Annotated in this window: 69 protein-coding genes and 2 pseudogenes (1 of these 71 running past the window's edge); 4 read left to right on the forward strand and 67 right to left on the reverse strand. The window is 36.8% G+C overall.

The window, feature by feature from the left end; all coding sequences use genetic code 11:
* Positions 1-194: 194 nt before the first annotated feature.
* Both FC89_RS02850 and FC89_RS02855 read right to left on the reverse strand, forming a co-directional pair.
* Positions 195-584 (reverse strand): CvfD/Ygs/GSP13 family RNA-binding post-transcriptional regulator, encoded by a 390-nt coding sequence (locus FC89_RS02850; protein WP_057871045.1) that lies wholly within the window; start codon positions 582-584, stop codon positions 195-197.
* A 34-nt stretch (positions 585-618) separates the two neighbouring features.
* A complete protein-coding gene (locus FC89_RS02855) occupies positions 619-1,194 on the reverse strand; it encodes a peptidylprolyl isomerase (RefSeq protein ID WP_057871046.1) in 576 nt (191 codons plus the stop codon).
* Positions 1,195-1,331: 137 nt separating this feature from the next.
* On the opposite strand from FC89_RS02855, the gene FC89_RS02860 reads away from it, so the two are divergent.
* Together FC89_RS02860 and FC89_RS02865 are read left to right on the forward strand one after the other, a co-directional pair.
* On the forward strand, positions 1,332-2,342 hold the full coding sequence (locus FC89_RS02860) for an NAD(P)/FAD-dependent oxidoreductase (protein WP_057871047.1): 1,011 nt from the start codon (positions 1,332-1,334) through the stop codon (positions 2,340-2,342).
* Positions 2,343-2,359: 17 nt separating this feature from the next.
* Positions 2,360-2,998 carry a VTT domain-containing protein gene (locus FC89_RS02865; protein WP_057871048.1) on the forward strand — a complete coding sequence of 213 codons (639 nt, stop codon included), beginning with the start codon at positions 2,360-2,362 and terminating at the stop codon, positions 2,996-2,998.
* 39 nt (positions 2,999-3,037) lie between these two features.
* Here the strand turns inward: FC89_RS02865 and FC89_RS02870 are convergent, their stop codons facing one another.
* The 13 genes from FC89_RS02870 to FC89_RS02930 all read right to left on the reverse strand — a co-directional run bounded on the left by FC89_RS02870 (position 3,038) and on the right by FC89_RS02930 (position 12,632).
* Positions 3,038-3,679, reverse strand: coding sequence for a TIGR01906 family membrane protein (locus FC89_RS02870; RefSeq protein ID WP_057871049.1), 642 nt, complete (start codon positions 3,677-3,679; stop codon positions 3,038-3,040).
* Entirely contained in the window at positions 3,676-4,449 is a 774-nt protein-coding gene (locus FC89_RS02875) for a TIGR01457 family HAD-type hydrolase (RefSeq protein WP_057871050.1), read from the reverse strand. The genes FC89_RS02870 and FC89_RS02875 overlap by 4 nt, the downstream gene beginning before the upstream one ends.
* A gap of 21 nt (positions 4,450-4,470) precedes the next feature.
* Positions 4,471-5,097, reverse strand: coding sequence for a YutD family protein (locus tag FC89_RS02880; RefSeq protein WP_057871051.1), 627 nt, complete (start codon positions 5,095-5,097; stop codon positions 4,471-4,473).
* Positions 5,090-6,493 carry a bifunctional metallophosphatase/5'-nucleotidase gene (locus FC89_RS02885; RefSeq protein ID WP_057871052.1) on the reverse strand — a complete coding sequence of 468 codons (1,404 nt, stop codon included), beginning with the start codon at positions 6,491-6,493 and terminating at the stop codon, positions 5,090-5,092. The genes FC89_RS02880 and FC89_RS02885 overlap by 8 nt, the downstream gene beginning before the upstream one ends.
* A 33-nt stretch (positions 6,494-6,526) precedes the next feature.
* Positions 6,527-7,135 (reverse strand): metallophosphoesterase, encoded by a 609-nt coding sequence (locus FC89_RS02890; RefSeq protein WP_057871053.1) that lies wholly within the window; start codon positions 7,133-7,135, stop codon positions 6,527-6,529.
* A 100-nt stretch (positions 7,136-7,235) separates the two neighbouring features.
* Positions 7,236-8,591 carry an amino acid permease gene (locus FC89_RS02895; RefSeq protein WP_157060641.1) on the reverse strand — a complete coding sequence of 452 codons (1,356 nt, stop codon included), beginning with the start codon at positions 8,589-8,591 and terminating at the stop codon, positions 7,236-7,238.
* 115 nt (positions 8,592-8,706) lie between these two features.
* Positions 8,707-9,900, reverse strand: coding sequence for an acetate/propionate family kinase (locus tag FC89_RS02900; protein ID WP_057871055.1), 1,194 nt, complete (start codon positions 9,898-9,900; stop codon positions 8,707-8,709).
* Between the two features lie 23 nt (positions 9,901-9,923).
* Positions 9,924-10,934, reverse strand: coding sequence for a class I SAM-dependent methyltransferase (locus FC89_RS02905; RefSeq protein ID WP_057871056.1), 1,011 nt, complete (start codon positions 10,932-10,934; stop codon positions 9,924-9,926).
* An 86-nt stretch (positions 10,935-11,020) separates the two neighbouring features.
* A complete protein-coding gene (locus FC89_RS02910; RefSeq protein WP_057871057.1) occupies positions 11,021-11,311 on the reverse strand; it encodes a hypothetical protein in 291 nt (96 codons plus the stop codon).
* Between the two features lie 2 nt (positions 11,312-11,313).
* Positions 11,314-11,745 carry a competence type IV pilus minor pilin ComGF gene (locus FC89_RS02915; RefSeq protein ID WP_057871058.1) on the reverse strand — a complete coding sequence of 144 codons (432 nt, stop codon included), beginning with the start codon at positions 11,743-11,745 and terminating at the stop codon, positions 11,314-11,316.
* The gene (locus FC89_RS02920) at positions 11,746-11,994 is read right to left on the reverse strand and encodes a hypothetical protein (RefSeq protein WP_057871059.1); all 249 of its coding nucleotides are present in this window, start codon (positions 11,992-11,994) and stop codon (positions 11,746-11,748) included.
* On the reverse strand, positions 11,975-12,436 hold the full coding sequence (comGD, locus tag FC89_RS02925; protein ID WP_057871060.1) for a competence type IV pilus minor pilin ComGD: 462 nt from the start codon (positions 12,434-12,436) through the stop codon (positions 11,975-11,977). The genes FC89_RS02920 and comGD overlap by 20 nt, the downstream gene beginning before the upstream one ends.
* On the reverse strand, positions 12,384-12,632 hold the full coding sequence (locus FC89_RS02930) for a hypothetical protein (protein WP_057871061.1): 249 nt from the start codon (positions 12,630-12,632) through the stop codon (positions 12,384-12,386). Before FC89_RS02930 ends, comGD begins: the two co-directional genes overlap by 53 nt.
* Positions 12,633-12,718: 86 nt before the next feature.
* On the opposite strand from FC89_RS02930, the gene FC89_RS02935 reads away from it, so the two are divergent.
* Positions 12,719-12,928, forward strand: a complete 210-nt coding sequence (locus tag FC89_RS02935; protein WP_057871062.1) for a hypothetical protein — start codon at positions 12,719-12,721, stop codon at positions 12,926-12,928.
* A gap of 653 nt (positions 12,929-13,581) precedes the next feature.
* On the opposite strand, the gene FC89_RS02940 is transcribed toward FC89_RS02935, so the two are convergent.
* The 52 genes and pseudogenes from FC89_RS02940 to FC89_RS03185 all read right to left on the reverse strand — a co-directional run bounded on the left by FC89_RS02940 (position 13,582) and on the right by FC89_RS03185 (position 57,211).
* On the reverse strand, positions 13,582-13,890 hold the full coding sequence (locus FC89_RS02940; RefSeq protein WP_057871063.1) for a hypothetical protein: 309 nt from the start codon (positions 13,888-13,890) through the stop codon (positions 13,582-13,584).
* A gap of 111 nt (positions 13,891-14,001) precedes the next feature.
* Entirely contained in the window at positions 14,002-14,496 is a 495-nt protein-coding gene (locus tag FC89_RS02945) for a hypothetical protein (protein WP_057871064.1), read from the reverse strand.
* 305 nt (positions 14,497-14,801) lie between these two features.
* Positions 14,802-16,064, reverse strand: coding sequence for a LysM peptidoglycan-binding domain-containing protein (locus tag FC89_RS02950; RefSeq protein WP_057871065.1), 1,263 nt, complete (start codon positions 16,062-16,064; stop codon positions 14,802-14,804).
* An 11-nt stretch (positions 16,065-16,075) separates the two neighbouring features.
* Positions 16,076-16,561, reverse strand: a complete 486-nt coding sequence (locus tag FC89_RS02955; RefSeq protein WP_057871066.1) for a phage holin — start codon at positions 16,559-16,561, stop codon at positions 16,076-16,078.
* Between the two features lie 12 nt (positions 16,562-16,573).
* Entirely contained in the window at positions 16,574-16,840 is a 267-nt protein-coding gene (locus FC89_RS02960) for a hemolysin XhlA family protein (RefSeq protein WP_057871067.1), read from the reverse strand.
* A 15-nt stretch (positions 16,841-16,855) separates the two neighbouring features.
* Positions 16,856-17,086, reverse strand: coding sequence for a hypothetical protein (locus FC89_RS02965; RefSeq protein ID WP_057871068.1), 231 nt, complete (start codon positions 17,084-17,086; stop codon positions 16,856-16,858).
* Between the two features lie 2 nt (positions 17,087-17,088).
* Entirely contained in the window at positions 17,089-17,526 is a 438-nt protein-coding gene (locus FC89_RS02970; protein ID WP_057871069.1) for a DUF1617 family protein, read from the reverse strand.
* A 1-nt stretch (position 17,527) separates the two neighbouring features.
* Positions 17,528-22,636, reverse strand: coding sequence for a hypothetical protein (locus FC89_RS02975; protein WP_057871070.1), 5,109 nt, complete (start codon positions 22,634-22,636; stop codon positions 17,528-17,530).
* Positions 22,637-22,650: 14 nt separating this feature from the next.
* Positions 22,651-23,013 carry a DUF6711 family protein gene (locus FC89_RS02980; RefSeq protein WP_057871071.1) on the reverse strand — a complete coding sequence of 121 codons (363 nt, stop codon included), beginning with the start codon at positions 23,011-23,013 and terminating at the stop codon, positions 22,651-22,653.
* A gap of 14 nt (positions 23,014-23,027) precedes the next feature.
* On the reverse strand, positions 23,028-29,234 hold the full coding sequence (locus FC89_RS02985) for a hypothetical protein (protein WP_057871072.1): 6,207 nt from the start codon (positions 29,232-29,234) through the stop codon (positions 23,028-23,030).
* Position 29,235: 1 nt separating this feature from the next.
* Positions 29,236-29,514: a hypothetical protein gene (locus FC89_RS02990; RefSeq protein ID WP_057871073.1), complete on the reverse strand. Its 279-nt coding sequence runs from the start codon at positions 29,512-29,514 to the stop codon at positions 29,236-29,238.
* Between the two features lie 83 nt (positions 29,515-29,597).
* Positions 29,598-29,981: a DUF6096 family protein gene (locus FC89_RS02995; RefSeq protein WP_057871074.1), complete on the reverse strand. Its 384-nt coding sequence runs from the start codon at positions 29,979-29,981 to the stop codon at positions 29,598-29,600.
* Positions 29,982-30,051: 70 nt separating this feature from the next.
* Positions 30,052-30,264 carry a hypothetical protein gene (locus FC89_RS03000; RefSeq protein ID WP_057871075.1) on the reverse strand — a complete coding sequence of 71 codons (213 nt, stop codon included), beginning with the start codon at positions 30,262-30,264 and terminating at the stop codon, positions 30,052-30,054.
* 92 nt (positions 30,265-30,356) lie between these two features.
* Positions 30,357-30,821, reverse strand: a complete 465-nt coding sequence (locus tag FC89_RS03005; protein ID WP_057871076.1) for a phage tail tube protein — start codon at positions 30,819-30,821, stop codon at positions 30,357-30,359.
* Positions 30,822-30,834: 13 nt separating this feature from the next.
* Positions 30,835-31,200, reverse strand: a complete 366-nt coding sequence (locus FC89_RS03010) for a hypothetical protein (protein ID WP_057871077.1) — start codon at positions 31,198-31,200, stop codon at positions 30,835-30,837.
* 3 nt (positions 31,201-31,203) lie between these two features.
* Positions 31,204-31,752, reverse strand: coding sequence for a hypothetical protein (locus tag FC89_RS03015; RefSeq protein WP_057871078.1), 549 nt, complete (start codon positions 31,750-31,752; stop codon positions 31,204-31,206).
* Positions 31,745-32,092: a hypothetical protein gene (locus FC89_RS03020; protein WP_057871079.1), complete on the reverse strand. Its 348-nt coding sequence runs from the start codon at positions 32,090-32,092 to the stop codon at positions 31,745-31,747. The genes FC89_RS03015 and FC89_RS03020 overlap by 8 nt, the downstream gene beginning before the upstream one ends.
* Positions 32,089-32,427 (reverse strand): phage head-tail connector protein, encoded by a 339-nt coding sequence (locus FC89_RS03025; protein ID WP_057871080.1) that lies wholly within the window; start codon positions 32,425-32,427, stop codon positions 32,089-32,091. Before FC89_RS03025 ends, FC89_RS03020 begins: the two co-directional genes overlap by 4 nt.
* A gap of 12 nt (positions 32,428-32,439) precedes the next feature.
* Entirely contained in the window at positions 32,440-32,592 is a 153-nt protein-coding gene (locus FC89_RS12525; protein WP_157060642.1) for a conjugal transfer protein, read from the reverse strand.
* Positions 32,593-32,604: 12 nt separating this feature from the next.
* Positions 32,605-33,615: a major capsid protein gene (locus tag FC89_RS03030; RefSeq protein ID WP_057871081.1), complete on the reverse strand. Its 1,011-nt coding sequence runs from the start codon at positions 33,613-33,615 to the stop codon at positions 32,605-32,607.
* An 18-nt stretch (positions 33,616-33,633) separates the two neighbouring features.
* Positions 33,634-34,005, reverse strand: a complete 372-nt coding sequence (locus FC89_RS03035) for a hypothetical protein (protein ID WP_057871082.1) — start codon at positions 34,003-34,005, stop codon at positions 33,634-33,636.
* Between the two features lie 15 nt (positions 34,006-34,020).
* Positions 34,021-34,686, reverse strand: coding sequence for a capsid assembly scaffolding protein Gp46 family protein (locus FC89_RS03040; protein WP_057871083.1), 666 nt, complete (start codon positions 34,684-34,686; stop codon positions 34,021-34,023).
* A gap of 170 nt (positions 34,687-34,856) precedes the next feature.
* Entirely contained in the window at positions 34,857-35,378 is a 522-nt protein-coding gene (locus FC89_RS03045) for a hypothetical protein (RefSeq protein WP_057871084.1), read from the reverse strand.
* 53 nt (positions 35,379-35,431) lie between these two features.
* Positions 35,432-35,681 (reverse strand): annotated as a pseudogene (locus FC89_RS03050) (DUF6275 family protein).
* 124 nt (positions 35,682-35,805) lie between these two features.
* Positions 35,806-36,072: pseudogene (locus tag FC89_RS03055) on the reverse strand (hypothetical protein); the annotation flags it as partial.
* A gap of 56 nt (positions 36,073-36,128) precedes the next feature.
* On the reverse strand, positions 36,129-36,434 hold the full coding sequence (locus FC89_RS03060) for a helix-turn-helix domain-containing protein (RefSeq protein ID WP_057871085.1): 306 nt from the start codon (positions 36,432-36,434) through the stop codon (positions 36,129-36,131).
* Between the two features lie 242 nt (positions 36,435-36,676).
* The gene (locus tag FC89_RS03065; protein ID WP_057871086.1) at positions 36,677-37,852 is read right to left on the reverse strand and encodes a minor capsid protein; all 1,176 of its coding nucleotides are present in this window, start codon (positions 37,850-37,852) and stop codon (positions 36,677-36,679) included.
* Positions 37,853-37,960: 108 nt separating this feature from the next.
* The gene (locus FC89_RS12290; RefSeq protein ID WP_083485388.1) at positions 37,961-38,368 is read right to left on the reverse strand and encodes a helix-turn-helix domain-containing protein; all 408 of its coding nucleotides are present in this window, start codon (positions 38,366-38,368) and stop codon (positions 37,961-37,963) included.
* On the reverse strand, positions 38,358-38,654 hold the full coding sequence (locus FC89_RS03075; protein ID WP_057871087.1) for a ribosomal-processing cysteine protease Prp: 297 nt from the start codon (positions 38,652-38,654) through the stop codon (positions 38,358-38,360). Before FC89_RS03075 ends, FC89_RS12290 begins: the two co-directional genes overlap by 11 nt.
* Complete coding sequence (locus FC89_RS03080) at positions 38,651-40,147, reverse strand: phage portal protein (RefSeq protein WP_235804370.1); 1,497 nt, start codon at positions 40,145-40,147, stop codon at positions 38,651-38,653. The genes FC89_RS03075 and FC89_RS03080 overlap by 4 nt, the downstream gene beginning before the upstream one ends.
* The gene (locus FC89_RS03085; protein ID WP_057871088.1) at positions 40,144-41,385 is read right to left on the reverse strand and encodes a PBSX family phage terminase large subunit; all 1,242 of its coding nucleotides are present in this window, start codon (positions 41,383-41,385) and stop codon (positions 40,144-40,146) included. The genes FC89_RS03080 and FC89_RS03085 overlap by 4 nt, the downstream gene beginning before the upstream one ends.
* On the reverse strand, positions 41,372-42,166 hold the full coding sequence (terS, locus tag FC89_RS03090) for a phage terminase small subunit (RefSeq protein WP_057871089.1): 795 nt from the start codon (positions 42,164-42,166) through the stop codon (positions 41,372-41,374). Before terS ends, FC89_RS03085 begins: the two co-directional genes overlap by 14 nt.
* 70 nt (positions 42,167-42,236) lie before the next feature.
* Positions 42,237-43,061, reverse strand: a complete 825-nt coding sequence (locus tag FC89_RS03095) for a DUF5677 domain-containing protein (protein ID WP_057871090.1) — start codon at positions 43,059-43,061, stop codon at positions 42,237-42,239.
* Between the two features lie 413 nt (positions 43,062-43,474).
* Positions 43,475-43,912, reverse strand: a complete 438-nt coding sequence (locus tag FC89_RS03100) for a DUF722 domain-containing protein (protein ID WP_057871091.1) — start codon at positions 43,910-43,912, stop codon at positions 43,475-43,477.
* A 231-nt stretch (positions 43,913-44,143) separates the two neighbouring features.
* Positions 44,144-44,290, reverse strand: coding sequence for a hypothetical protein (locus FC89_RS12530; RefSeq protein ID WP_157060643.1), 147 nt, complete (start codon positions 44,288-44,290; stop codon positions 44,144-44,146).
* Between the two features lie 4 nt (positions 44,291-44,294).
* Complete coding sequence (locus FC89_RS03105) at positions 44,295-44,585, reverse strand: hypothetical protein (RefSeq protein WP_057871092.1); 291 nt, start codon at positions 44,583-44,585, stop codon at positions 44,295-44,297.
* Positions 44,575-45,153 (reverse strand): hypothetical protein, encoded by a 579-nt coding sequence (locus tag FC89_RS12675; RefSeq protein ID WP_057871093.1) that lies wholly within the window; start codon positions 45,151-45,153, stop codon positions 44,575-44,577. Before FC89_RS12675 ends, FC89_RS03105 begins: the two co-directional genes overlap by 11 nt.
* Positions 45,154-45,166: 13 nt before the next feature.
* The gene (locus FC89_RS03115; protein ID WP_057871094.1) at positions 45,167-45,481 is read right to left on the reverse strand and encodes a hypothetical protein; all 315 of its coding nucleotides are present in this window, start codon (positions 45,479-45,481) and stop codon (positions 45,167-45,169) included.
* Positions 45,478-45,705 (reverse strand): hypothetical protein, encoded by a 228-nt coding sequence (locus FC89_RS03120; protein WP_057871095.1) that lies wholly within the window; start codon positions 45,703-45,705, stop codon positions 45,478-45,480. Before FC89_RS03120 ends, FC89_RS03115 begins: the two co-directional genes overlap by 4 nt.
* Positions 45,706-46,116: a RusA family crossover junction endodeoxyribonuclease gene (locus FC89_RS03125; RefSeq protein ID WP_057871096.1), complete on the reverse strand. Its 411-nt coding sequence runs from the start codon at positions 46,114-46,116 to the stop codon at positions 45,706-45,708.
* Positions 46,117-46,351: 235 nt separating this feature from the next.
* Positions 46,352-48,595 (reverse strand): AAA family ATPase, encoded by a 2,244-nt coding sequence (locus FC89_RS03130; RefSeq protein ID WP_057871097.1) that lies wholly within the window; start codon positions 48,593-48,595, stop codon positions 46,352-46,354.
* Positions 48,595-48,888 (reverse strand): hypothetical protein, encoded by a 294-nt coding sequence (locus FC89_RS03135; RefSeq protein WP_057871098.1) that lies wholly within the window; start codon positions 48,886-48,888, stop codon positions 48,595-48,597. Before FC89_RS03135 ends, FC89_RS03130 begins: the two co-directional genes overlap by 1 nt.
* Before the next feature lie 90 nt (positions 48,889-48,978).
* A complete protein-coding gene (locus FC89_RS12980) occupies positions 48,979-51,624 on the reverse strand; it encodes a DEAD/DEAH box helicase family protein (protein ID WP_057871259.1) in 2,646 nt (881 codons plus the stop codon).
* A gap of 5 nt (positions 51,625-51,629) precedes the next feature.
* Positions 51,630-52,241 (reverse strand): hypothetical protein, encoded by a 612-nt coding sequence (locus FC89_RS03145; protein ID WP_057871099.1) that lies wholly within the window; start codon positions 52,239-52,241, stop codon positions 51,630-51,632.
* Positions 52,242-52,253: 12 nt separating this feature from the next.
* Positions 52,254-52,817, reverse strand: a complete 564-nt coding sequence (locus FC89_RS03150) for a hypothetical protein (protein ID WP_057871100.1) — start codon at positions 52,815-52,817, stop codon at positions 52,254-52,256.
* A 3-nt stretch (positions 52,818-52,820) separates the two neighbouring features.
* Positions 52,821-53,036: a hypothetical protein gene (locus tag FC89_RS03155; RefSeq protein WP_057871101.1), complete on the reverse strand. Its 216-nt coding sequence runs from the start codon at positions 53,034-53,036 to the stop codon at positions 52,821-52,823.
* A 4-nt stretch (positions 53,037-53,040) separates the two neighbouring features.
* Positions 53,041-54,102, reverse strand: coding sequence for an ATP-binding protein (locus FC89_RS03160; RefSeq protein ID WP_057871102.1), 1,062 nt, complete (start codon positions 54,100-54,102; stop codon positions 53,041-53,043).
* Positions 54,099-54,626, reverse strand: coding sequence for a hypothetical protein (locus FC89_RS03165; protein ID WP_057871103.1), 528 nt, complete (start codon positions 54,624-54,626; stop codon positions 54,099-54,101). Before FC89_RS03165 ends, FC89_RS03160 begins: the two co-directional genes overlap by 4 nt.
* A 4-nt stretch (positions 54,627-54,630) precedes the next feature.
* The gene (locus FC89_RS03170) at positions 54,631-55,932 is read right to left on the reverse strand and encodes an AAA family ATPase (RefSeq protein WP_057871104.1); all 1,302 of its coding nucleotides are present in this window, start codon (positions 55,930-55,932) and stop codon (positions 54,631-54,633) included.
* Complete coding sequence (locus FC89_RS03175) at positions 55,916-56,182, reverse strand: hypothetical protein (RefSeq protein ID WP_157060644.1); 267 nt, start codon at positions 56,180-56,182, stop codon at positions 55,916-55,918. The genes FC89_RS03170 and FC89_RS03175 overlap by 17 nt, the downstream gene beginning before the upstream one ends.
* 149 nt (positions 56,183-56,331) lie before the next feature.
* The gene (locus FC89_RS03180; RefSeq protein ID WP_057871106.1) at positions 56,332-56,958 is read right to left on the reverse strand and encodes a BRO-N domain-containing protein; all 627 of its coding nucleotides are present in this window, start codon (positions 56,956-56,958) and stop codon (positions 56,332-56,334) included.
* A 46-nt stretch (positions 56,959-57,004) separates the two neighbouring features.
* Positions 57,005-57,211: a helix-turn-helix transcriptional regulator gene (locus FC89_RS03185; RefSeq protein ID WP_057871107.1), complete on the reverse strand. Its 207-nt coding sequence runs from the start codon at positions 57,209-57,211 to the stop codon at positions 57,005-57,007.
* Between the two features lie 142 nt (positions 57,212-57,353).
* Between FC89_RS03185 and FC89_RS03190 the strand changes: the two genes are divergently transcribed.
* Positions 57,354-57,671, forward strand: partial view of a LexA family protein gene (locus tag FC89_RS03190; protein WP_057871108.1) — the 5' portion only. 312 nt of this gene lie beyond the right edge of the window; 318 of the gene's 630 nt are visible here — the first part of the coding sequence; its start codon is at positions 57,354-57,356; its stop codon lies off the right edge, out of view.

Here is a 57,671-nt window from a genome sequence, read left to right on the forward strand (position 1 = left end):
TCGAAACTTTGTTCAGTTTTCAAAGGTCTACTGCTTTAATAACACAACTTTTAAATCATACACCGTAATTTAAAAATAGTCAACAACTAATTTAAATCGTTTATTATTTAAAAGCTCGTTTGCATAGCAGCAACATATTAAATAATACCTTTGAGCATTCAATAAGTCAAGCAAAAATTTCAAGAAAAGTAACTTCATTTATTATTTTTTTCAATACATCCTATGCCTTCTCTGATCCAAGTCGACATTCTAACTGCAATCGGTTCAAATCCTGTATTAACTTGCCGACTAGTCCAGTAATGTTTATGAAGACACTTAACTTTAGTTTTTACCGCCCTTTGAGGTGGTTTAGTAATACACCTTAAAGACAAACTTATCTTTTTTGTATATTCATCAATATCAATAATCATTACCTTGACTTGTTGACCAACTTTTAACAGCTTATGAATATCCGCTACATATCCTTGCTGACACTCAGAAATGTGAATTAGTCCCTGAACTCGATCATCTAAACCGACAAAAACACCATAGGATTGAATTCCAGTTACTTTGCCGATAATTGTCATTCCAATTTTATAAACCAATCTATCACACTCCTACTAAAAATTGCTTACAAATTTATTTAATAACAATGTTTTTAATTGTTACATCCTCAACTGGTCGATCATTGTTAGTTTTTAATGTCGCAATTTTATCCACGATCGCCATTCCAGTTCTAACTTGTCCAAAAACAGTGTGACGATGATCCAACCATGGCGTTCCACCTTCAAGATAGGCTTGAATAATTTCTTGTGGATAATTTGCTGCTTTCAACTGACCTACCATTTGAGCAGGCAAATTTTGATTCTGTACAATAAAAAATTGGCTTCCATTAGTATTTGGCCCAGCATTAGCCATTGACAAAGCCCCACGCAGATTAAACAATTCATTTGAAAATTCATCTTCAAATGGTTTTCCCCACAGACTCTGGCCACCCATCCCCGTTCCCATAGGATCGCCACCTTGAATCATAAAATCCTTAATAACACGGTGAAAAATAGTACCATTGTAATAACCCTTTTTACTCAGTCCTAAAAAATTTTCAACACTTTTAGGTGCTTGTTTTGGGAAAAGCTCAATTATAATTTTCCCAAGATCACTTGTAATTTCTACTACCGGATTAGCTGGATCAATCTCATTAATTTGTGGATACATTTGGCTTAACTCCTTCGATTAATATCAATATTACTTTAATTGTACTAAAAAAATAAATTTTTTCCAATTCAATTTTATTTTGTATACTATCTATGCTAAGGTAACATAGTGTAATTAGTATGAAGGGAGTAACTCTAATGTCAGATAAATATTACGACATTACAATTATCGGAGGCGGACCTGTTGGTGTTTTCGCAGCAGCTTACGCCAAGATGCGCCAAGCGAAAGTTCAAGTCATTGAAAGTCTTGATCAGCTCGGCGGACAAGTCGCTGCACTTTTCCCAGCCAAAAAGATCTATGATATTCCAGGATATCCTGTTATTACCGGTACAGACCTAGTCAAAAATTTAGTTGATCAGGCTGAACAATTTAATCCTGAGTTTTATTTAGCCGAAACTGTTCAACAAATCCACCAGGAAAACAAATTTTTCAAATTGATTACCTCAAAACGTACAACCTTTACCAAAGCAATCATTATTGCTACTGGCGTTGGTGCTTTTCAGCCGCGCAGACTAAATTTACCCGAAGCAAGTCAGTTTGAAAATAACCAGCTGCGTTACTTTATTAAAGATCCTAATGAATTTTCTGGCAAAGATTTGATTATCGCTGGTGGTGGTGATTCGGCCGTTGACTGGGCTTTAGATTTGATGCCTAAAGCTAAATCTTTGCATATCGTTCATCGACGTAATAAATTTCGTGCGCTCGAAAGCAATGTCGCAAAACTAAAAGAAACGGACGCAGTAATCGAAACACCATTTTTAATTGACAAGATCACTCCGAGTGATCAGCAAAGAATTAAGGTTACGTTAAAAGAAGTCCGCGGTACACAACAAAAAGAGATCGAAGCAGATTATCTTTTAGTCAATTATGGTATTGTTTCAAATAACAAATATTTAAAAAATTGGAATTTAGCTGTTCAGCATGGCTTGATTAGTGTCAACTCAGAAATGGAAACTGCAATTCCGGGAATATATGCAATTGGCGATGTAACAAACTATAATGGCAAATTAAACTTGATCGCCGCTGGTTTTGGGGAAGCTCCAATTGCTGTTAATAATGCTCTACTGGAGCTATACCCTGATAGAAGACAACCAATGCATAGCACACAGTTAGTCAAGGCTTTGCCAAAAAGTGAACATTTTAACTAATATTTAAGGAGAGCAGTATGAATTTTTTGATCGACTTCATTTTGCATATTGATAATCATTTAGTCACGATTATTAATACATTTGGTGACTGGACCTATCTAATCTTATTTTTAATCATCTTCATTGAAACAGGTGCTGTCATTTTACCATTCTTACCTGGGGACTCATTACTATTTGCAGCCAGTGCTTTAGCTGCGAATCCTAGCTACCACCTAAATATCTGGCTTTTAGTTTTATTATTTTGGTTAGCGCCATTGCTAGGCGATTCGTTAAACTTCAAAATTGGTCAAAAAACTGGAAGTCACGTCCAACCGGGGTCTTTTCTTGGAAGATTCATTAAAGAAGAAGATTTAATTAAAACGCGAAATTTTTTTGAAAAGCACGGTGCAATTGCCATTTCTTTAGCTAGATTCATGCCGATTATTCGTACAATGGCACCCTTCATTGCAGGTGGGAGTGGTATGCCATTTAAAGATTTTTTCAAATTTAATTTTTTAGGAGCAACCTCATGGATGGCCCTTTGCTGCGTTAGTGGTTTTTATTTTGGAAACTTTCCAATCGTCAAAGAACATTTTTCCTTGGTAATAATTGGAATCATCGTCGTTTCCTTATTGCCAGCAATTATTAGTTTCTTGAAAAAAAAATTATCTAACTAAAGTAAAAAGAACTGAATGATAGTGGAATTAATGTTCCAACTATTGTTCAGTTCTTTTTTTTAAACTCTTCTTTCCTAGAAAGAAACCTAGACTTAAGCTAAAAAGTAGAATTAGAAAGAACAATCCAAAGGCAGCCGCAAAAAAATTCTCAGGCAATACTTTGATGATTGGGTCTTTCGAGGGATCAAATAACCAATCTTGATTACGAAATAAAGCTCGGTGAAAAAAAATAAAAAAATCATTAAAGTCTACCCCAGCAAACAATAAAATTACTATCAAAATGCTGACAACCATTCTACAAAGTGGCATTAATCGCCACCAACTGCTAGTTTTTTTCAATTCAGACAGATATTTGCTTGCCGGGAAAACTGTCATAACTAAACAAAGATAGTTAATTAAAAATAAATGTTTAACATCTTCAAAATGCTGTTTAGCAGCCAAAGTACTTGGAAAAATCAACTTTAAGTGCGTAATCCACGGAAAATTCAAATAAGCCAACAATCGATGATATTCACTTATCACTTCTCCACTACTTAAATTTACTAATGAGGCTAACTGGTAATGATAGACAAAATAATAATAAAGTGGCGTAAAATTTATCGTAATTGTAATTGCCAAACTGATTATAAAAATACCCAAAACTATCCATCTAAATAATTCTTTCCAACTGATTAATATCATTTAACTTTCCATTCATCAAGTGAATTTATTTCATAAGTTGGTTTAACTTTTTGTTGTGCTATTTGTTGACGAGTCGAAACTCCGGTGTAAACAAGCAATGTATCAATTCCAAAATTGATACCGGCTTTAATATCAGTTTGATAATTGTCACCGACCATCAGCACCTGCTCCTTATTCAAACCTATTTTTTTCAAAGCCTTTGCCATAATGATTTTTTCTGGTTTCCCAATATAAGTTGCCTTTTGTTGAGTCGAGCACTCAACTAACGCAATCACCGAGCCGGCACCAGGAACCAAACCACGCTCGTTTGGCAAATTTGTATCGGCGTTTGTTCCGATAAATTTTGCTCCACGCTTAATTGCTAAAGTTGCTAGTTCAAATTTATGATACGTAACGTCATAATCTAATCCGACAACAGCATAATCTGGTGTCTTTTCTTCAAAGCGAAAGCCCTTATCCAAAAGCGCCTGTTTCAATCCTAACTCACCAATCGCATAAACTGTTCTTTTCTTCGAATCAAGATCAGCAAGGTAATCAGCGGTTGCCAAAGCAGTAGTATAAACATTCTCTGGTAAAACATGAATGTCAAAATTTTCAGTCAAATTTGCTGCTACCATTTCCGGTGTCTGCGTACTATTATTAGTTACAAATAAAAACGGAATTTCTGCTTGCTGCAAGCGTTCAATAAACCGCTTAGCTGCAGGAATCTTAATTCTACCACGATACATCGTTCCATCTAAATCAATCAAATATCCTTGATATTGCTGCATTCTCTTATTCTCTCTTTTCAACTATTTCTGTTTGTTTTTTTGCCGAATCGTAAAATGACGTTGGTGTGTCCGTTTATTTTTTTTAACGGCATTATTTTTTAAATTATTAGTTTGTTTTTTCTTATCTTTTCGTTGATGAATTTCGAACTTCTGTTTAGCATTTGTAGATTTTGAATTCTTCTTTGCAGTTGACTTGCCTGTTTCTTTTGTTCTGTTTTCTTGTCGTGACGAATTATCTTTCCGACGCGATTTCCGACTACGTTTAGCCGGTGTTGTCACTGCCAGATTTTTCAAAATAAAATATGCACAGCCAAAATTACAATACTCATACAAATAATCTTCTAAATGCGATATATTCTGCGTTGGTAACCCTTTTTGACTATTTTCTTCATAAAATCCATGTAAACGCAATTGGTCAAAACCCCAATCTCCGACAATATAATCATATTTTGTCAAGATTTGGCTGAATCTTTCTTCCAATTTTTCAACTTGAAAACCTTCACGGCAATCTTTAATCAATAAATACGGTCGACCATCGATAGTTAACTCATTTTTCCCAGTTACCTTAACAACACTCGCATATTCTTTCAGTGTCGCCGCTTTTTTTGCTAATTGCGCTTCACGACGTTCTTTTTTCTCGTTATTCAACCCCCTGCTCCTTTCTGATTGGGTACAAATCTGCTAAGTAATCGCCAAGAATATCCCGTAAAAAACGATCACCCCAATATTTAGCATGCCCTGCTATTTCAAGCGTTGGAAAATATGGACAATATATAAAATTATCTACTGTAGCAATTTCATAATCAGCACTTAAATTAATTGGGTGATTATTAATCATTACCATTTTATCTGCTGAATCGAATTTTATCCCAGCATAGACTAATTCTCCAAAAATTTTACCGCGAAAACCATTTCCCTTAACAATTGCATTCCGCAAATGATTGCGATTCTTTTCCATTTCTCGAATTAAGCGCCATAAGTTGTATCCATTTAAACGGACTTTAACCACTCGCATTGGATGCGGTAAAATACGATGTAAATCATTTCGGGTAACAATTCCTTGATGAAGATCACCTAAAAACAATCCGCCATTTAAAATTGCTAAATCGGTTCCGGTCAATTGTTCAATAGCAGCTAGTGTTGCCTGCATTAATGGTGAAGTACTCTGCCAAGCAGCATTAAGTTCAGTTGGCAAATTAGCCACTTTAAAACGTTGTAATAATTTTTCCCCCATTTGTTGATAATTAGCTATTTCAACTTGATCACCAACTTGTTCTGGTAAATCCTCAGTTTTAATCACTTTAGCTTGAGCAGATTTAAGTTGATGCTTATCAAAAGTCAGTGTTGCTTGACCAACATATTGTCCCCACTTACCAGCTGCACAAAGCAAAGCCTGACCAACCTGTTCACCTGTTTCCAATAAATGATGCGTGTGACTTCCAAGAATTAAATCGATTTGTGGATATTCATGGGCTATTTTTCGATCCCAGTTAATTCCTAAATGAGATAACAAAATAATATAATCTGTTTTAGCAGCCAATGCTTGCACTTGTTGCGGTAAAACTTGATCAACAGCTAAAGCCTGCCAATCATTCATATCATAAGTCGCAGCAAACGGAGCTGTACACCCCAATAAGCCAATTTTGGTTCCAGCTTGAGTAACAATAATTTTACTTTGACAAGTCCATTTTGGCGGTTTCCCAGTCGTTCTGTCAAGCAAATTATCAACAACTACCGGAAAATTAGCTTGTGTATACAAATCTGTCAACTGCTGATGCGAATTACCAATTCCTTCATTATTACCAATTGTAACTGCATCATATCCAATTTGATTCATTAATTTAATGTTAATCTTCCCGTCAGTTGCCTCAGTATATGGATGAACCCGATCCATTGCATCACCCAAATCAACCGTAATTACAGTAACTTGTTCTTGTTCCAGTTTTTTTCTAGTATGTTGCAAATATCTGCGTATTTTAGGAATGTTTTCAAAATGCGAATGCAGATCATTTGTGTGTAAAACTACTACTCGTTCTACTGTCAATTTTTTCTCCTCCTAAACCATATACAATGCAAATCAAAATTGCATTTTTTGAAAATCTTGCCGTTTTTTATCAACCATTTCTAAAACTTGTTTTTGACTAAAAGGTGCCCCGAAAAGAGGTGGAGCTGCTAAATATTCTTTTTCTGGACTGTCGACACCAACATTAATGTTATTGACCGTATTACAGCTTGCATGATGTATATGCCCGTGCAAGTTGATTCGATTTCCACCTTTACCCAGCATCATCGGATAATGTGTTAAAAAAAATTGCTGATGTGCAAATTTTAGTAAACAACCAACATCATGAAAAGTAAATTTAAAATCTCCATTAATAAACTGATAATTATGTTTTGCCAAGTAGCGAAACAAAGCCCGTGAATCATGATTTCCTTTGATTAAAACTATCCTACCAGGTAACTGCTGTAAAATCATAAACAATTGCTGATAAGCTGCTTTTTTGCTCGGAATTAAAGCCAAATCACCTAGATGATAAACGACATCATCATCAGTAACTGTTTGTTTCCAATTATTAATCATTGTTTGATTCATTTGTGCAACATTTAAAAACATTCGTTTAGCAAAAAACGGGCTATATACCATTTTTTGGTCAAAAAAATGCATGTCTGCAGTGAAATAAAGCATTTCGACCACCGCCTTTTCTCTACTAATTATCTTACAACTTACTTCAAGATAACAAAAGAACCTGTGATTTTTAAATTATCACAAGTTCCCCTTCGCAATCTCAATTATTATTAGTTCGTTTAAAGGACTGTAATGACCACAGAATTCCTAACCAAGCGACTGAAGCTACCAAAGCCCAAAATGTTGTTTTAGTTAAACACATAATTACGGCAACAAAAATCAAAAATATTAAGACAACATAGTCGCTGACCGGATACCAAGGCATTGAAAATTTAGTAGGTTTGTTACTGGTTAAATGCCGAAATTTGAGGTGTGCCAACATAATCATTGCCCAAATAAATAAAAAACAGGTAGTTGCGACACTTGAGATAAACGCAAATAAAGCAGTATTAGAAAAAATAAAGTTAGCGGCTACTGCTATGCCAATCATCAAAGTAGAAAAAGCAATCGCATTTGCCGGTACTTGCCGCCGCGACAAATGACTTAACCACCTAGCAAATTTATTCTTTTTTCCATAGTTCAAAGTAAAAATCATCCGGCTTGTACTAAAAATCGAACTATTACAGGCTGAAGCTGCCGCTGTTAAAACTACAAAATTAATTATTCCAGCTGCCATCGGGACACCAATTCCTTTAAAGACTTGAACAAAGGGACTCTGATTTGGTGCAATTTGATTCCAAGGGTAAATACACATCAAGGCTGTCAATGAACCAATATAAAATAGAATTACCCGAGTCGGAATCTCATTGATTGCCTTAGGAATTGTAATCTGCGGATTTTGTGTTTCTGAAGCCGTTACTCCAATTAGTTCAATTCCGATAAAACCAAACGTTACCATTTGAAATGAACTGATAAATCCGTTCAATCCATGCGGAAAAAAACCATGATATTTAATCAAATTACCGATCGAAGCTGTCCCCAACGGAGTTTTATAATTAATAGCCACCAAAACAATTCCAGTAATAATTAAAACTACTATCGCAACAATTTTAATTAATGCAAACCAAAATTCTGTTTCACCGAAAAGTCCAACTGCAGTCATATTAATAATCAATAGCACTGCTAAAATAATTAATCCTGGCAGCCATCGCGGCAAAGTCGGAAACCAATATTGAACATAAAGACCGCTCGCTGTGACATCAGCCATTGCAATTGTAATCCAACAAAACCAATACGTCCAACCAGTTACAAAACCAATTTTCTTTCCTAAATATTCACTAATGAAATCAATGAAAGAATGCTTACTCAAATCAGATAACAGTAGTTCTCCCATTGCCCGCATCAACCAAAAGCAAACAATTCCAGTCAACAGATAGGCAATGATAATCGCTGGCCCAGCTAATTTAATTGATTTTCCCGCTCCCAGAAACAACCCTGTTCCAATTGTTCCTCCAAGCGCTATCAGCTGCACATGACGATTTTTTAAACCACGTGCCAGATTTTGATCATTTTTCATTAACTTAACTCCATTCATTTTAAAAAGCACAATCTTATATAATTGTAAACTAATTAAAGCATGAAGTAAAATTCAATTTATTCAATAAAGATTGACTAACATTCACCACTAAAATTTATGCTTTTAAATCAGCTAAACGATACGCATCTTGCGCTATCATTAACTCTTCATTAGTTGGTATCACCCAAATCCCCGCCGTTGATTGAGGTAAACTAATCAATCTGTTCTTAATTGCCTGCTGATTTTTTGCTGAGTCAATTTTTATTCCAATATAACCTAATTGCTGACAAATCAATTGCCGAATCAATGGAATATTTTCACCAATACCGCCAGTAAAGACAAGTGCGTCAACTCGCTGCAATTCCGCAACATATGCTCCAAGATATTTAACGATTTGATTGACAAAAATCTCAATTGCTAATTGCGCTCGCCGAGAATCAGTAACGTTAGCTAATACATCACGCATATCCGATGAAATTCCGGAAATCCCTAAAATACCTGATTGCTGATTTAAAACTTTTAGCATTTGCTGTGGATCAATACCTAGTTTTTCTTGCAGGTAAACCAATAAAGAAGCATCAACATCCCCTGCCCGAGTCTGCATCGTTATTCCCGAAACTGGTGAAAATCCCATACTCGTATCGAAAGACTTTCCTTGTTTAATTGCACAAATTGATGCACCAGAACCTAAATGCATAATTATCGCGTTAGTCTCTTCAGCATTTAAATCAGAGTACTCCAACAATTTACTGAAAACATACCGATAGCTAATACCATGGGCACCATATTTTCTAACATGAAATTTTTGATAATATTCATACGGTAAACTATATAAGAAATTCTTGATTGGTAATGACTGATGAAACCCTGTATCAAACACAACAACACTAATCGCTGTTGGTAATACTCGCGCAAAAGCCTTAATTGCCATAATATTGCTGGGATTATGCAACGGTGCCAATTCTTTTACCGTTTCTAACTGCTGCAAAACTTGTTCGTTAACAACAACTGACTTTGAAAACAAATTCCCACCATTTACAAAACGATGTCCGATTGCTTTTATTTCATCTAAATTCACTACAATTTTGTATTCCCGCAGTAATTTCAAAAGAATTTCTACGGCCATTCGGTGGTTTTCAATTATCCAGTTAAATTGATAATGTTTCTTCCCAAGAATAAAACTGACTTGACTATCAGACAATCCAATCTTTTCAATTAATCCTTGAGCTAAAACTTGTTGTTGTGGCATTTGAAACAATTTCCATTTTAATGAAGAACTGCCTGCATTGATTGCTAAAACTTTAACCATTCTCTTTGCCTCTATTTACCTATCTAATAATCTAAATTTTCTTTTTGCCATTGTTTAATTTGCTGAATAAAATCAGCAACTTCTTGATGTTCTTTTACTGAAGGAAATTCTCCAATCAAAACCGGTTCAGCCTGATGGGCTTGTTTCCCTTTTTTTTGCAAAAGTAAAATAGCTTTTTGTGCTTTTTCATCAGTAAACAAATCACTCGGTAAATTCAATAGACCTTGAAAGTATCCATTTTCTTGGATCATACTTAACAACTGATTACTTTGAGTAGTTTTGAATACATCCTTAGGAATTAGAAAAACACCTAGTCCACCCGGCTTTAATTGCAGCATAGCCTGTTCAATTAATAGAAAATGAGTAAATGAATGTCCTTTAGCTGCATGGACAACAAAATTAGCAGCTCGTTTATCAAGCGGGTAATATCCAACTGGTAAATCAGAAATAACAACATCTGCTTTGCGGGTAACTAAAGGTTCAACTGCATCTTGATGAAACAGTTCTACTGCAGTTTTTTGCCAATGAGCGCTCATACTGGCCACTGCAAGTAAAGTATCATCATTATCTATTCCAGATAATTCTAGTTTCTTAAAACCAGCTTTTTCTAAATTATTTGCCACAGTAAATAATAAATTTCCTGTTCCAACAGCTAAATCTAAAATTAGCGATGGCTGTGATTTATTTAAAAAGTTTTGCAGTAACGAGCTAATTAAAATGCCACTAACATCAGGAGTTAATTGATGATTAGTCTGAATCTTATCAACTTGCTCTGCTTTTAATAAAGCAAACTGAAGCAGCTGTCTTTTTTGCTCACGTTTCAAATTTAATTGTGAAATTTCATCATAGATTGCTGTGAGTTCAATTTGTTTTGATTGACTTGGTTGACCATTTTCAACCAAAATTTTCCCATCATTTAAATTGTCACCTGATTCAATCACTGCATCTATAAATGAAGAATCGAGCGCTTGTTGCAAAATATCGATTGATTTTAAAAATAATTTCAATCCTTGTTCTATTTTACCTATATTCATTATCTCACTCCTGCAATAGTTATAGTTACTTTAAACAGTTTAATGAGTTATTAGGTATAATTCAAGGGTGACGAACTCTCCGTTAACTATTCAATCGGACTATTTAGTTCAATCGATCTTCCATTAACAAGCGTTACCTGATACAAATTATCACGGCGTTGTACCTTTCCTTGCTTAAATTGCATGATCTGCTGATCCTTAATTTGCTTAGCGATTGAAACATTTCTCAGAATAACTGCCTGATTATACTCTAATTGACTATTTAGTGTCAGCATATGCTGCTGATACATAAACAATTGTGCCCCAGCTAAAAAAGCTATTAAAATTAAAAAGGTTATTGCTCCTGCTATTACAAATCCAGTATTCTTACATTTCATAATTATCCCTCGATCGTTGGTAAGTAGCAGTCCAAGTCATATTTATGCTTATGAATTTCAGCTTTAATTGATAAATAACCGTCTTTTACTGAAATCTTACACGCTTCTACTTGATATAATAATGGAAGATAACCACTACTTTCTCCAGTCAATTTTAATAACTGTTCTCCAGAATCATAGATTAATTGGTACTTTTTCTTGGTAACTGGACTATATAGTATCAGCTGTTTATCTTGAGAAACAAATTGCAAAGCCAAATTGTCTCCAGTTAAAGTCGCAGTAAATCTTTCCCAATTTAATTGATCTTGACGATAAGTTGAAAAAGTCTGTTGCTGCATTGTTGTAATTCCTAATTGAACAATCAAAATAAAACCACTAGTTATAACTAAAGCGATTAAACATTCACATAAAGTAAATCCTTTCAAAGACTTCATTTATTTCACCATTTGATTAAGTAATTTTTGTTCTTTTGCGGACAACTGATGATTATCTTCAACTATTAATTGATAACTCAAATTAACTATTTTTTGACTTTCTTCAATTTTCAAAGTTGTTTGTCTTGTTTGATTATCCAAAAAACGATTTTGCTCTAGGAAAAATACTAATCCCAAACAAAACAAACACGTTCCGATAATGGCCTCTGACATAACAAAAGCTGGCGCCTTACTTTGTCTGCTTAACATAATATTTTCCCCATCCTAATTGAATTACAAGATAATACTGGCGTTGATGATCTTTTGAATTAAAAACAATTGTTCCGCCATTCATTTGCCCAGTTTGATTGATATGCAGCCGATAACCACGATATAATTCTAAAGTGCTGGGAATATCAATTATTGTTTTTTCCTGATTATTCTCATAAAAAATTATTTTTTGATCATTGAATAAAACCTTACCGTTTTCTTTTCTTTGAGCTAAAGTTGATAATTCCTTATTCCAAGCATGCTGCAGATTTTGCCAAAAAATTTTTTCTTGATATCGTTGAACCATATTAGCTGCCGGTTTAATAGTAATTAATAAGATCATCCCCAACAATGCTAAAACAATTAACATTTCTACTAAAGTAAAGGCATCAATTTTTGACTTTAATTTCTTCTTTAACAGCTTTCTGATACTGAGCTTCACTTAAAAAACCTTCTTTTTTTAAATCGTCCAATGAAACACTCTTGGTATCAAATTGATCGCGATATAGATTAGCTTGGGTTTGGACCACTTCAACCAATGCTTGATCACTGACCGATTGAGCTCGTTGTCGCTGTGAACCAACATTTGGCAAGATTATTAAGATTAACAATGCGATGATAAACAAAACAATTGACATTTCAATTAAGGTTAGTAAAAGTATTTATTTTAAGCTGAGACAATCAGCTTATTTTTTTGCGTATTTATTATTTAGAGGTAGTAAATATGACAAAACAAGAATTGATTAATCTGTTAAACGGATCAGAACTCTACATTAAAGAACAACACTATTCAAAGCTGCTGAACAAACACATTGAAATTGAATACCCTATTATAGTAGAAAACTCTGAAAAAATCGTTGACCATATAGACTGGCAAGATAAGACTATTGAGGAAATATTGGAATTAGCTACTGATTATTGGAACTCACTTTAACTTTTCTGAAATAAATAGTAAATATCTCTTTACTAAATAAGTAAATGACAGTATATTTTATAAAATCTTGTAAAGCTCAATTTAGTAGAATTTAAAAAGCTTGTATAGAATTAAAAAAAGAAGGACTAATTGAAGTCCCTCTTTTTTGGTGTAATAGAGTAATGCATAAAGAGTGAAAAGTAAATATTTCACGTCACTAACGTATCATATAACGAGCTATTTTTCAATATAAAAACATAAATATTCACACATTATTGATTTAGTGTACAATTAATAATACATTATGGACATTTTTAATTTAAAATAAAATAAGCCAGCTTACCGACCGACTTACCCAAAAAACTACGCTATATATTACAACTAATATTTTATATTGTTATGCAAGCGGTGTCAATAAAAAATAACTTGTTTTATAAACGAAAACTTCTGAAATATTTTCTTTTGTACTTCATCTTTTTTACACATATAAATATCTGGTTACTAAATTTAATAATACAAAAAAAGAAGACTTCAATTAGTCCTCTTTTTTGTTACTGTTAAATCACTAAAAAGGCTTTAGGGTAATATGTGGTACCCTTGATACAACAAAAATGTATCACATTTTACACTACATTTCAATATAAAATTTAATAATTTACAATAATAAATATTTTTCATCTTATTAATCTCCCGTTTGAATGCCACCTTTGATCTTCAAAATCTGTGTATCTGAAAGTCAGATTGGTTAATTTTCGCAGTTCTCTTACAACCTTTTCTAAGTATTCAATATCATATTTTTCTAAAATCGCTATGGGAACTGAATGTGTCATTTTATATTTAATTTGGCTATAAAAGAAGAAATTATATCGTTTGCCATATTTGTTATTCACTATATTTATGTAGTAAAGTGCTGGCACATGAGGAATTACCTTTTTATTTGCTCGTTCTGCAATTAATTTAGCTTGCCTTTCTGCTGAAATCATATGATCACCTCAAGCAAATTATACGAACACACGTTTTATTTGTAAATAAAAAATACTGCTCACTTCTGGATCATTATCCATTTTAATGGAAAACACCCGCAAGAGAAAAAGTTAACTTTTTCTCTTCTTTGGTCTTCTTTTTGCTTTTAATTCTTCTTGTTTTCTAAGCATCTGCTTTGTTTTGTATCGTTCAATATTATTATGTGTATATTTGTTTTTTACCATTAAAAGCTCAATACTAAAATTCGTCAAGTCATATTCATAACATATTTCTGTATATTGCTGTTTTATAGTTATATATGGGAATCTTCTAACAGCTATTTTGATACTAAAAGTTATTTTTTTCGGAACAGATTCATTTTCTGGCAAAGGTATGTATGCATAAAAGGGCGTTAATGAATTTGCTTTAAAGATTCCATTAACATTATCTGGAAATATTAAATCACTAGAGCTATCCCCTTTATTCCAAATGAAGTGTGGATTTGAACTATTCCACGCCACTGTACGATTAGTATACAATTCTTTTAATTCATTATTTACATAAAAGCAACTATGAAAGAACGCAATATCCCTTGAAGTCGAATTCAAGAAATTAAATCTAACCATAAACCCCCTTCCTAGATAAGACCTTTTCTCATCATCATCATAATAATAAATAGCTTTTTCAGGTATAACAAATCTTGTTTTTAGAGTATCTACAGGTAATATTTGGACTATTTTAGGACTATACCTTTTAAAACTAAAAAAAGAAATTGAAAAAGACAATATTGAAATAATAAGAGATATAACAGAAAAAATTTTTATCACATCCTAAAGGAAAAATTCAAAGATAATTTTATATTATTCTATTAGTTTGTCAATATTTTTTATTTTTTGAAATTCTTCTATGTATACCCGCCGAGCGGGCTTTTTTATTTAACTCTCAATGATTGGCCAACATAAATCAAATTGACATTCCTCAACCCAGATAAACTTTTAATCTGGTTAACAGAAACACCGTATCGGTTTGCGATACCCGAAACTGTGTCACTCTTTTTAACCGTGTAGTACACTTTTGAACTTGTTACTGTGGATCCAGAAATCTTCAAAACTTGACCTGGATAAATCGTACTATAAATGCTCTTGCCATTCAGATTGGCCAGCGTGTACATTGAAATACCGTAGTGGTTTGCGATTGCCCACCATGAATCACCAGAACGGACAGTGTAGGTATTTGCGTTTGAATGGCTAGATACATTCGAACTGGTCAGATGTACGTCTTGCGCTAAAACCCAACCCATCGGCACATTACCTTTGTACAAAAGAACAGCCTGGTTAGACTTACTCAAAACTAAATCTTGCGTGTCATGAATCGTGTAAGTCTGACCTTTCGCATAACTGGCAATATTTACTCTAGGCTGATACCACTTAGTCGCTGATTGTTTTAAAGTAACTGTTTGGCCAATATCGAAACCTTGCTTGCGACTATCGTTATTGAGCTTTTTATTTTGTGTTTTAGCTTCGGACCCAAACCACCAGGATACGGATTTCCGATTAGTGTCAACTAACGAGCTATCCAAAGAAGTAGCAAAAGCTACGGACGAATGGTCATTCTGATTTTGCCATAAATCGTAATTCCGTGGGTTTGGCCAAGCTCCCTGGTATGCTGCTAGCCAATAGCCATCAAACTTGTTAATTAGTGTTTGGCCAACATATTGATTAGCGAATCCTCTATACGAATAGAAAATTACGTGTTTATTGGTCAGTGACTTCATTTCATCAAGCCAAGCTTGCACAGCGGCTTGCGTAGTGCCATATTTGACCGTATTTTCTTCAAAGTCTAGTACATAAAATTTTGCATTTTTATCTGACCGATTATAGAAGTCCTTTGCTTCCTGACGTGCATCGTCGGCTGAAACAAAGCGAGCATAAGCGTATTGTCCGTATGGAATACCGACTTTGTCAGCCATTGAAGTATTGTATGAAGCATACTTATCAATATAGTTGGATCCATATTGTTGGCGGATAATCAATCCAGAAACTTCTGACTTAACATTTTTGAATTGCTGTTCAGTTTTTTGGCCTTGCCACTCGCTCATGTCGTACACTGGCAAAGTGTCTGCTGCAGCTAATTGACTCCACAAAAAAGGAGCAACCATAATAGCTGCTCCCAAAAGTATTTTCTCAAATTTCAATTTTAAGCCTCCTATTTAGATAACTCCTCAACGGCTTTCTGTGCGTCGGCTGCTGCTTTCTGCTTAGTTTCCAAGTCAGCTTTGGCCAACTCTAACTTTTTAGCCTTGGCATCTGCAACGGCTTTTGCATTATCAGCCTGTTGTTCTGCTTCAGTTTTCTGTGGGTATACAGATTCTAAGGTAGCCTTAGCTTCGGCATAAGCTTTTTCAACTGCATTTTCGATTACAGTTAGATCTGCTTTATCAAAGCCTAATGCGTTCAGTCCATTCATCACGTACTCAACTGCTTTGGATTTTTTAACAGCACCATCAACATATTTATCAACACCAAGCTTTTCAGCAGCAACTACCGCATCTTTAGCCAGTGGAGCTACTGCATCTAAAATCGACATTGCCTGCTTGTTGTCCTTAAAAAACTTAGTGATATACGCAAACACCAATGGTACCGCTGCGGCCGCAATTGCAACTACTAAATCTGAAATGTTATTAATGTTCATTTTTTCACTCTCCTATTTAATGTGTGGTAACAGTTGCTCAATCAAAAACAAAGCTAATGGCAAAATAATAGCCACCCACATCGTGCGTGACCACCATTGACTATTCTGTTTCAATTCCTTAATGTCCTCTTCATTTTGCTTACTTAGCTGATAAGCCTTTTCTGCTTTTCGTGAAGTATCATTAATTCCTGATGTGTTAGCTTCAACTTTGGCTAATCGCTGTTGAATATCCATCAACAACTGAATTACGTTTACATCATCTTTCTCTTTATCGTCCATGCGACCAACCCCTTATTAAGCACTCTTCACTGCCGTCAAACCAGCCAATTTAGTTTTTGCAAGTGTTCCAAAATCAGCTTTAGTCAAATCATCTAAAGTTTTTCCACTTGGTAAATCGTTAGGAGTAATTTGTAAAGTAGCACTAACTGCGTTGCTATCTTCTGAACCATTTAAGCCAACCGAAACGCTTGAAGTGTTGCCATTATTATCGAATTGAAATGCCAATCTATTTAATGTAATTTCCATAATTATTTACCTTCCTTTTCAAAATCGTTTTCCAGTTCATCCATCAATAAGTCGTATACCAGGGCATCTGTATTGCTTAGCTCGTAGTCGTAATTAGCAAGTGCTTCATACAGTGCCTGAAGTTTCTCCGAATATTCCGTAAATTCAATAACAGCTTTTTCCTTTGCTAAGTCCGCTAACTCTTTGTTTAAATCACTTCCTTTCGTTTCGTCTTTTAGAACATAGTTGTTATCTTTAGTTACTCGATTGCCCTTATCGTCATGTAAAAAATAAGGATCACGAATTTCTTCGCGGTCCTCGTTGTATTCTTTGTTTTTTGCTTCAAGCAGTTTGATTAGCTTGGTACGTCCTCGACTTGCCTTTCCTTTAAGTTTTAAACCTGCTAAGAAATTGCCTGTCGGTACTAAATCTGCATTTTGTAATTCAATTGTTTTTGTCATTTTAAGCTGCTTCCTTTCTAAAATCTTTATCAATTTCAAGACGTACGTTTTCGTAGCCTTTGCGTTTTGCTTTAATCTCATAACTAAACTTAGCATTGGGGGTGTCTGATTTAACTACAAAATTATCTAAGTTACGTTCATCAACCCAAATTTTTGCATTCGAATAAGGTGTAATAAATACTTGATAACCAACACTTGTGTTCACTGTTTCTAAAAACAAACTATCCATCATTATTTTCGCTTCACAACCTGAACCAGTCTGAGTTTCACCAATATCTCCAAAGTAGTACTCCGCTGTTTCATAAGCATTGATTCTAGCCCAGCCGGCAGAGGTTTCGACAATAGCGTTTTTTGAACCAGTAACAGAAAGATCGCCGGTGACTCCGGTGCTACCATAGAATGTCGTAATAGCAGCATTCACTATCAGACTTCCGTCCATTAGTCCGAGACTAGCTTTCGTAGATCCATTTTCAGTGCACAGAAAGTTTATTGCATATTCAGAAGTAATGCTCATTCCATAATTTTTGTCAAAATCTATTCCGCCGTATCGTGTCCCTTTACCGCCCAAAGTTGTCAGATCATAATCCGACCAGAGAGCTATTCCATAATTCGAATCAATTACCAAATTACCTTGTTTCGTATTATTATCTGCTAGAATCATCGAAGCATTATATCCCCCAAGGTATATATTATTGCCGATTCCTCCAGCAACTGAGATTAACCCATTTTTTATCCATACGCTTTCGTTTGAATTATCATAATTATGAATACCATTATTATCAATCCATGTCTGATTGTTATTACTACTTTGGTGGAAGCTTACCCCGGTTAAGGTACCACCTGAAATCCTATCAGCTGTCAGCGTTCCAGTGCTAATATTATTAGCATTCATATTAACGATATTTACGTTTGCCGCATTTAGGGTCCCAGCCGTAATTTTATCGGCGGAAAGACTGTCAATCATTGCTGATTTAATTACCGCATTGTCTATCGTCGTTTGACCCGTGATGTGAACCTTGTTGCCAGCAATTAAAATAGACTCAGAGCTAACGTTAATTTGGTTAATAACATCGTTTTTTTGAACTCGCAAATTAATGTTGTCGGAAAGCTGCTGGATTTGAGAATAATTAGCTATCTCAGATGCCGCTGGACACCATGGCGTAGCTATTTCACCTTTTTCAATTTTTACTTCATTAAAATACAAATCAGCAGATGAGCCATTAGCAGTTGTGCCGTTATTATCGAAACGCAAATATGCATTTTCAATTCCTAACTTAACGGTAAAAGTAGTTTTATAATACTGAATCCCACTAGTCGAAAATTTTACAGAGGTCACTAATTGCTGTGCAACTGTGTAATCATCGGTAGTGTTTGAATTTGGCCTGCCAAGTAACCACACATCGGTACTTGACAAAAGGCCATTATTAAAAGCCTTGAAGCTTAGCGTGTAAGTTTGCCCAGCTGTAATAAAGAATCTTTGCCCTCCAGATGTTTTTTCTGCGGTTGACGATGTGTTATGAATAATACTTAAATACGATTTTCCGCCGTTGTAAAAGCTATGTTTTCCTATTACAGAGTTATAGCCATAAGGGAGACCACTGGTATCAGCGTTTGAATTAGGTACTAGATTTTCCCCAACCGCACTATTAGTCCAATCACTTTGGCTAACCTTACTATTGATCATATTGCTTAACTGGGTAACTTTTGTATTGTAGTCCGCACTGCTTACTTTTGATTGAATAGCTGAATCAGTTTGCGTCTTGTAAGAATTGAACGTACTTGATGAAACTTTATCAGCTATTGCCGTTGCTGTTTGAGTTTGATAACTGGTAAAAGTAGTAGTATCAACTTTCTTAGAAACAGTTGCAGAAAGACCATCAATAGTATTCGATAACGTTGAAATTTGTGTAACTGTAGCTTGTTCATTAGGATTTAGGCACCACGGAGTGGCGTGTGAACCAAGTTCTAGTTTCATATGAGATATAGTAACAATAGTTTTCACACTATCTAATCTAAATCCTAGATAATCAACCTTATTCCAATTATGAGCCATGGTATATTGGAATGAATAATGTTGAACTTTAGTAGTTACATTAACAGTACCTAAAACATCCCAAATACCATCACCACTATGGTCCGAACGCTTGTATATCTGAATAGGAGCGTTAGCCGTTGCAACTGCATCAAAGCTAACTGTTATCTTATCATTAACTTTCAGGTCAGAAGCCAAGACATACATAGGATTATTGACATTTGTCGCGCCACCGGAGTTATTCGCTGTATACGATGTGCCAGTACCCAACAGCAAGTTAGTACCAACTGCACTGTCATTTACTTGCCCTTGAATATCAGCAATTGTAACTTTCAAGCTATTTGAGGTAGCGTTAATTTGATTAGTAGTCCAACTCTGGTCAGCTTTGGTTTGTTGCAAACTAGTAATATTAGCTTGGAATCCGCTAGCTTGCTGCTTAAGTGTAGTAACATCGGTTTTCGTCTGATTAGCCGTACTCTGAACACTTGAAACAGTCGTATCTAATCCATTAATCGTATTCTGAAGATTAGAAACTTTTGTTTCAGTGCTTTGCAAATCAGAATTATTCGCTTTACTTGCAACTGTTGAGCTCAACCCATTAACAGTGTTAGATAAGTTACTGAGCTGAGTACTTGTTAAATTTAAATCAGATTGATTAGCTTTCTTAGAAACAGTGGAGGATAATCCATCAACTGTATTAGACAGCGTTGAAATTTGTGTAACTGTAGCTTGTTCATTAGGATTTAGGCACCACGGAGTGGCGTGTGAACCAAGTTCTAGTTTCATATGAGATATAGTAACAATAGTTTTCACACTATCTAATCTAAATCCTAGATAATCAACCTTATTCCAATTATGAGCCATGGTATATTGGAATGAATAATGTTGAACTTTAGTAGTTACATTAACAGTACCTAAAACATCCCAAATACCATCACCACTATGGTCCGAACGCTTGTATATCTGAATAGGAGCGTTAGCCGTTGCAACTGCATCAAAGCTAACTGTTATCTTATCATTAACTTTCAGGTCAGAAGCCAAGACATACATAGGATTATTGACATTTGTCGCGCCACCGGAGTTATTCGCTGTATACGATGTGCCAGTACCCAACAGCAAGTTAGTACCAACTGCACTGTCATTAACTTGTTGTTGAACTTGTGCTACTGTACTGTTAAATCCATTAACCGTATTTTGCAGAATGCTAATGTTTTGTTTATTAGTACCATTATCAGCTTGCAAACTCCCGATTTCACTCTTAAAGCTAGTCGAATCCTGTTGCAGAATACTAATATCACCCTGAACATCTGTTATACTATTTTGAAATTTACTTGCACTTGTCTGCAATAAACTGATATTGCCATTAGCATCTTTTATAGCATTAGCATTAGTAGTTATATCTTTTTTAGCAGTAGCCAAATCTGTTTGAGCTTGTGAAATATTAGATTGTGCAGTATTGATATCTTTTTGTGCTTTACTGATTGCACTACTATTGTCACTGACAGTATTTTGCAATGTAGTCAAACTATTGGCTATTTGTTGCGCCTGATCAATCACCGTGCTGGCATCATTTGCTGCTTGTTGTGCTTGAGCAATTGCGGACGCAGAATCGTTAATCGCTTTGTTTGCATCCACACTGGCATCGCTAGCTTTATCTGCAGCTGCGTTTGCAGTATCAATACCAGTTTGTGCCTTAGCCAGTGCTTGATTGCCTGTTTCAACAGCATTATTTGCATTTTGCTTAGCAACATTGGCATCGGACATGGCTGTATTAACTTTTTCTGATATTTCTGTACCAGTCAAGTCATCAACTTTTTTAATCCATTTACCAGTTCCATTTGGCTGTTTCTCATATAGCCACATTTCGACTTTATTGCCATTTTGCTTGTACCATAAATCACCGATTTTTGCATTTGCGGGAGCTACTGTTATATCTGTTCCATAGATATAATTACCTGTTGCCCCTTGACGTCCAGCTAATTGCTTTACAACTTGTGACAATGTACCTGAATACGAATAGCTGCTACTAGAGGTTGAGGTCTGATCTGCTTTAGAAGTTGCCGATAAACTACCATCAAAAGTCATAGTGTATGAATTGTTAGGTACATTAAACTTATTGCCCTTAGTGTCCTGGAGAGTCAACCAGTCGCCAGCTTCAACGGCTGGATTACCAAACCACGTTAATGAGTATGGATAAAATGTAATGTCCTTAATGCTATTCCAAACGGCATCCAGTCTATCCTGAGTCATTAGATTATTAGTTATTTGAATCTGAGAACCAGCAGTTGAACCGGCTTGCAAGGTTGTTGTATTTTCACTACTTTCACCAGTTGAATCTTTAGTTGTCGTTGTGACCTGGCACTGAATTCCACCTATCTGGTAAGTAGCTTCGTTTTTAGTTAAACCAGCTTGTAAATATTGGCTAGGGTCTAAAGTATAGCTTGCATCAGTAACTTGCCTAATAGTCAGTTTTCCATCACGGTCAAAAGTAGCAAAGCCACCGTAAAATTGTGCTATCCAGCCAATAGCTGTACAGTAACTTTGACCAGTAATTGAACTAGGCAAATCTTGTAAAACAGGTAATCTTGCAATATCATCAGTGTTTAATGCAACACCTGCCATGTTCGCTATTTCAGCAATCACATCTACAACTTTAGCTGGATAAGTTAACTTAGATGTATAAGTTCCCTGCATAACGCACATCTGATCATATGCTTTAACCGTTGTTGCATCATTGTTCCGATCCATCGTAATCTCATCGCTAATAATAAAAATACCTAACGGAGCATATTCATATGTTCCATCAGGCAACTTAATTCCTATCTTAGCTGTTACTTTGAATCCTTGTTTCAATCCTTCAACTAAATGAGCAAAAGCAACTGTAATATTGTTTTCATAGGTTGAACCAATGCTAAAAGTATCACCAGTCCAAGCACCAGAATCGTAACCGATTGAGGTAATATCTGCTGTCCCATATTCTGTGCTTTTTCCATTGCTATCAGTAATGACGACTTTTGCATCAAGCGTTCGCTCGGTAGCTCGCCATGCTGCTAATGCGGCATCACTTTGTGTTATCAATTTAATTCACCTCCTTACTGTTCAATAAAATCTGCAGATAAATTTTGCCAAACATATTCAGATGTCACTGGATTAAATGTGTAGACAGGCGTCGTTCGGTCACCTGTGTAAAATGTTTTAGTGACCATGCTGCCTTCTTGTGGATCAAGGTATGAACAAGAAAAAAACTGCCCTGAAATAGCTTTTAAAATCACGCTACATTCAGAAACAGTTAACGGTCCCCATTCAATTGTTAGTTTACGTTTTATTGCTACTCGATCCCGGTGCAACAATCCATTGGCATCCCTATCAGCTTTAGCATCAATATCCTGAACTGCAACTGATAAGGTTTTAGGGGCTTTCACCTGTGCCCCATTGATTGATAGATAATAAGCCATAAGTTACTCACCTCCTAAAGATTTAGCATGTTGCGGTGGTTTTTAGCATTGACTGCGTTGATACCTTTAATTGCCGCCTCACCAAATTTATCATTGCCCACATTCAACGTTAAATTAATGTTGATTGGCTGATTAGAATTTGTACCACCAAGATTATTCATTTGTAATCCTTGCATTAAAGCATTAACAATCGTGGTGCCAAGTTCACTAACACCACCACCAGACATATTAGCAGCTGTTGATTGCGTTGAAACAGAATCAACAGCTGCTAAAGAAATTGGATTAGTCAAGCTTTTAGGTATCTGAAATCCGTTACTAAAGTTGACCCCAATAAATTTCAAGGCTTGCTGAATCAAGTCGAGAGTACGTTCTTTATTGGTTAATGGTAAAACAATTTCAGGTTTATTGCCCTCAAACAATGGATATAGACCTTGTTGATCACCATAACCACCGTTTTCATAGCCATGACCATGACCGATAACGCCAAGCATACCTGTCCGTCCGTAACGATGAATTGCATAGTTAATACCGGCAAGCATATTATCGTAGCCCTTCCAAATATCGTTGAAACCAGATAGATGATAAGCTGCAAAAGTAGGCGGCTTAACTTGTAGTAGCCCTTCAGCGTGTCCATCAGATAAACCATCAGTGCCACCCATAGCTTTCTCGTTGCCACCAGATTCAGTCTGGATTTGCCGAACCCAAGCACTAACATAATTAGAAGTTGTTGGCAGTCCTAACTTAGCAAGTGCTTTTTTAACAGCATCTGTCCAACCTGATGCACCAGGACCAGTTTGTGTACCAACACCAAATTTTTTCATGATGTTTTTAGCCCAACTCATCAAGCCATTTTCTTCCGTTTTAACGGTTCCCTTAGCTAAATTGGTCTGCATAGTTGACCAACTGTAATCGTAATCCATGAACTTGTTAACCATGTAATCAAGCAATTTCTTAGGGTGCGAAACATCTGAAAGAATACTATCAAACTCGTCTGTTACGCCATCCCACATATCACCAATTCCGCTTCCGATTCCGCTAAATAGATCGGCCCAATTAATTTTAGATAAAGCATCAAGACCACTAAAATCAAAATCGAAATCACCAATTCCACCAGCATAATGTGGCATGATCTGGCTCATTGTTTTTTGAGTTTCAGAAGCAGTTTTAACTTTCGTACCTTTAGGCAATGGCAATACTAAGTTTCGAACATCTGGGAAAATTCCTTGCTTACCATTTGGTAATTCAAATGATTCACGATAGCTTGGCCCTTGCTGGTCATTGACCATAGCTAATCCACCAGGGTGGCTATTTGTACCTTTGGCCCAGTTGAATATTCCCCAACTAAGACCGCTTGCACCAACTTTTTTCAGAACCCAGTTAATACCATCCTTAACTTTGTTAACAGCTTTCTTAACAGGTGATTTAATCGCATCCGCAACATCGTTCATAGCATTTTTAATAGCACTTAGACCATTGCGAACACCTCTAGCAATATTACCGCCTAAGCTACCAGCCCAACTGAATAAGTTTTGAGCCGTACCACCACGGAATTCTGAAATCCAACTTCCTATTGCGGAACCTGCTTGTTGAGCTAAAGAACGTGCACCATTGACACCACTTCGGACTGTACTACCCAGGCCACTTGCCCAACCGCTTATAGTTCGACTTGCACCATTGCGAAAATCATTGACCCAGTTACCTAAGGTGCTTCCTGCTTGTTGTGCTAAATTTCTAGCTCCATTAATTCCACTTCTTACTGTACTACCAAGTGATGAAGCCCATTTGCTTGCAGTTTGGCTAGCTCCACTTCGAAAATTATTGACCCAGCCGCCTAATGTTGTACCAGCCTGTTGAGCTAATGATTTTGCTGTATTAACACCATTTCTTACAACTGTCCCAAGTCTTCCAGCCCAATCAGACATCAATTTATTCGCACTATCATGAAAATTGTTAATCCAAGTGCCAATTTTGCTACCAGCATCTTCAACTAATTTTTTCACGCTTGAAGCTTTATCTTTCGCTCCAGCAACCGCATCATGAACCAACTGCCCCAATCCTGCAGCCCAGCCAGACATGGTCTTGTTTGCATCTGACTGAAAGTCATTAATCCACGTACCAATATTATTGCCTGCATCGTGAATTAGTTTCTTAGCATCAGACGCTTTATCTTTAGTTCCATTAATCGCATCACTAATTAGTTGGCCTAAACCACTAGCCCAACCGGACATCTTTTTACTAGCACCAGACTGAAATTCTGAAATCCAGTTTCCAATGTTTTGACCAGCCTGTTGAATATCTTTTTTAGCATTAGTAACGTGTTTCCCGATCGTTGTACCAACAGATTTAGCCCAATCAGCAGCTTTACCAGGTAACTTTGAAGCCCACTTAGTAATACTTTGACCAACTGATGTATCTTTCAAGAACCAAGTTGCCACTCCAGCTATCGGATTGATAATGGTTACAGCAGCTTGCGCCCAGTTCTTTTTGAGCCAAGTTATGGCATCACCCAGCCATTGTGTTATTGATTTATAAATGTCATTACAGAAATCTCTGAATTTCTTATCATGCTTATATAATTCAACTAAAGCAGCAACAACAGCGGCTACTGCGAGAGCCAACAATACATAAGGATTAAGATCCATAACAGCATCTAAAGCATCTTGCGCAACTGCAGCGGCTTTGCCCCAAATGCTCCAGTTTTTAAACGCTGTCCAAATATCCTTTAAAGAACTAGCGAAACTTACCCATTTTAGTTTAGCAAATCCCCATAATTCCTTAGTAGCCGCAACCGCCTCTTTTAAATCATCCAGGCCTGTTATTTTGCTAAACCAACTAGAAACTATTGATTTTAGACCACCACTTTTTTCAATGTTTTTAACGATATTAGTTAAATCAGTTCCTAAGCTAGCATATGCTTTAGTAGTATATTTAACAGCCATCAATGCAATAATTGTTGACAGAATCCACTCAACAATAGTTTTGTGTTTGGTTGCCCAATCAGACAGTCCACTTAAAGCGCTTGTTAAAGTTTTAAGTGCATCAACAATTACCCCACCAGTCCATTTAGCAAGTGGCTGTAAAAAGTTATTCCATAACCAACTAAACACAGGCTTAGCTGCACTAATAATGCTTCCAAGCAATTTCAATGCTGCAGCTACTAAATTTAAAAAGTTAGGAATTAGCTGTGTAATCGTAAACTTAGCTAGTGGCAATAATACATTCTTATAACCCCAATCTAAACCATCCCACACATCTTTAGCAATTGGTCTAATAGCTTGTAATAAGTTATCAATGGACTTTAAAAGTGGAGCAAAATTAAGCTTAGATGACCATTGGACAGTGTAATCAGCCATATCTTTTAAAGCACCTGTTATATCACTAACCATACCAAGTAATGTTTTAAAAATTGATGTGCCTGTATTACCATGTTGCCAAGCTTTATCAAATTGACCTGCAAAATTACCAATTGTTTGAACTACATCTTTGGCAATGCCTAAGATGTCAGATAAAATCTTTTGGCCAGTGCTATCGTTAAATGCATTCTTGAATGATGTAGCAATATCATTCAGCAGATCAATAACCTTTGTAGCTGATGTAATCAAAGCAGAAAATACTTTCTGACCAGCATTCCCTTTGTTCCAAGCCTCATCAAACACCTTAGCAATTCCATCAAGTGTCTTAATAAAGGTATTAACAAGCGTCAACATTGCTTGAAATAGCTTAGTGCCAGCATCTCCATGTGTCCATGCATTATCAAAGGCTTTTGCTATATCACCAATTATCTTAAATATGTCAGTTGCTAGTTGAATTAAGTTAGCAAATATTTTTTCGCCTAACCCATTATCATTGAAAGCCTGTCTAAACGATGTGGCTATATCATGCAACAACCTCAACACATCATTTAAAGAATTGAACATCGTTTGGATTAAATCGGTACCAGCATCGCCATGACGCCATGCCTCATCAAAGGCCTTACCAATATCTCCAATGATATTCAGTAAATCAGCCACCAATTGCAGCAGATTTTCCATGGTTTCTTTGCCAGTGCCATTAGTCCAGACATTCATAAACGATTTGCCAACATCTTTGAAATCTTTTCCTAATTCGTCAGCTGCGTATTTAGCAGCATCCATTACATCTTTGCCCTTAGCATCCCAGGCTTCTTTCATTGGATCGAACAATTCGCCTAATATCTTTTTAAGTTTCTTGGCTGAGTCCGCTGCTGAATCAAAAATAGTGTTAGGCGTGTTATCAAAGTTAATGCCGCTATCATCACCCGCATCTCCTGCATCATCAGCACTTTCAAGTGGCGTTGATTCTGGTGCCGGTTGAGTCGGTGTTGAATCAGGTGCAGACTGTGTTGGAGTTAAATCCGGTGAAGAAACAGTCGGTTGTGCTTGATAGGACTCAAGAGCTTGTTTTTCAGGTGCTTCAAGATCATTAGCCTGATTTTTATCAAGAACATTTAATTCATCAAATCCCATTAAAGTGTTTGATAAATCTTCAGCGGCTTTCTTTTGCTGTTCATATGATTCTGCCGCTGCTTTATTTGAAGCTGTAATTTGAGCGTTATCAGCTTTAACCTGAGCAGACGCTTGTCTGTTTTGTTCTCTGATTTGCTCATTTTCATGCTTAGCGGACAATTCTTGTGCACGGTTTTGTGCTTGAATTTGTTCATTTGCCTGTTTAACAGCTGCTGCTTGTTGCCTATTCTGAGCTTGGATTTGCTCGTTAGCTTGCTTAACAGCTTCGGCCTGCTGTCTGTTTTGCTCTTTAATCTGTTTGTTGGCTTCTTTGATTTGATCAGCTGCTGCTTTTGATGCTTTAGAGGTGTCATTCATTGCTTGAATTTGTGAATACAAACCAGAAGCACCTTTTTTAGCAGTAGAATAACTCATTCCAAACAAAGCAGATGTAAATTGAGCTATCCAGGATGTTGCTTTTGAAATTGCTGACATCATAGCATTGATAGCAGGTAAAGCAGCACTATAAATTGGATAAAATGCAATCATCAAATTAGCTTTGATCTGATTTAAACTGCTAGCAAATTGCTGATTGGTTTTAAGCGCTGCTGCCATTCCACCAGTCAATTTAATAATTCCGTTATATAGCAAGCCATACACCAGGAGCATGGATGGCAAAAACATTAGCTGCGATTTAATGCTACCTAAAACACTGTAGTAATCACGACCAGATCTAGTTGCCCGATTCATCGATGATTCACTACTGTTCCCAAACATATTCATTCCACTCGTTGCTTCACGAATAGAACTGCCAATGTTTCGCATTCGATTGCCAAAGTTACCCATCGAACTACCTAAACGGCTAAAAATGTTTGATGATTTGCTTGCAGTAGCTTCAGTTGAATTTAATTCAGTACTAATTTGAGCAAGTGCTGATTTCAGTGGCTTAGCACGATCTTCGACATAGGCATACGACTGTGCTAATTCATCGTTCGCATTAATGAGCTTACTCATTTTGTCTCGTGTAGACATCATCGAGTTTTCAAGTGAAGTTAAATTGCTTTGAGTACGTTTATTACCTGGTGCAATTTCAGCAGCACCCTGTGTATCTTGATATGATTGCTGCAATCTTTTTAGTTGATTACGCAAGGTATTGATTTTTACTTCATTTTCGTCCATTGCTGAAGCAATTCTTTTAAGCGAATCGGGAATCGCATTGAATTCACGCTGCATTGCCTGAGCTAATGCTTTAGCTTGGTTTTGATACCTGGTCATTTGAGCTTGTGCTGAAGCTACTTGGTTATCAATCTGAATACCTTGCTTGCCTTTTTGTTGATCATTGCTTAATGAATTTTTTTGGCTAAGCAATTCATTGACTTTAGACTGTGCAGCACGTGCTTGATCCATTTTGCTATTAATTGTTGAAATTACTGAATCAAGGTCTTTCTTAACTTTCTGTTGGGTCCCGCTAAACATCTTCCCAGCATTTTGAGAAACTTTGCCAGCACCTTGATTTGCACTTTCAGCCGCCCGATTAAAATAACTACTAACAGTTTCATTCATCTTAGCTAACTGTTGTTGTACTTTGGCTAAACCTTTTGACAAGTCTAGGTTACTTTCTGTTTTTTCCATACTGGACTTAGTTGTACCAGATACTTTCATACCAAAATTACTAAAAGCTGACTGAATCTTATCAAGAGTTGGCTGCAGCGCTTCAGTATTAACTTTAAATAACACTTCAAGTTCTTCTAATTCCAAGTTATTTTCCCCCTTTCATTAACTTTCTAGCATTTTTAATTTGAGTTGCTCTAGCCATTAGAGCCATTTGTGTTTTCTTCCACTCAGGCACCTGTTCAGTCTGTTTTGATTCATTCAAAAATGGATAAGCTTCTTCCAATTTAGGCATTTTAGCTGGATCATTAAATGCATATGCAATTAGATTAGCTTGCTGGTGATCCATCATCGCTTTAAACTTCATCTCATCTACTCGGTTTTTACGATTAGCAAGTGTTTGAACCATGATTTCTTCAAAGCTCATCTCCCAAAATTGCTCAGCATCTACACCATATTGAACAGCTAACGGATAAATAGCTCTTAGTAGTTCACTAACTGTCTGGTATTTTACTGATTGTTGTCCAGTAGACTCAGTTGAGATTCCGAAATTGTCTTCGAAGCCGAAGCCTTTTTGCCGAAAAAACCTGATTCCTGGAATAAATCAGTCAATACCTGAAAAAGTTCCATCGGTGAATGCCCCTCATCAAGATATTTCTCAAATGCTTTAAAAATATCATTATCGGTAACTCCGTGAGTTTGATTTGCACCTTGCAATACAATCAAAATTTCATTGATTGGTGGTAATTTCATCTCACCATCTCCAGACATAAACAGTGACATCATTGACTTGCCTAAACGTTTTTCAATTTCCAAAATGTCACGTGCTGCAAGCTTTAACTCAAGGTTTAAACCGCCAAAATTAAATTCTTTAGTTGCTTTTTTTACTGTCATTAAATATTCCTCCTAAATCCGTTTCATCTTTCTCGTCTCTGTTTGCGTTGTTGAATCGATTAATTAAGTTCTAACTTCCAGCCGGCGAAGTTGGTACTGTGAATGCTGGTACTGGAACGTGGTCACTAGCATCCTCACCAATATCAGTTCCTGCAACAGAATCATAAAATGCTTCATATGTCCCGGCTGCGTAATCCCCTGCGGTCAAGGTCGTTAATGTTACAGATTTAGCACCCTTAGCTCCTGCAAATAACGCATGGGTTGTAGGATTGCTAATCTTCAAGTACTGATTACTTCTATCAACTGAATTATCAGCATCAGAACTAATTACAGTAGATGTAGCTGTTGGCGCTACCGTGACCTCAGCAGGGGCTATTATTTTGACGGTGCTGGTGCTGAAGGTGTACCGAAATCAGGCCCATCAGAAACTACTACCGTGATTGTGAAACCCATTGCCCCATTAACAGCCACATTCTCAATTTTCAAGGTGAATGACCCTTGGAATGTTGCTGTCAGCCCATCTGGAAATGTTACTTTCCAATAGTACTGCGTTTGGCCATCACCCTGAGAAACAAGGCTAGAAAAGTTGCTTCCCTTATAAACACAAGAAAATGCTAAGTTCTGTGTGTTTTGAATACCGGCTACACTCTTTTTCTTTGTATCAGACAAGTCGGTGACATCAATAGTTTCAGGATCCGCACCAATGTCAGGCGTAGTTTTGATACCTGCAATTGGAGTGAAAGCTTTATTATCTGTAGAAATTGCTAGCGTTGTTCCTGTTGCAGCTAAGCCTTCACTTGCATCAACTGCAAATTTTTGTAAATCAATCATTTTAAGCATTAATTGTTCCCCCTTATTTTTCGTAAACTCTGTTCATCGCGTTATCCACGATTCCTGTAAATTTGATAAACACACGTGATATACCACTCAAATTTTCATCGCCCACATCATTAGAAAAGCCCATAGCAGAAAATTTCGCTATGAGCTGATTGGTAATACCTGTTAAACTTCCTTGATCTAAAAATAAATCAATTGTGATTGTCCATTTTGTTAGCAGTTCGTTCATATCTGAATCTCTAAAATGAGATTTATGTTGAGTTGAATAAATGGCAACCGGATAAACAGTAAACGTATCAGGATAACTGGTAGTAACTAACTTAATATCTGCAATCGACTTAATAGTCTGATAAGCTATCGTCTTCATATTAATTATTTCCATTAGTTATCCTCCCAACTTATCGTGTAAGGCTCTGTTTATTCGATTAGCAACTATTTTGTCAGCTTCAGAAGACGTTTGATCAATAGCTGGCGTTAAAAATTGTCTTGCTGGTTGACCTTTAGTCCGATAAAACTTCTTTCCTTTAATCGTGATTACTGGCATCCCATAAACTTCATTTAAATCAACGTCTACCTTATCAGCCGGAATGAACCAAGGCGTTTGCCGATATGATGGTTCAAAACCATCTGGCAGTTTTTTCGGTGACATTTGGCCAACAAGCCCAGTTCCTAGCTCTCTATACCATGCAACTGCATTATCGGACCAAACACGACCAACAATCTTTCCGTCTTTTTCAACTACTTCATACTTCAAACTTCGAGCTAATTCACCATTGCCATGCTTTATAGATGATTGAAGCTCTTTAATTGCATAGCCTTCAGCCTTTTCAGCTACATCAAAAGCGCCATCCCAAATTGCATCGTGAAAAATGCCAGGTAATTTCTGTAGCTTTGCTTTTAAGCTATCCATTCCTTTGATTTCAAATTCAGCCATCTTGATCACGCTTTTCGAGAGTTATATTTTTGTGCGTAGCAAATGTTTGTACCTGATTAATCAAATAGTCTGGATCATCATCCTTGCTAACATTCAAACAGATGCCCCAATTTTCACTCTGATTTTCATTAAGCACATTGCCTTGATACTTGCATGACTTAATATACTTAAGCTGCTTTCCCCATACTTGTGCATTAACTTGACCACCAGCACTTTGAACGTTCATCTTGATTTCAATCGGATCTGACCAACCGCCTGTGATAACATTGCCCTCATCGTCGGTTGTCTGTTGTGGCTTTCTCACATAAGCAGTAGTCAAATCGGTAGGCCTTAATCTCATGAAAATCCCCTCACTTTACCAACTCGGTATGGTGCAAGTGACGATCGAATACTAGCAGGAATGCCAGTTTCAAAGGTTCGAGTTACGCTACCTTCAATTCTTTCAATTTCGCCTTCATCGGCTTGCTGGTTATACATGACAATTGCTAGCCGCTTGGCTTGAATCAAGATTGGTGCAGTTAAATTAGCTCGTCCTGTGTAATCAAGGCACATCTGAATTGCATCATCGAACATATCTGAAACAACTGCTGCATCATTTGAATCGGCAGCCACTCCTAAGCGTGCATACAACTTTGTAAGTTGACCCGCCTTATCTGGCGGACTTGGTGTTGGCATATACAATCACCTCTATTTTTTAATTGACTGTTTGTCTTTTTTGGCTGAATCAAGGCAAACAAAAAGCTTATCATTGAAATGTTTCTGATCAATGACAAGCTCTTCATTCTTTTTATAACGTTTACCATTATGCCGCACTGGCATATCTTTGACTCTAACTTTCATTTAAAGCACCTCTTAGGCTAAAACTTGTGCCTGGAATACTTCGTCAGCTGCTGCGAATGCAGGTAATGCTACAGCCGAAGCCTTTTCCCATGTACCGATTGGGTCATGTGATTCGGTATAAATCATGTCATAAACATTGCCCACAGCATTTACTTGTGCCGAGCCATTAAACTGCGCCAGTTCTTCCGGTGTTGGTCCGAACACTTTATTGCCTAATGGATCATCATTCATTAAAACAATCCGATTTTCTGGGAAGTAACGGTTTGAAACGCCCTTGCCATCTTTGTATTTCTGATCATAAGTCCGAATGATTGGCAAACCTTGCAATTGCATGAATGCATCGAATTCAGCTTGTCCAAGAGCGCGTGTTGAAGTACCAAACACTGCCTGTAACACTTTAGCGTTAGTGGTAATCAAGCGGTATACCTTGCGAGATGTTAAAGCACGTGTTGGTGCAATATCAAGTGAATCACACCAGCGAACGATATCTCCTAAGATATCAGCATCGGCATTATCCCATGTAGCTGTGCCAGACAATGCTTCTTGATGAGCTGATGGCACACTATAATCAAGTGAGATACTCAAATTACCATTTTCATCTGCTAAGAGTGTTTTACCAGTTGCTAAAACGTCCATTGACATCTTTTCAACGCGAGCTAAAACGCCTTGATTAAGTACATCAAAGTCATTAAATACGTGTTGTTTAAGGTATGCACCTTCGGCTGGTGTCCGTGGGTTAAGCAATGCATATAAATTTTGTTCTTTAATCTGCATTTTGCGTTTGATCAAAGCTAATTCAATAGCCTTTTCTGATGCTGTACGGCTACCAATCTCAGCTTCTGCATCAAAAGCTGCTACTGAAGCAATGATTGGTACACGTGTCTGACGGTTCAATACATCAACAGTTAGTGAGTTGACTTTAGTTGCTGGAAACAGTGAATCGCCTAGAAATGGTGCATACTGACGATTTAACGAAAAGTCAATTAAATCGTGTTGTGAAAATAAATCTCCGATTGTTGTCATTACTAAATTCCCCCTTTATTATTTTCCAGTTGTAGTTCCATTTGCTGGCGCAGCCGGTGTAGCAGCCTCATCAACAAAACTGATTCGTTTTAATGCAGTAATAGCCGCTGCAGCTGGTTCAACTGGTAACTTCTTGCCATAGATGAAGCCATCAACAATAACTCCAACTGGTTGAGCACCGTTTGTTACATCGACCTCATCAATTGTTACCCCTTCAGCAGATGCATCATTGGTTGGATAAACGGTACCTGCTGGAATCACCTTGTGACCACGTCCATCAGTTGTTACAGCGTAACTTGTTGAATCAACCTGGCGTGGAAAAGATACAAACTTTTCTGAAGCTAAGAAATTAGTTTCGTTGACTGTTTCTGTTGCTTTAACATAAGCCATTTATATTTCCTCCCTTTATTTAGTAGCCCAAAAATTCGTTTTGATAGGCTGCTGTTGCTTATTAAATTGTTCTGCGACTGTCGCTCCTTCAGATTTCTTTGCAGCATTCGTTGAGCCTGGAACAGATGTACTTGAAGCAGCAATACGTTTATCAATTGCTTTTTGTAAGCTATCAGCAAACACTTTTGACACATTCTTGTATGCTTCTTCAAGCGCATCATCATCAGACAAAACACCTTCACCAAATACACTGATCAGCCCAGTTGGTAAATCATCATTGCCAAGTCGTTCAGTAATCTTTGCACGATTCTCAACAACCTTAGCATGAGTTTGTGACTCAGCTAACTGTTTTTGAAGCTGTTCTTTATCGTATTGAGCTTTCTCCAAGTCAGTCATTTTGTCATAATTTTTTTGCTGTTTTGCTTCACTGGCTTTCTTTTCATCATGTGTCTTAATTGCACTCTGAATTAATTTGTCAGTGTATGCTTGCAGTTCTTTCTCATCAGCAAATGACTTAAATGGTTTTGATGCTGGATCATTTGGCTTAGGGTCATTAGGCTTTGGATCACTAGCATTCGGATCTACTGATTTTGGGTCAGTAGGTGCTGGATCTCCACCACTTTGACCGCCTTCTCCACCTTCAGCAAACATCTGTAAATTCATCTTTAGTAGCTTTTTCATTGTTAAAACTCCTTTCGCCCACGCATTTCTGTTAATTCAGTCCACAAAAAAAGCACCCCATGCATTGCTTACGCCCCACACATTGTGCTGATTTAATCATGATGTCTTCAACAGACCCACGCATGCTATTTAATTGTTACCCAGTTTAGTGACATTTGGCAGGTCAAAAACTAAGCATATCCAATTTTCTTCTTTATGCTTTTTTCCAATAACTTTCTTTTTTTTATTAATTTTTCTATATCTTTTCCTACATCCAAATCACGATACTCTATTTCGCCTTTTTTTCCTTTCAAATACTGACTATATTTATCGGAAATATGCCCCCATCCATTTAACAGATTTAGGCTCTTTTTATATATATGATTTGGAATATAAAATTCTTTTTCATACAAAAAGCTTACAGTTTCATCTAATATGTCTTCAAGTTCTTGAAGCCCATATTCCGATGGTGCCCTGTTGCCCCAAGATTCAACGGTCTTTATTTTTTTATATGCTTTTAATATGAGAGCGGATTGTTTCTCTATTTGTTTTAATTTAAATTCTAACTTTTTTACTCTTATTGCACTTCCAATATAAGCTACCGCTATTGGTATCGCTATATACAACAATAACCATTTTAATGCTTGCCATAAGTTTGGATTATCATACCAAGGAGAACTAGCTTTCACAGCCCCTAGCAAAAATATTTCCATTTCCATCACCTCACTAATAATATAGCAAAGTGAGAATCTTATGTTAACTAATTTCAAAAATAATATTTCTTATTTTCAAACTTCTTATAAGCGTCAAGATACAATTCATTCTTATCGCCGTTAAAAGTTGCTTCATAGTACATTCCATCGTTCAACGCGGTACTTAGTAGTGCCTTGTTGTTTTGAAGTGTTTTAGATAGCCACACAACATTCAACTGAAACATTATCTGTTTTATCTAAGTGTTCATTAGCATAATTTACAACCAATTCCTTACACTTATCGATAAATTTTTGATTATCCATTTTTATTTTTCTCCTTATTTAATTATAAATTTTTAAAAACTAGTTTATCAGCTTTTATAGTTCCGCTTGTTATTTTCTGACTTTCTAAGGACGATGAACCAATTACCTTTTCTGCAAAGCTCACCTGTACTGGCTCGTAAGTTTCTTCAAAAATATCTGGCTTGCATGGATAAAACTCCCCATGAACCCCTTTGATAATATAGTCATTCTCGCTAGCAGTCATTATGCCTTCAAGTGTTGAAATCAAAATTCTTTCAACTTTTCCAGATTTGAGTCCAATTGAATATTTAGCATGAGTATCTTTCAAAAAATTCTGAACTTCTGTTAAATTCCGCTCATTTGGTAAAAATTGAACTGCTTCAATAACTACTGGCTTCTTTTGATATTTCATTTTTGACAACCTCCTTGGTGATTTTATTTTATGTGCATTCACATTTAGAGTGAAAACTAATTAAGTGTGTCGATAATTGACCTGACTTGTTTTTCTAAAATGTTTAACTGTTTTAAAACGCTAGTTAATTCTTGTTTGGCTTTTTTATTATTTCTTCGATATTGGCTTCCTAATATATCTCGTTCATCAACCTCCAAGATTCTTGAAATTGGAATAATTAAACTAGATGGCAACCTTCTTTCTCCACGTTCGTAATTTCCGAGTGCAGTAGAAGTAATTCCTATTTTTAAAGCTAGCTCATCTTGAGTCATGCCGATTGCTTTTCTTATCTTTTTAACATTAGTTCCAATTCCATTTTCCATTCCTTGCAACCTCCTAAAATATTGCCATTAACACGCACAACCAAAATAAAACGACAAAAAATGCCATGCACCCACAGCCGCTACAACAACGCATAATTATCAACCTACCTTCACACAAAAGTTAAATAACCATTTAATATCGAATCTGAAGATTTTAGCTACAAGTGCCCATAAAACTAGCAGTTTATGGTGTTTTACATTGATTTTAATTTTTAAATCACTTGGTTTGAATGTTTTCATGACTATTTCTTCCTTTCACTGTTAATTATCTGCTCCCAATCACGATAGGTTTTGTCCTGGTCAATCTTAAACTGCTTGCCAGTATTCGGATTGTTTGCTGTTCGTGTGTCTGCATACTCACTACTTGCAAAATGTACAACTGGTGTGGTCCGACAATGTGGATGAAATGGATCCAGAGTTATGCCAACTTTGGCTTCACTAACTTTGAACACCTTACCATCCATATGCCTACAAATAGCCGACGTACGTTTATCCAAGACTGCTACTAACTCGTATTCTTCAATACCTCGCTGTTTCCAACCAGCTACTTTAGTTGTGCTGTGAAAGAAATTAGCTTCTGTTCTAATCAATCGCTTGGCATTAGCCATGCCACTGCCGAACTCCTCAGATATAGCCTTGGCCATATCTCGTTCACTCATCCAACTCATTTGTTGAGCAGTAAACAGCTCACTCAGTCGTTCAGCCAGTTTGTCAGTATTATGCCAAATACGTTGCGAATAGTTCCTGCCGTAAAAAGGTGTATTGAGTGCTGCTTTAACATACTTGCCTGATAGTTCTTTAAAGCTCGTTATCGCCTTTTCTGGTACTGCTTTAACCTTAGTAACCTCTTTACCTGTTTCAGGATTTAATATGCTAATTTGCTTGGTTTCTTTGTCAATCTGGGGCACATAACCTTTTTCAAATAGCTTCACATCTTTGCCAACAGCACCAATCACACCTTCAGCAGTCGCTTCATTCCAGGCTTGCTGAATAACTTTTGTGTATAGATCAGTTGACTCCTGCACTTCCACGCTTGAAACCTGTTTGACAGCAATGTATGACTTAGCTTTCAACTCTTCCAAGCGAGTTATCCGTTCTTTAGCAGCTAGTGCTGACAGATAATCAGTAACTTGTTTCTTTGACTCGCTATCAGTAATATTCTTGGCTAATGCTCGCAGAGTTACTAACTCAGTGGGACTGACATGAGTATTCAGAATTTCTTCCACTTGAGCTTCAGTGTATGGACCATTCGTGAAATATCGGCGGTAAATCTGTTGTACTTCACCAGTTAAATAGTTTTGCGCACGAATATAAGCATTAGTGATTATCGGTATTTTGTTATTAGCAGCTTCATGTGACTTTTCTTCATTGCGGATTGCACGCAACTGCCAGTAAGTTAACTTTTTCTTGTCTGCCAATAATCACACCTCCTCGTCAAAACAAAAGCATCAGCAAGTAAATTAACCAAACTATGTTTATTATTCCCAAAACAACTAGAATGCCAATCAATATATTGATAATCTTAATTAAGTCCATGGCGAGTCCTCATATCCGAACGAGTAACCAGCAATATAATCAAAGCTAAAAGCTGCATCACGTTTAACCAAATCCGATTGAGAAAAGTAGGTGAAAGTTAAAAGTGAACCGCGTCCAGTGATTTTAACATCTTTAAATTTCGCAGTCTGACCATTCTTGAACCAGATTATTAAGGAGCCTTTCTTAGAGTTGCCATGAAGCAGATTTTCAATAGTAGTATTACCTAATTCAACTATTTTTCTAAGCCTTTTAGGACTTGGCAAGCTCTCATCTTTTTCCCACCTTGATACAATACTTTTCGCAGCAGGGGGCGTAAACATTTTTCCGAAATCTTCCATAGTCATTCCAAGCGACAATCTGATTCTTTTAATGTTTTCACCAATTAAATCATTTGCCATATACTGTCACCTCCAAGTTTTTGGGATACTCCTTACTAATTTCTTTTAAGCTATCAAGCAGCAACTTACATAACACTTTGTTACCTAACGTTGGTGGTATCAAGCTAACTTTTAAACCACTTTCTTGATATACAACTGTATTGGATAATTCATTAGCAACAGACTCACTTAAAACTGAAACAGCTGCACACACAATGTCTGAACCTTTAGCAGCATAATTAGCATGTCCGCTTATTTCAAATCCGATGATTTCTTTTTTACGTACAAAAAAAACAGCCTTAATCATGATTGATCATCTGATTTCTGCTGTTTGTCTACCACGTTGCCATTATCATCAACTGTTTTACCCTCAGTCGGTGCATCACCGTCAAGCGCTTGTTGTTGCTGCTGAATATTCTCTTGCTTTTCTTGATTTAACTCTTTAATCATTTCGTCTGGGTCATTTTGACCAGGCAACCAACTCAATGCAACCTTTTGAGGAATTACTCCATCAGCATTCTTAATGTCGCCAATAATCGATGACATATCAACCGGAATATTGGGATTAATATGAATGATTGCACCATTGGCATCGCATTGCTGTCCTTTGAGAGTTAAAACATTTTGCATTAGTTGCATGCGCCTGCGTATTCCTTTTGCGAGATAGCGTTCTTTAGTAGCCAACAGCTGATACAACCCAAACAACTTGTACTTAATTGCCACACCACTGGCATTACTTGAAAAGTTTTGATCCAACAAGTTAGGCACATATGTCATTTGTAGAATATCATTTTTGATTGAGTCAGCTAGCGTTTGCATTTGTGACTCATCGAAAGACTTAGTCAGCCACTCGACGTCTGCCGCATTATCGCCTGTCTTAGGCGGTGCTTGAATAACTGAGTGTGCTTTGTCAATACTATTTTCATCATCTAATGTGAATCCAAATAGGACTAGAATAGCATCAACAAAGTTTCGCTTATCGGTTATTCGATCAGATTGCAATTCATTGTACGCATCAATTAAACTAATTGCTTGTTCAAAATCACCTTGTTTTTCTTCGTTATTTTGATAGCTTACGACTGGCACATCACCAAAAAAATGCGGCGTAGTTTGCGGATATCCATCAACGATATTGGTATCAGACAGTCCATATCCTATTTTTGTACGATAAGCAATAATACTTTTCTGTGTGTAAACAGTAATCAAATATCCGTTCGGGTTTCCTAACAAATCCAATTTAGGAAAATAGTAAATCCCAAATAGTGGATTATGATCAACTGTGTCGTCAGTTACTAAAACAGTTCTTCGCGGATCTAGTTTTTGAATAGCCATCTCGGTATTCTCTGCATCAGTCTTTTTAATGTATAGCAGTTCATATGCTGAACCTAATACACTTAAGTCTTTTTCTAGTTCTGTGTTGTGTGAATCAACATCCATCTCATCAAACGATTCCTGAATAGGCTTAATGTTTTTACCCTCCGCTGCAGCAATTGAGAGAGGGTTACCAGTTGTGAATCCTACATTCATATCAGTAATATACTTTGCATGATTAGCTAAAACTTTCTGATTGGCTTTTCCTAGCGTATTGCTTAGTTGCCGCTGAACAATTGTTTGATTTCCTTGATAGTAATCTTCTAGCAAGTCGAAGCGCTCAATTCTTTGCTGCTGTGCATTGATAGCGTAGTTAATAGCATCGAAGTTTGGATTATTTATATCACCAAGCAGTTCTGGATCAACTGCAACATCTGAACTTCTATCTTTTCCCCAGTTTAACAAACTAATCGAATCTATTTTAATCACCCTCTTAACCACATCGGCTTTACTGCCACCGTTGCTTTATTTAATTCGTTATGCTGACTGTAAATTGCATAACGCACAGCATCTTGCACATCATCATTAGCTTTTACTGGCATACCTGTTTTCTCGTCCCAGATGTATTGATATATCTCATCTAAGAACTTATCTATTGCTTCTTTTACAACAAAAAAGTGGCTATCTTTCATCAGCTTTGCAACTGATTCAATACCACTCAGCACACTTTTATTTGCGTTATAACAATTCAGATGTTCGCGTCTGAAACGTGCCACATGTTCTGGCCTTGCTGAATCAGCCCAGAAACGAATACGGCTACCGTATCGGCCCTGGATTTCCTTAGCAACTCTAACCCAATAATCAATCTCTTTGTACTGCTTCGTGTGTTCTTCGACTAAATAGGTGTTGCCCTGATCATCATCAGCCATAACTACGATCGTTCCTTTATGCTCGTAGCCCCAGTCGACCCCAGCATAGTAAGTCAAGTTACCTGGTAATTTTGATTTAGGAATAACCATCACATCTTTGTTAAAGTCACGATACACCATGCCCTCGCCAGATACCCACAATCCTAAAATCGAACGGTCATAGAACATTCCGCTAGGCGTTCCGGCTTTCATATGTTGAATGTAATCGTGTGGTAAAAACGTATTATCATCAAGTACAAAATGATAGCTGACTACACCGGCCTTTGGATCATCATTGTCGATATAATCAGCTTTAAGATAGTGCGTTGGTACGTCAGGGTTAGTATCACAGATAATGCGTGCATGTGGTGCTGAACAACGATTAAGAATTTCGTTGAATACTTCTTCGTTGGCTAAGCTGGCTTCATTAATGTATGCACCAAAGCTTGTCATCCCACGTATAGCACCAAGTCCAGCAATACTTCCGGTGAATGTTTGAACGACCTTAACGCCGAATAGTTTAAACGAATTGTGCTTATCAAACTTAAAATCAATACCATACTTGTTTGATAATTCCTGCAGCACGTTATTTTGGAGTGACTTACTCGAATAACCAGCCAGAATGTACATTGGCTCGTCCACGCCTAACTTGTCAGCTAGCTTTCTAACTCGCCTTAGTTCAAATAAGAACACATCGTTATCCACAACAGTTTTGCCTGAACGAACTGCGCCGTAGTTGATCAGCAAACGCCAATCTGTACGCTTTAAAGTCTGCAATACTTGAATCTGCTTAGGTGTGTATAGCTTACTTAGCGCCATCTGCGTCACCGCCTAACGCTTCATCAAGTTTATCCAGATACTTAGATACTTTTGTTTCTGTATCGTTTCCATTGTCGTTTAAGATTTTCGCTTTGGCTTCAAGTATGTTAAGCTGCTGGTCCATTAACGCAAGCTTCTTTCTCCGCTCGTCAGTTTCATCAGCAATCTTAACAAACTGTTTAATCAAGTTTCCTAACGTTGATTGGGCACGTGACAAAGCTTGCAAGTAGTTAGCTTGCTTATCCCAGGCATATTGATACTGTCTAACCTCTTTAGTTTGAGCAGGCTTGCCAGTTTTTTTATTTACAATCATTGGATTTAAATCTACTTCAGTAACATCGCTAGTAGTATCAAACTCACTAGCCACATTCATTATTTTCACTGAACGAATGATTGCAGCATATTGAATCATAATATTATTCCAAATAATATCTTCCGGCTTAGACGTGTAAATTTCTTGGACCAGTTCACGAGTATCCTCCGGAAGCCACTTGGCAAATAATCCATGACTAACCGCATTCTTATTCCCTTTCGGTGGTGAAGCATGTGGATTACCTGGATTGCCTTTGGCGTATTGATTGCCCTTCATAGAGGAACGTTCCTTTTTATTAGTAACGTTACCCTTTAAATCATCGTTCCATTTATCTTGTGACTTCCACTTGCGAATCTGTGATGGACTAATACCGAGTTCATCAGCAATATCTACTAATTTCTTTTTGCCACCTGAATCAAGCCAAATCTGTCGTGCTTGTTCTCGTTTTGGATTTCTTTTTCTAGGCATTCATGTCCACCACCTCCTGAAAGTGTTTTGTTTTGCGCATAAAAAAAGCAGCTCAATAGCTGCAAAAGTGCTAATGTTGTAATAAAGTATTTATTTCTATTTTCGCTTTCAATGAACGCATATCTTTATCTTTATCTATCTTATAAAATTTAATAAATTCAATTAGTTCTAAATATAGTGCAGATCTGATATTTTCTAATACCCATTCAGGTATTGGAACCGATTCCGTTAAATTTCCAATTGATTTTTCTTTGTCAATATCTACTAGTTTTAATATACCCGGTGCATTTGAACCATGAACCGCATCAGATGATAGCCCATATGTTCCATCATAAAACTCCCCACTTCCTAAACTCTTCATTAAATTTTTCATATTAGAGATACTCTTGTTTTCAAATGAATACCAAGATTTTTTTCTAATCTTTTTCTTTTCTATACCTTTAAAATACTTTTCATATCTTTCACAACGATCTTTATATAATTCTTCAAAATTATTAAAATTCGAATTATCTTCTTTGATTTTTTGGTCCACTATTGCCTTTAAGTGCAAAGCTTTTTTACTATCTTTTCCTAAAGATTTTATTATATTATCTGTTTTCGTTACATTTAAATATTTTTCGTGAAGGTAAAACACTTTTGCTCTTTCTATAGTGTTTTTTTGAAATATAAATTTCAAATACATTTCCTGCTCAAAGAAAGTTCGATAAAGTATAGGTATCTCTGAATATTTAGAATTTTCAAAAAGAATATTAATAGAATCAGCTTTGTTTCTTTGAGAAATTAATAGTCCTAAAATAGCAATATCAAACGTTTCAATCTTTCTTTTACTTCTGATCTTTTCAAGGACATGTTCAATAACAGATTGACAATCTTTTACAACAGAATTCAAATCCATAACATCTTCCCCTATCATAATTATTTTATCTCATAAATTATACAACAAAAATAGCAACCATCGCTGATTGCTACTGATAAAATAATTGTGGAGGTTTGATAGTTTAGCGTCATTCAGGACAAATATGTATTGCCGGATTCACACCGGCTTACAATTCAAACACCTCAATCTTATTAAACATAATAAAATTAAAATGCTTTACATCTTCTTAGCTGGTATCAGAATAAATGGATTTTTTGCGGGTTCATACCAGCTATGTGCTTTAGTCCTCCAGCTTCAGACGGGATATGCACTAACCCGCTAGTCTTTCCTAGCTGCCATTAGAATGTGAAAGGATGAAAAGTGTAAGATTACTTACAAATCCCACACTATCATTTTATGCTTTTTTCGATGAGAAAAAACAATATATAGTCTCATTTCGGCAATATTCCTTCTTCTTTCGCTAAAAGCTCCAATAACTTTTCCCGTTTCCGATAGATCTGCGCACGGCTAAGTTGAGGTTTCAATACCTTGCCGACCATGAGCCAATCGTAATAATCATTCGTACAGAATCTCAGCTTATAAATTTCTTTCTGCTGTTCAGTCATAACATCTAAAACAGTATCTCTCACGCTTCGTAAATAATATAAACGTTGCAAGTAATTGTCTTTTTCTTTAGCTTCAAGAATTTTTTCTGCTTTGTTCACAGTTACGGAGCTTCGGCCACCACCCACATTTTCATCTTCAAATTCACGAAAAGGCCATTCAATTTCAAATTCTCGTCGTTTGATTAATTTATCCACCTTTGCGATCTTCATAAAATCTGCTTCAAGCCCTGCCATTTCCTTACTTGATAATCTTTCTTCAATCACTCACTAACTCACCTCTTATCTAAATAAACAATCCAACCGCATAAAATCATAAAAGCAATTAAACATATCGACACCCACATGTTACTCATCTCCAAACTTTCCTATATGGCTTCCACAATGAGGACAAAACTTAAATCCTTGATACTCCATAGTCGGGTATTCATCCTTACAGAAATCACAATATCCATACTGTTTTTTATAATCTAAGTTCATAGACAATCCAAGCAATACTTATTCAACTGTAAATTTAGAATCAGAATCTTCAAGAATTAATTTAGCGGCAAGTCTAATTAAGGCCGATAAATCCCTATTAGATAGCCTGCTTTTTAAGATCATTTCACCCTTACTGTTAAAAACAACCTTTGCTCCATGCTTCATTCAATCACTCTCCTAGCTTGCGTCCACACACATCACAATATTTAATATCATTTAAATAGCTTTCTTTATATACATCCTTACCAATAGCCTTTACATCATGAACACATTCCTTTCTACTTTTTGGTACCCCAAGTTCATCATGGCAATACCCACATATTGTCTGCGCCTTGGTTGGAGCATCTAAAATCTGCTTAAGCTCTGCCGGTGTAAAATGAATTACTTTATCGGACTTACTGAACTTTTTAGCAGTTGGTTCTTCTTCAAACTCTTTTAGTAATGCTTCTCTAGTTTTCATTTTCGATAACCTCCTTGCACTTGGTTAAATCAACTTCTGCAAATTTTGGCCATGAGTTCATTTCTAAAATTTCATTTATAGTAAATTTATCGGCAGCCTTTTTATTAACTAACTCAATACTGGAGCTTCGCACTAAATAGTTTCCTAAAATCTTAATATAATATTCCTTCTCTTTTTCTACTTGGATCCATTCGGGGCAGTACCACGCTTTTGCGAATAAAATCTCACGGTCATTGCGATAAAGTGGATAGTCATCTTTTTTTATCCAATGTTTCAAGTGTGGATAGTAAGTGTCAGGGCTTCCGATAGCCTCAAATGCCCTAAAGAGTTCTCTTGTTCTCGTACGAATATCATCAAATTCCGCTTTCTCAGCTTTGGTAAATCTGATTTTCTGCTGCCAGAAATCAGACACCTTACCTAAAATCTGTGTTTTATAAAGCTGGAGAGAGAACCATTCTTTTTCATCTGTATTAGGTAAAATTTCATTTAATCTATCAACATCATCAATGGCTAGTCTGATAACTATTTTGTCGCCAGCTTCTAACTTTTTAACATCCTCGTATTTCATTTTTCTTCTCTCCCTACTTCAATTCATTAACGATAACCGTTGTGTTATCACCAAAATAAATGTTGTGTTTACGATTGTGCTGATCTACATATTGAAGCGATCTGTTTTGATGTGAAACATCAAATTTGCCTTTGAAGTGCATAATCGCTTTGCCGTCAGCGTTATAAACTGTTATGTCACGTTCAATTCCGTTATTTGTTTCAGATTGAAAATTTTTAACTGTTCTAATACCAGTTGCTGTATGGCTTAAAAACCAATAAGAACACCACCCCAAACTCATCAAACCAACAACCACAATAACTCCAATTGTAATAACCGTTTTTTTCATTTTTCCTCACCTTTCAGCTTTTTCCAGTTGTATTCCTGATAATTCATCAACGCCACGCAAAATTCAATCACTAGCGGATGACTGTCATACTTTTGTTCTAAATGTGCAAGTGAGCCAACTAACCAGTGCCAGTATTCCTGGCTATCCAGCGGGTGCTGCTGCATAAATACATTTGAAGCCTGCATCCACTTTTGAACGTCTGCAAATACCAAACTCCAATTCATTCATCCCACATCCTCAATTCTGATAAATATTCCTGGCATCTGTGCCCAAAATTTTTCAGCAATCAAACTGACTACGTATCTGTCGTCTTTCCAAAATCCTAATTTAGTCAAGCAATCCTGAACTAGTTTGGTCATGTTGTCTAAATCAGGCTTGGTGTCTTTGTATTCCCCATCACCATGTTTACCCTTTAACGGAAAACAATACTTAATTGTCATCCGAACTTTACCAGGCATTTTTTGTTCGGGTGTGTATTGTCCAAACATATCCATGTATAACTGCCGTGCATTTCTTAATTCCGCTGGTTCATAAAATACTGGCTTGCCCTTTACGACTGACACCTGTTTTTCCTGATGTGTGACTGTCGGTATTTTCTTCATTGGTACAAAAAACTGAATTACTTTTTCTGTCATTTTCATCACTCTTTATTTTATTAATTTTATCTATTACGTTTTAATTTTTCATTTTATTTCATTGTCCGTTCCTGTCTGTTGTCGTAGCTACTCTCCCAAGGAGAGCTACGACAAGACAGACGGACAGCGGTGTGACAGGGCTTTTGAGAGTTGTCGGAGCTGTCGGAGCTATTTAGCTATCAACGAACAATCATGATTTGTCGGAGCTGTCGGAGCTAATAGTGCCGACACATTTTTAATTATCATTACTATTAGTTTTTCTTATCATTCCATCTTCAATAATAAATTTTTTGTTCTTTTTAACTCGTGTATAAACTGTATTTCTTTTTACTTCCAAGTAATCAGCAATTTGATTAACCTCAATTGGTCCACCGTCAACACTCAAAACGTTGAATGCTTCTTCAAGTTCTTGTTGTGCTTTTTCGCTTTTTGACTGATTAGCTTTCTGCGTCCCTTTTTTCCACTTTGTTTTTTGATCATCATCAATTTTGATGTCCTGCAAACTATCATCCAAAACGTGAATAGGATATTGGAACCAGGCATTGACTGGCGCAAATTTAGGAAACTCGCGCAGTGTTCCGGATAATCTCCATGCTGTTGCTTGACGAATCGCTGTCACTGCAGCATTTTTACGTTCGTTTATTTGTTTTAAAATCTGCTTTGAATTCGGTAATCCGGATAGTGCAGCTAATAAGTGATGCGACATTTGTTTCAAACTAAACGTGTCATCAAGCGGTATTTCATAAGTTGAATTGAAGTGTTTGATAGCTGACTGATACACACTACAAATTGCTTCATTTTCGCGTTGATCATATCGTGGTTCCTCAACTGGCAATTCGATTAAATCTAATATTGCGTCTGGGTCACGGGCAAATACTCCGGATCCGGATGAGCGGTCCATCGAAGCTTTTCCACCTTGTGCCCCTTTTGAATGGTGATGCGCATAAATGACTGAACACTTTAATTCCGTAGCGATTAAATCAAATTGATTAACAAACAATGACATATCATGAGCGTTGTTTTCATCGCCAGTTAACACCTTATAAATCGGGTCAATGATGACTGCTTTGTATTCGGCTTTTTCTGCTCTACGAATTAGCTTGGGTGCTAGCTTATCCATTGGACTGGTTTTCCCACGCAAATTCCATACATCAATATTAGAAACATGTTCATGGCCGCGACCTAATGTATTGTAAATTTCAACAAAACGTTTTTTAGCTGATCGCTCGTCTAACTCTAAATTTACGTATAGAACTCGCCCACGTTGACACTGGAAGTTGAACCACTTCCAGCCCTCCGCTATGGCAATTGCTAACTGAATTAACGCGAATGACTTACCAGCTTTTGACGGACCAGCAATTAGCATCTTGTGTCCTTGTCGCAAAACTCCACTGATCAATTCCGGTGCTAAGATGATCGGCTTATCGAATAAATCAGACATATTTTCCATTTCTGGCAAATTGTCGTTCATATCTTCAATGTAATCTTTCCAATCGTCCCAGGAATCTTGACCAAGATTTGTTGCAATTAAGAACTGTTTCTTTTCCCCGCGTTGAAAGCCTGGAAGTCTGGTAAGTCTTGCTGGGTTCTTGTTTTGCTTATCAACTCGTAAGCCATTCTTTTCAAGAATCTTGTACAAATGGTCCACGCGTTCCTGGTATTGCGGAAGATTAGCTGCATCAACTTTAACTACTGCGTGCAAGCTGCGACTGCCTGAATAAGATAGTGTTGCTATTGGCAATTCCAATTTTCGCAATAATTCGTTCTGCTTTTCCAATTCCATCGTGTCGCTTTCAACTAAAACGTATCTGTAGTCAGTAACGTTATTGTTTTTCGTACCTTTACCATCCAGAGGATTCACACAAATCCACGCTCCAGCGTTAGGCTCTGGATCACCCATTACCGCACCAATGTCTCCGTTGGACTTCTGCAATTTTTCGATAATAGTCCCAGCTGTTTGTGTGTAAACTCCGTTGCCTGGTTTCCACTTATCGTTGTTATCGTCGTACCAAGCATCGTTAACGAATCTGATTACTTCGCCCATGTCGAACAATGATTTTAAGTAATCAATAATTTGTTGTGCTGGGTTCCAAGCGGTCGGTTCTTTAATGGCTTGCCCACCAATATAATCCGGATTAATAATCTTATAATCTTTATCAATCGAAGTTACAAAACTGTCATTCCAGCCAATAAATTCATTGCCATCCGGATTACTTCCATGTGGCTGCCAACCGTTATTTTTTGCCATCTGGGTGATTGTCGCACCCGTAACAGGCGTATTAGTACCCTTGAAAGTATTCCATTTCCGCTCGCATTCGCCTTCGTGATATCGACCTGCATCGCTTCGGCTCCAGCTGTCCCAGTCGTTAACTGAATAGCCCTCATGCTTTAAAGCCATGCCTACATCGCACCACTCCTGATAACTAAGCATTGTTGGGTCAATTGCAGCTAACGGGTCCAATAAGTTGAATTTTTCCATTAGTAATACACCTTTTTCTTAAACACTGACTGATTCATTTCATCGAAATGCGGCATACTACCTCGTTTCTGACTAGCTTCTAAATCAAAGTGGTTTTTAGATTTTAGCCAATTAGGTTGTTTATCTGGCTTAACCCCGATTGTTTTTTTATGAACAATCCATTTTGTTTTCGTATCACAGTCTAAAATTACTACTGTACTTTTATAAATTTCTGTAATTACTGCCTTTTCATGAAGTATTCCATGAACATCTTTAACGTTAACTAAATGATTTCCTTTCTTGATCCGTTTCATTTCGGTCACTCTTTCAAAAAAATATTTAGTTTGGCCAAACTATGCCACAGCATGGAATCGAACCATGCTGATGTCACCAGACTGTGGTGGTTATACTGTCATTAATTCTTCAGGCTTGTACTCAGTTGGCTTAATGCCATGTGGTGTGCGCCAACCGTTCGCCGCTATTCGGTTAATCATTTTGCTAGCACTTTCAAACTGCCAAGTTCCTACATGTCGGAATCCTCGGCCTTCTAAAAATCGAATCTGTTTAGGTGTAGTCAAACCGCCTTGACGTCTCATTGATAATCTGGTCAATAAAATATCTGCTTTCCCAGCATTATCAATTTCATCTGGCATAATACCCATTTTTTCGAGTGCTTTCTTCTGCTTGTCACTTGGCGGAGCCATTTCCCAGCCAAAACTTGGAACGTAACTCGAAAGATCTTCATCTTGGATTGACATTTCAAACTGTAGCGGATCAACTAACTTACGCTTACGACGCTTCATTTCAGCTAATTGCTTAGCTAGCGACTCCTCACGCTCCGCGACAACATCTTCAGCAGCTTCTTTTTCTGCTTCTTCAATGTCAACTGGCGCAGTAGAATCCTGGATGTTTTCAGTCATCTTTTTAGCAACTTCGTTGTTTTTGGTAATAAGGTGTGCTGGATGGCATAGGTCTAAACGCTCCGTGTGCCACAGAAAATCTAGTAACAGCAGTTCTTTCTTACCTGGTGAAAGTCGAGTTCCGCGCCCTACCATCTGCGAATACAAACCGCGGACTTTTGTCGGTCTTAGAACGATAATGCAATCAACGCTTGGGCAGTCCCAGCCTTCCGTCAGCAGCATTGAATTACATAAGACGTTGTACTTTCCAGCTTCAAAGTCAGCTAATTTCTGTTTACGATCATCTGATTCTCCGTCGACTTCAGTAGCTTTAAATCCGTGTCGATTTAAAATTTCAGTGAACTTCTTTGACGTTTTGACAAGCGGTAAAAACACAACTGTCTTGCGATTCATGCAATTTTTAACCATCTCGTCAGCTATTTGTTCCAGGTATGGATCCAATGCAGTGCCTAGTTCCTTGCTGCTAAAATCTCCGGCCTGTTGCTTAACACCTGAAATATCTAATCTCAATGGAATTGTCAGCGCCTTGATTGGCGTTAAATACCCATCTTTGATCGAGGCTGGTAAGCTGTACTCGTAAGCCAAGCTATCAAAATATTCGCCTAAGTTTCGTTGATCGCCTCGATCTGCTGTAGCAGTTACGCCTAAAACTTTGGCACCTTCAAAATAATTTAGAACTCGTTGGTAACCGTCTGAAATACAATGATGTGCTTCATCGACTACAATCGTGTCAAAGTAATCTTTAGAGAACTGATTCAGCCTTTTTGACCTCTGCAATGTTTGAACGGACCCGACTACTACGCGATAGAAACTGCCTAGACTAGTCTGTTCAGCCTTTTCAGTTGCTGTTTTAAGTCCTGTCGCTTTGGCTAGCTTATCTGAAGCTTGTTCTAACAACTCTCCACGGTGTGCCAGGACTAGAACACGTTCGCCTTTTCTAACGCAATCTTCAATCACTTTGGCAAACACGATCGTCTTTCCACAATTATGTGTAAGCGTAAAATCATCTAGTAAATATCTATTATCCTTATCAACAGTAAATCCTATAAATTTTCTTGAATCTAATTTTTCAATCTTAAATCCAGTTCTTAAAACATTTTTCTTCTGCTTTCTAGGCAAAGCTTTTTTTCTTTCAATGTGGCAAGGAATCTTCGAGCATTCACCGCTAATAGAAACTCGATAATACGTTCCTTTAAATCCATTTTGTGATTTTTTGATGCAGCTTTTTACGTAAGCCGCCAATCCGACGGATCTACACATGAAAGTCATGTCATAAGCAAGCTTTTTTGAAGCTGAAATATAATCATATCCATTGCATGTTAAGGATCCATCAGTATCAATTAGTCCTGCAATAACGTTCAATCTTGTTTTTAAAGATCCGGTTTTATATGCAAATGGAACCTCTTTGTCATAAGAACCCTTTCTTCTTACGCCTAATTCTTTTAACTGTCTATGCAGTTTGCTTCCTTTAACTCCAAGTTTTCCTGTTTTAAACGTGTAAGTAAAAGCTTTTCCTGTAGGATGTTTAACATATTTCATGTTGTAAACTTTGCATTGCTCATCTATTTCTTTTTTTATTTCTTTATCCATTGTTGTTAGTTCGATGGAATTTTTAATTTCTCCATCTCCTAAAAGCAGCCCTAAAAAATAAGGATCAATTGTAATTTTTTTATTTCCTTTGAAATTTTTGATTTCACTGCTTCTTATTAACTTGTGAATATGCTTTTTATTTTTAGACCAAGTTAAATATTCTTTAACTGAAACATCAATTAATCTTCCATTTAAAAAATCACATGGGTATTTTCTTCTACTTTTTTCATTAATTCTTACTAAAGTTAATTTGTGATTTTCTGTAACAATAAATGGTTTTCCTTTAATAGGAATTATTTTGTACATTTGTTCAGAACCTGCATGTTTAAAAAGAACTTTCCTTGGTGTTCCATCAAGACCTAATAGTTCATCACCAACGTTTATTTTTTTAACATTTTTTAATGAACCATCTGACATTAATAAATTTTGTTCTAACGAGTGACATCCCGTTGGGAGGACCAATAAGGTTTTCTTATGTCCCTTTTCCCATTCTGATTCAACTTTTTTACGTGCTGTTTGTTGATATGGTCTTAATTCGATTGTTTTCACCCCCTAAAAGTTCTCATTGGTGTAATCAAATAGTCTAAGTTTTCATAAACCAGTAAGAATGGTTTTAACATGCTTTCCTGGAGTTTAAATTCAACATTTCCAAATTTCTTTATTTCTTTGATGCTTTCTAAGGCGTTCACTAACCATTTGCTGTTAAACTTAATGCTCATTTCCTCACCAGAGAAATTTTCAATATCAACGTTTAGCTTTTGATTAATGTTTGTACTATCTAGCACTTCGTTTTCTAAAATCATCTTGCTATTGTCAACCGACATTTTTGTGCAATTAATAAAATCATTTGGCAAACTTTTTAATAGCGGAATAAGTTCCACAGCTTTGTTGATGTTTATTTCAAATTTAGTAGCAAATTTGGTTGGAATTAGTTCGTCAATTTCCGGATAATTTCCATCGTCAAAATAAAAATTAGTTAAATTCAGATTGAAACTTAAATCTTTAGGAGCTATATTTCTAAATCTGATAAGTTGGTGGCTATCAGTTGCAACGACGTTTCCATTCTCAAAGTGTGCGCATTGAAGGATTGGACGTGCTTCGCCAACATTTTTAATAACGTTTTTCAATCCTTTCTCAATTCCTGTATTGAGTCTCATTTTTAACCTCCTTTAAAATGCTCCTGTTTGGAATCCGCCTTGCTGTTGTCCCTGTTGCTGTCCCCATTGCTGATTAGGTTGTGTTGGCTGTTGTGGTGCTTGCTGGTTGAAGTTTGGTTGTTGCTGAACTACACCAGCGTTGGCGGTAGGTTTCAAAAATTCTTTTACACGATTATTCTGTTTTTTGTTGCCGTCTTTGTCTGTATAGTTATTTACTTCTAGTTTCGCCTGGCCGCTTGCTCCAATCACTTGATTCCATTTAGGCTGGAAGGGCTGACCGATTTCTTGCACTTGCCCAATCGAATTGAAGAACTGTGTCAGTTTCCAGGTGAATTTTTTCATCAAGTACAATCGTTCTTTGATAGTCGTTTTACCTTTTTCGCCGCCATCAACTTCGACTGTTACCTCCGCATAAGGCGCACCGTTGGGAATTTTGCTACTTTGACCAGAATAGATTTTGCGTTCTAAATTTGTTACTTGGAATGGATAATTTCCCTCAGGCAGTAAAGTGAACTCACTTTCTTCAGCTACCCAACCTTCATTCCAATTTAGAAACTCGTTTTCGTTATTATTCATTTATTAATCTTCCTTTCTTGCTTCAGCTATTTTTTGAATTGCCTCTAAATTGCCAATCAATGCCGAAATACCATTGTGAGTGAAGTAAAATTCATGTTCATGAAGTTTCTGACCACGTTTCTGTGATCTTGCGACTATTTTAAACTCGTTACCCACGGTACTAATTTCAAGTTCAGACATGATTTCTTTTTTAGATAATGCTTCATTAATTAATATCATTTCATCACTTCCTTATTTTGTTTTTTAGAAATTTCAAAGTGTTATCCCAGTTGGTTGCCAAATATTTCCACAAATCAGCCGGAATATTTTCTAGTGGCGTGTCCGCCGGCATGAACCCACCTTGATAAATCACTTGTGTAATCTCATCAGAAGTCACGTGGTTAATCTTCATTAAATCAGCTACACTTTGCGGAATTACATCTGGAATATCTTCTGAATATTCTGGCGCTGGGTCTGGCTGTGGGACTGGATCTGGTTGTTTCGGTGGAACCGGCCCTACTTCTTGATCAGTGGCTTTAGCTTGTGGAGTTGCTGGTTGAATTGGCTCACTGACTGGCGGTGCTACTGGTGTAGTAGCTTTCATAAATGCCTGTTCAATTTGAGAATAGTCGAATGGTAATTCATCTGGTAAACCTAATCTATTCTTTGCATCCCATGTTGGCCGATGCGTAGTGTACATAACGCGTTGCCCACCGGTTGCTTTTTTGCTGTTTGTTTTTTCATCTGTTAAAATCAGAGTTTTATAATTGGCAAATAATACCATGTCGGCCCATTCCTTAACGAGTGGTGCAGTCTTTTTTTCAAGTTTCAATTCGTAGCGATCATAAGCGCCCATTTCGTCAGGCTCTTCTTTTTTCCGTAGCCAAGCATGTGCAGTGATTACAACATTGATGCCAGCTTCAATTACTTCACTTAATTTGTTGAGCAGCCCTCCAATTTCGCCGGCTAATGCTACGTACCGTGCTCCATATCCAGTAGCGTCAATTGCATTCCACCCATTTTTTTGCATCAAATGTTGTTTGCATAATTCTTCGGCCCAGTCCATCGTGTCGATTACTAATGTTTTGCAAGGCTTATTCGTCTTAACATATTCAACTTGCTGTAATAGCATTTCCCAGCTGGTGGGCTTGTCAAATCGGTTAACATTCAGATATAAAGTTGAATCTTCTGTGTCGATAAACAGCGGATCTGGAAACTGACTTGCAAAAGTAGTTTTACCAATACCTTCGACTCCGAAAATCACCACCTTTTGCGGTTTTGGAATGATTCCGCTTGTAATATTCATTTTTTTGAACCTCTCTTTCTTCGATTATTAGCTTGGGTTTTTGCGTCTACCCAGCGACAGTTTTCTGGAGCATATGGTCCGTTAACGTCAATACGATCAATAGTACATTCCATATATTTAGCATTTGGTTTATATCCATTTAATAAAGCCCATGTTTTAAAAGCGCTAAAATTGTGTTTCCATTCATCACACATTACAATCCCACGCCCACCATAGTTTTTATAATCTTTACGATTTTTGTCATAGCAGCGTTGTTGAATAGAATGAAATACATTATATAAACGACTATGAGATCCATGATGTGTTCCATTTAATTTATTTCTTTTTGCTAGTTGTTCTGAATGGATGCATCCACAACTTTTAGTATTCCCAGAAACTAAACTATTCGAAGGAACCACAATCTCGTTTCCACAGTCACATTGGCAAAGCCATAAAGGACGTTTTTCATATTTTTCATGTGGTATCCTACTAATCACAGTTAATCTTCCATATCTTTTACCAGTACGGTCGATAAATCTGCTCATTTTTTTAAAATGCTCCTTTCCCTGTCCAACCCGTTGCTGGTTTAGGCTGTTCAACAGTTTGTTCTTGTCCTTTAACATAACCGTCCTCAATTACAATGCTGCATTCCCCACCCGTTGAAACTCGTGTGGCGATAGCTTGTAAGTCTTGTTCTTTGAGCCAATCGCCAAACTGATTCAAAGTATTTAGGTCCATCTGCTCAAGCTTGTCTAAAAGAACAAATCCGCAATCTGGTTTCAGCTGACGAACAATCGCAGTCGATACTTTCAGTTGATCTGAACCGCTCATGTTGTCCCACTTCTGACCGTGATAAGTTAACTCTCCGTCTTCAACAGATAATCCTGGCAAAGGTAATTTAGCGTTATCCAGCAGTGCGGCTTTATCTTTCCTAACTTGCTCAATTTGTTCAGTCAGCTTGTTGTACTGATTGGCGTACTGTCTTGCATCGTCCTCGGCCTTATCTTTGTCGAGATTAGCTCTAACTTTGCGATTGATTTCGTCAATCTGCGATAAATTTTCCTCAAGCTCTGCCGTTGATTCATCGTGCAGACTTAGCGCGTCTTTTTGAGCTATTTGCAAATCTGCTTCAGTTTTAGCGTGTTTGGCTTGTAGCTGTGCTAGTTGTTCCTGAAGTTGCTTGATTTGCTGATTCTCAAGCTCGAAACGTCCTTGAATTTCTTTGACTTGCTGGCGCTTTCGAGCATTCTCGCCGTTTTTAGCCAGGATTGCTTGTTGTTGTTTGATTAGCTCGCTAACATCAACTAGCTGCTTAGGCGCATCCGGAAAATAAGGCTGTTCTTTAGCATACTTACCTTTTTGATCAGCTATCTGTCCGATCGCACGACGCTGATTGTAAATTTCCTGTTCTTGCTGTTCCAGCTGGTAAAGCTTGTCACCAACACCAATGATTCGCAGTAAGATTTTTGCTTTTTCCTTATTCGTCGATTCCATGAACTTTGGTAAATTCAAGGCTAATTCTTCAACGAAATCATTTAGTAGCTGTTGACCACCCTTTTCTCCATTGGGGTCAATTACTTTCAGACTTGAATTTTTCCCAGTCCGTTCAACTATTAAGCCGTTGTTCATAACAATATGCAATTTTGGCGGAATCACTGAACCTTCTCGCATTGCTTTTGACGGTTTGTATTTATTACCACCGAGTGCCCAAGCGATCGCATCAAGTACACTTGTTTTCCCCTGGTTGTTAGCACCGCCCAGGATAGTTAATCCATTTTGGCTAGGTTCAAGTTTTACTGCCTTAACCCGCTTGACGTTTTCGATTTCGAGTTTGTTAATCTTGACTGACATTTACTTCATCTTCTTCCAAAATTAATTCTGATAATTCATCTTCTAACACGCCTAACATTTTGTATGAATTTGTAAGTGTTTCAGTTTCTCCAACCCAGATCAATCCAATGAAGTGCTTAACTACTCTAATTTTGTCTTTAACCTCTTTTATTCTGTTCATGTTTTTTGTCCTTTCTGTGGTATACTTTCTGTAAGAAATATTTGTAATGAAGCCTACTCGCAATAGGCTTCTATTTTTTTGATCAGCCAACACCCCCAATAGCACCTAATCACTTCCGCTTCTTTCAATTGCTAAAATTTCTCGTGAAAGTTCCAACGGCAAAACGACTTTCGCCGGGTCAAATTCCTTTCCATTCGCATCAAAGTTTCTTACTGTAAACTCCATAAAATCGCTCCTTTCTAAACTGGCTGTGGCTCTTTTGACTTTTCAGAATTGTAAATTGTCTTGCTGACTGAAATGTTCAAGCCGTATTTATCTTGCAAAGCCATTAGGTTTACGACATCTTCTAAAATATGTTCACGTTCTGCTAACATCTGCGGCGTCATATTGTTTTTCTTGACCATTTTCTTAAAACCAAATTTGTTCGATACTGCTTTGTTAGCCACTATGTTAGCTTTGATAAAATTTAACTGAACTGGGTGTGACAGCGATTGATTAAGTTGGTTCATCATCTTGCGTTGATGTTCTTTATCAAGTGTTTTGAAAATTTCAAATCCTTCTAAGCCTGATTGAGTACGCAGAGTTTTAATAACGTTGAAAACCCACCGCTTAAATTGTTTGGCTTCTTTTTTCTTGCTTGAAAAAATGGTGTCATAAATACCAAACTCATTTACAATTAGCATTTCTTGCATTCTTCCAAGTTTGTCTGGGACGTGGTCGGTTGAAACGACCTCATCATCTAAACGTTCTTTTACATATTTTGGTTTAAGTTCCATAGCGTTAGCTACATCTGAAAGAACCGCCCACCATTCTTCTTTGACTTGAACAAATCTTATTTGATGTCCATTCCAGATTTCTGTTTTCATAAAACCGTTCCTTTCTTACTTAAAGTGTGATTGAAGATATAAAAAATTAGGCTCTAATTAAATCAGCATTCAATTTGCAAACATAAGCAATACCATAAAGATTAATTGGCTTAATTTTCACTTTACCGGTTTCCCAGTAAGATATTGTTTTTGGCGATACACCAAGCAAATCAGCAAGCTCTTCTTGAGAATAACCCGCGTTTATCCGAGCAGCTTTCAAACTCATATCTCTTGGCTCAATTTTTGCTGTCATTTTACATTCCTCCTTTCGACATTTTCAATTTATCACGCTTAAAGTAAGATGTCAACACTTAAAGTACTATTTTTTCAAAAGAAGTGTATTTACATTACCACACTTTTAGTGTAATATGTAACTTGAAAGGAGGTAAAAAAATATGGCAAAAGAAAATAAAGTTAGATTAGCGCTTGCAAATAATTTAAAAGAAGAACTAAGCAAAAGAAGAATGACTGTTGCAGACCTAGCAAAGGCTCTTGATATTTCGGATTCAACAGTAAGAAGTTGGGCCAATGCTGAAAAATACCCAAGAATTGAAAAAATTCAACAACTAGCTGATTTTTTCCATATTACACGTTCAGAATTAATCAGCGAAAAGCCAGATAATATAATCCCAATAACTAAGACAGTTAAAGTACCATTATTGGGAGAGATTGCTTGTGGTGATCCGATTTTAGCTGAGGAAAACATTGAGGAA

The organism is Liquorilactobacillus ghanensis DSM 18630, assembly GCF_001435235.1.
Lineage (GTDB): Bacteria > Bacillota > Bacilli > Lactobacillales > Lactobacillaceae > Liquorilactobacillus > Liquorilactobacillus ghanensis.

Bases quoted from the DNA above. Each gene is read 5' to 3' on its own strand.
- FC89_RS02995 (WP_057871074.1), bottom strand. From the start codon at position 29,981: ATGACAGTAAAAAAAGCAACTAAAGAATTTAATTTTGGCGGTTTAAAC.
- FC89_RS03165 (WP_057871103.1), bottom strand. From the start codon at position 54,626: ATGAGCAGATTTATCGACCGTACTGGTAAAAGATATGGAAGATTAACT.
- FC89_RS02875 (WP_057871050.1), bottom strand. From the start codon at position 4,449: ATGCAGCAATATCAAGGATATTTGATTGATTTAGATGGAACGATGTAT.
- FC89_RS03105 (WP_057871092.1), bottom strand. From the start codon at position 44,585: ATGAAAACTAGAGAAGCATTACTAAAAGAGTTTGAAGAAGAACCAACT.
- FC89_RS03180 (WP_057871106.1), bottom strand. From the start codon at position 56,958: ATGAAAACAGAAATCTGGAATGGACATCAAATAAGATTTGTTCAAGTC.
- FC89_RS03020 (WP_057871079.1), bottom strand. From the start codon at position 32,092: ATGAGATTAAGGCCTACCGATTTGACTACTGCTTATGTGAGAAAGCCA.
- FC89_RS03150 (WP_057871100.1), bottom strand. From the start codon at position 52,817: ATGAATAATAACGAAAACGAGTTTCTAAATTGGAATGAAGGTTGGGTA.
- FC89_RS03005 (WP_057871076.1), bottom strand. From the start codon at position 30,821: ATGCTTAAAATGATTGATTTACAAAAATTTGCAGTTGATGCAAGTGAA.
- FC89_RS02870 (WP_057871049.1), bottom strand. From the start codon at position 3,679: ATGATATTAATCAGTTGGAAAGAATTATTTAGATGGATAGTTTTGGGT.
- FC89_RS03075 (WP_057871087.1), bottom strand. From the start codon at position 38,654: ATGATTAAGGCTGTTTTTTTTGTACGTAAAAAAGAAATCATCGGATTT.
- FC89_RS02855 (WP_057871046.1), bottom strand. From the start codon at position 1,194: ATGTATCCACAAATTAATGAGATTGATCCAGCTAATCCGGTAGTAGAA.
- FC89_RS02935 (WP_057871062.1), top strand. From the start codon at position 12,719: ATGACAAAACAAGAATTGATTAATCTGTTAAACGGATCAGAACTCTAC.
- FC89_RS12530 (WP_157060643.1), bottom strand. From the start codon at position 44,290: ATGAAGCATGGAGCAAAGGTTGTTTTTAACAGTAAGGGTGAAATGATC.
- FC89_RS02965 (WP_057871068.1), bottom strand. From the start codon at position 17,086: ATGGAAATTACATTAAATAGATTGGCATTTCAATTCGATAATAATGGC.
- FC89_RS03040 (WP_057871083.1), bottom strand. From the start codon at position 34,686: ATGAAAAAGCTACTAAAGATGAATTTACAGATGTTTGCTGAAGGTGGA.
- terS (WP_057871089.1), bottom strand. From the start codon at position 42,166: ATGCCTAGAAAAAGAAATCCAAAACGAGAACAAGCACGACAGATTTGG.
- FC89_RS03035 (WP_057871082.1), bottom strand. From the start codon at position 34,005: ATGGCTTATGTTAAAGCAACAGAAACAGTCAACGAAACTAATTTCTTA.
- FC89_RS02990 (WP_057871073.1), bottom strand. From the start codon at position 29,514: ATGAGCTTTGAAGAAATCATGGTTCAAACACTTGCTAATCGTAAAAAC.
- FC89_RS02930 (WP_057871061.1), bottom strand. From the start codon at position 12,632: ATGTCAATTGTTTTGTTTATCATCGCATTGTTAATCTTAATAATCTTG.
- FC89_RS02955 (WP_057871066.1), bottom strand. From the start codon at position 16,561: ATGAACATTAATAACATTTCAGATTTAGTAGTTGCAATTGCGGCCGCA.
- FC89_RS02940 (WP_057871063.1), bottom strand. From the start codon at position 13,890: ATGATTTCAGCAGAAAGGCAAGCTAAATTAATTGCAGAACGAGCAAAT.
- FC89_RS03015 (WP_057871078.1), bottom strand. From the start codon at position 31,752: ATGGCTGAATTTGAAATCAAAGGAATGGATAGCTTAAAAGCAAAGCTA.
- FC89_RS02895 (WP_157060641.1), bottom strand. From the start codon at position 8,591: ATGAAAAATGATCAAAATCTGGCACGTGGTTTAAAAAATCGTCATGTG.
- FC89_RS03135 (WP_057871098.1), bottom strand. From the start codon at position 48,888: ATGAAACGGATCAAGAAAGGAAATCATTTAGTTAACGTTAAAGATGTT.
- FC89_RS12290 (WP_083485388.1), bottom strand. From the start codon at position 38,368: ATGGCAAATGATTTAATTGGTGAAAACATTAAAAGAATCAGATTGTCG.
- FC89_RS12675 (WP_057871093.1), bottom strand. From the start codon at position 45,153: ATGAAATACGAGGATGTTAAAAAGTTAGAAGCTGGCGACAAAATAGTT.
- FC89_RS03115 (WP_057871094.1), bottom strand. From the start codon at position 45,481: ATGAAAAAAACGGTTATTACAATTGGAGTTATTGTGGTTGTTGGTTTG.
- FC89_RS02860 (WP_057871047.1), top strand. From the start codon at position 1,332: ATGTCAGATAAATATTACGACATTACAATTATCGGAGGCGGACCTGTT.
- FC89_RS03010 (WP_057871077.1), bottom strand. From the start codon at position 31,200: ATGGAAATAATTAATATGAAGACGATAGCTTATCAGACTATTAAGTCG.
- FC89_RS03145 (WP_057871099.1), bottom strand. From the start codon at position 52,241: ATGAGACTCAATACAGGAATTGAGAAAGGATTGAAAAACGTTATTAAA.
- FC89_RS02915 (WP_057871058.1), bottom strand. From the start codon at position 11,745: ATGAAGTCTTTGAAAGGATTTACTTTATGTGAATGTTTAATCGCTTTA.
- FC89_RS12525 (WP_157060642.1), bottom strand. From the start codon at position 32,592: ATGAAAGTTAGAGTCAAAGATATGCCAGTGCGGCATAATGGTAAACGT.
- FC89_RS02960 (WP_057871067.1), bottom strand. From the start codon at position 16,840: ATGGACGATAAAGAGAAAGATGATGTAAACGTAATTCAGTTGTTGATG.
- FC89_RS02980 (WP_057871071.1), bottom strand. From the start codon at position 23,013: ATGGCTTATTATCTATCAATCAATGGGGCACAGGTGAAAGCCCCTAAA.
- FC89_RS03130 (WP_057871097.1), bottom strand. From the start codon at position 48,595: ATGGAAAAATTCAACTTATTGGACCCGTTAGCTGCAATTGACCCAACA.
- FC89_RS03025 (WP_057871080.1), bottom strand. From the start codon at position 32,427: ATGCCAACACCAAGTCCGCCAGATAAGGCGGGTCAACTTACAAAGTTG.
- FC89_RS03170 (WP_057871104.1), bottom strand. From the start codon at position 55,932: ATGTCAGTCAAGATTAACAAACTCGAAATCGAAAACGTCAAGCGGGTT.
- FC89_RS02910 (WP_057871057.1), bottom strand. From the start codon at position 11,311: ATGAAATGTAAGAATACTGGATTTGTAATAGCAGGAGCAATAACCTTT.
- FC89_RS03125 (WP_057871096.1), bottom strand. From the start codon at position 46,116: ATGACAGAAAAAGTAATTCAGTTTTTTGTACCAATGAAGAAAATACCG.
- FC89_RS03095 (WP_057871090.1), bottom strand. From the start codon at position 43,061: ATGGATTTGAATTCTGTTGTAAAAGATTGTCAATCTGTTATTGAACAT.
- FC89_RS03160 (WP_057871102.1), bottom strand. From the start codon at position 54,102: ATGAATATTACAAGCGGAATCATTCCAAAACCGCAAAAGGTGGTGATT.
- FC89_RS02970 (WP_057871069.1), bottom strand. From the start codon at position 17,526: ATGACAAAAACAATTGAATTACAAAATGCAGATTTAGTACCGACAGGC.
- FC89_RS02865 (WP_057871048.1), top strand. From the start codon at position 2,360: ATGAATTTTTTGATCGACTTCATTTTGCATATTGATAATCATTTAGTC.
- FC89_RS02890 (WP_057871053.1), bottom strand. From the start codon at position 7,135: ATGCTTTATTTCACTGCAGACATGCATTTTTTTGACCAAAAAATGGTA.
- FC89_RS03155 (WP_057871101.1), bottom strand. From the start codon at position 53,036: ATGATATTAATTAATGAAGCATTATCTAAAAAAGAAATCATGTCTGAA.
- FC89_RS03030 (WP_057871081.1), bottom strand. From the start codon at position 33,615: ATGACAACAATCGGAGATTTATTTTCACAACACGATTTAATTGACTTT.
- FC89_RS03085 (WP_057871088.1), bottom strand. From the start codon at position 41,385: ATGGCGCTAAGTAAGCTATACACACCTAAGCAGATTCAAGTATTGCAG.
- FC89_RS03060 (WP_057871085.1), bottom strand. From the start codon at position 36,434: ATGGAAAATGGAATTGGAACTAATGTTAAAAAGATAAGAAAAGCAATC.
- FC89_RS02900 (WP_057871055.1), bottom strand. From the start codon at position 9,900: ATGGTTAAAGTTTTAGCAATCAATGCAGGCAGTTCTTCATTAAAATGG.
- FC89_RS03120 (WP_057871095.1), bottom strand. From the start codon at position 45,705: ATGAATTGGAGTTTGGTATTTGCAGACGTTCAAAAGTGGATGCAGGCT.
- FC89_RS03185 (WP_057871107.1), bottom strand. From the start codon at position 57,211: ATGACAGCAAAAATTGAGCCAAGAGATATGAGTTTGAAAGCTGCTCGG.
- FC89_RS02905 (WP_057871056.1), bottom strand. From the start codon at position 10,934: ATGAATATAGGTAAAATAGAACAAGGATTGAAATTATTTTTAAAATCA.
- FC89_RS03045 (WP_057871084.1), bottom strand. From the start codon at position 35,378: ATGGAAATATTTTTGCTAGGGGCTGTGAAAGCTAGTTCTCCTTGGTAT.
- FC89_RS02945 (WP_057871064.1), bottom strand. From the start codon at position 14,496: ATGGTTAGATTTAATTTCTTGAATTCGACTTCAAGGGATATTGCGTTC.
- FC89_RS02920 (WP_057871059.1), bottom strand. From the start codon at position 11,994: ATGTTAAGCAGACAAAGTAAGGCGCCAGCTTTTGTTATGTCAGAGGCC.